Here is a 57671-nt window from a genome sequence, read left to right as displayed (position 1 = left end):
TAATGCCATTATGAACCTGGCCACGGGCAGTTTTGGCGCCATGCTGGCCGAGCCTCTGGTTCGTTCCGGCGAAATATTGTCCCTGAGCAGGGATGTGGTTTGCCCGTTCTACAAGGCGAAGATGGAACGGGCGGTATCCGCGTTCCGGGAGGCCATGGGAGAGGACAGCTGCCGCTGGTATGTGCACAAGCCCGAGGGCGCCATGTTCCTGTGGCTCTGGTTCCCGGATCTGCCGATCTCCAGCCTTGAGCTGTATCAGCGGTTGAAGAGCCGAGGGGTTCTGGTCGTTTCCGGACACTATTTCTTTCCCGGATTACCGGAAGATGGCTGGAGGCACCGGCATGAGTGTCTGCGCGTGACCTACTCCCAGGACGACGACCGGGTTGCCGAGGGCCTCCGGATCATTGCCGATGAGGTCAAGGCCGTGTGGCGCGAGGCCGGGCGTGAGGTCTAGCGCTCGAACTCTGCTTCCTTGAGTTTCAATTCGTAGGTGCTGCCGTCCGGCTCAACCTGCCTGAGGCGGACTAGCAGGAAATTCTGCTCCGGCGAGAACCACATCAGCGTCTGGCGCTTGGAATCCTCGCGAACCTTCTCCGCCTTCAGGGTGGCGCTCTGTTTGTTGCCGGTGCTCATATTCTCGCCATTGATCACCGCGAAGCGATCGGTGTCGATAGAGTTACCGTCGAGCACCCGATAGGTCATTTCCCGCTTGCCATTCTTGATGTCCTGGTGCAGCTGAAGCTGGTAGCCCAGCGGATCCAGCAGGCCTTCTTCCAGCGCCAGTTCGAAGGGCTTTCCCTTGTATTCCCCGGTTGCGACGCCTGCGGACCAGTCGAAGTCGATAGAGTTCTTGCGGTCGCTGATCAGGAAACCGGATAAGCGGTATCGGTATCGCATGGGTATGACGTGCCCGTCCTCCCAGCGGAATACCAGCGATTCATCGATGCTGACAATGAAGGAGTCGACATCCGTGCGGTACAGCCAGACATCGTTGCCCTGGGAGGAGAGTGTGCGTTTTGCGGTGCCATTGAGAGAGAGACCCTTCTCCATGGCTGCGGTATAGCTGGCCTCGAAGGGGGTCAGGTTCGCTTTGGTCTCGGCATGCAGTGTGACCGGTCCGGCTAGAATGCCGAGACAGGCCAGCAGTGCGGCGCAACCAAATCTGATGAGACGTCGTGAAAGCATCTTGTTAAACCCGAACAATTCCCGTCATCAATGGCGACAGTGTAGCTGCTCGGGCAGGATGCGGGGATGACAATTCGTTCAGGCGATGCCTCAGTTGTCCGGCAGGCGCATCGGAGCGTTCAAGGGTTCGCCGTCGAACAACACATAATCGCTACCCAGTTGAATCCGGCCCTCACAGAACCAGCGCACAACAATGGGGTAGAGGATGTGTTCCTTGGCCTGTACCTTCTCCGCGAGGCTTTCTGGCGTGTCATCGGAAACAATCGCCACTTCTGCCTGGGCAATCACGGGGCCACCATCCAGCTCTTCGGTAACGAAGTGGATGGAAACGCCATGTACGGTATCGCCCGCTTCCAGTGCACGACGGTGAGTATTCAGCCCGGTGTACTTCGGCAACAGGGACGGGTGAATGTTCAGCATCTTGCCCCGGAATGCCCGAACAAAATCCGTGGTCAGAATACGCATGAAGCCTGCCAGGACAATCAGATCCGGATTGTATCGGAGGATTTCCGCCATCAGGGAGGCATCAAACTCATCCCGGGATTCGAAATTCTTGTGGTTTACCACAAAGGTCTCGATATTGGCCTGGGCCGCGCGCTCAAGGGCAAACGCGCCAGGCTGGTTGCAGCCAACGGCAATGATCTGACCGGGAAAATCCCGCTCCCGGCTGGCGTCAATCAGTGCCTGGAGGTTGGTGCCGCTTCCGGAGGCGAGCACCAGGATTTTTGGTAACGGGGTCTGATCTGCCTTCATGCCGACAGCAGCCCCGGTGCGTAGCGAACGCAGGCATCTGCCTGTTCGTCATCGGCACGTTCGATCAGGCCTACCTGCCAGGCATGTTCGCCCAGTGCTTTCAGGGTATCCAGGGCCAGCTCCTTCTGGTTGGCAGGCACGCAGACAATCATGCCGAGACCACAGTTAAAAGTGCGGTACATCTCTTCACTGGCAACGCCGCCGTTGTCCTTGAGCCACTGGAATACCGGGGGCAATGACCAGCTGTTTGTATCGATGGCAGCGATCGTGCCGTTCGGCAGCACCCTGGGAATATTTTCCGGCAGGCCACCACCAGTGATGTGGGAGAGGGCACGAACGTCGACTTCGCGAATCAGCTGCAGAAGATTCTTTACGTAGATTCGAGTCGGTGCCATCAAGGCGTTGGCCAGGGTGGTATCGCCGATTGGCTGCTCGAGGTCAGCGTTGCTGACTTCCAGAATTTTCCGGATCAGGGAGTAGCCGTTGGAGTGAGGGCCGGAAGAGCCCAGGGCAATCAGCACGTCTCCGGCCTGGACGCGGCCGCCGTCAATAATCTCGCTGCGTTCAGCAACGCCTACGCAGAAGCCAGCCAGATCGTAGTCGTCGCCTTCGTACATGCCCGGCATTTCAGCGGTTTCACCGCCGACCAGCGCACAGCCAGCCTGCTCGCAGCCCTCGCCGATTCCGGCAACCACCTGAGTGGCAACGTCTACGTTCAGCTTGCCGGTCGCGTAGTAGTCGAGGAAGAAAAGCGGTTCAGCGCCACCGACAACCAGATCGTTCACGCACATGGCGACCAGATCGATGCCGATGCTGTCGTGCTTGTCCAGTTGCATGGCCAGTCTGAGCTTTGTGCCCACTCCGTCGGTGCCGGAAACCAGAACCGGTTCGTTATATCCGGCGGGGATGGAGACCATGGCGCCGAAGCCGCCGAGACCGCCAAGAACCTCGGGGCGGCGGGTGCGCGCGGCGGTGTCCTTGATTCGGCTGACGAGTTCATTGCCGGCATCAATATCTACGCCAGCATCGCGGTAGGTCAGGGAGGGCTTCTGTTCGCTCATGGTGTACTTAACCGTTGGCCAGTGGGTCAGGCGGCGGATTTTAACAGGTGCGGTGTGGCGCTCCAAATGTATATTGCTTTTCCGAAATCCGGGGCCGCTACTCACACCCTGGGGCATGGTGTATCCTATGCGCCATTCATGCGAATTGCAGGGTGTTTCATGTCAGTATTAGGGCAAAAGCCGGCACACAGGTCTGTATCCGGGGCGTGGGTCGTTGCGTTGTTCACCGTTCTGCTGTCTGGGTTTTCCGCCCAGGCGACTGCCGTGACGGTTTCCGGTCTCTATTCGGCAAAGGTGCCAGTGGAAGGGTCCTCGCCGGGTCAACTCGCCCAGGGATATGCAGACGGGCTGAGCCAGGTACTGGTAAGGGTTTCCGGTACCCGAGACGTACTGGCGATGGAGGGCGTTGAAGCCCTGCTGTCCGATGCCGAGTCGTTACTGCTTTCCTATCAGGTTGCCCGTGGCGAGTCCGGCCAGAGTGTTCTGAGCATGTCCTTCGGAGCGGTTGGCGTGAATCGCGCGCTGGCTGCAATTGATGCGCCGGTGTGGGGTGCCAACAGACCGCTCACGCTGGCCTGGATTGCTGCCGAGGATCGTGGCTCGAGAACACTCGTAACACGGCCCGGGGCCGGCTCTGGTCAGGAAGACGCAGGAGCCTGGAGGGCTGCGTTCGATGAGGCGGCCAGAAAGCGTGGCTTGCCCGTGGCGCTGCCCCCGTCAGATTTCAGCTCTGACCGCGAATTGCTCTCGGATATCTGGGGGCAGTTTATTGGTCGGGTGAAGTCTGCATCCGGGAATCTGGACCATGATGTGCTCGCTCTGGTGCGGGTCAGCCGTGCTGGCGGGCAATGGCGTGCCGGCTGGGTCTTCGATGGTATGGCCATGAATGCCGGGGAAGAGTCGGTAACCGCCGATACCCCGGAAGCGCTGGCGGAGGCGACGATAAACCGTTGGGCGGAGCTCTACGCCAGCCGATACGCGGTTGCTGCATCGGAAGTGGGCGATTCGCCCCAGGTGGACATTGTGCTGCGTGGCGTCACGTCGCTTGAAGACTATGCCGGCGCCAATAAGGTGCTGGAAGGACTGACCCCCGTGGTTAGCGTTGGTGCCCATCGGGTACGGGACGAGCAACTGACCCTGCGGGTGGCTTTCTCCGGTGAGCTGGACCAGCTGCGGGAGTACATCGCCCTGGATCCGCGCTTCGTTCCAATGGAGGCCGACGTTCCGGCAGAACCTCCGGTTACCGCCCGCACAGCAGAGGACCAGGTGGCTTCGTCTGGGCCGAACCCGCAAGAGGCGCTCGAGAGCGAGGTATCGCAGCCGGCTGGCCCGGATCAGCAAACCTCTGCGGAGGCGTCTGAAGAGACTGCCCTGTTTACCTATCAGCCGGTGCCCGTCGATGAGGAAGATGCCAGGGAGGCGTTCGAATCCCTGTACCAGGTTCTGTATTATCGTTGGCAACCGTCTTCTGTCATCGGGAGCGATGGCGGCGAATAAGCTGTAACCGGAGGGAGTCTTTTGAATTTGCACCGCTGGCGCTGGATTCCCAATGCCCTGACGTTCCTGCGCATTCTTCTGATCGCTCCCTTCGCGGGAGCGTTACTGATCGGAGATTATCGCCGAGCGTTGCTGATATTCTTTCTGGCCGCCGGCACAGACGCGGTTGACGGCTTCCTTGCCCGCCATTTCAATTGGCGTTCCAGGCTTGGTGCAATTGCAGATCCTCTCGCCGACAAGGCCTTGTTGATCACCGCGTACCTGATGCTTACTCTCACCGCTGTTCTGCCCGTGTGGCTGTTTCTGCTGGTGTTGGGGCGTGACCTGCTGATTGTGGTCGGCGCTCTGGCCTACCACTATAAGGTTGGTCGATACGATATGGAGCCCAGCATTCCCGGCAAGATCAATACGTTTATCCAGATTCTTGTAGCCCTGGCCATCATCGTGCTTCTGGCGGACCTGCCGATGCAGCCCTGGGTGGTGGATGCCGGCATTATCCTGGTGGCTGTTTCCACCGTGTTCAGCGGGGGGCATTACCTGCTGGTGTGGGGCTTGCGGGCCTGGAGGGCTACCCGGCCATGACCGCATCCCAGTTGGTGCTCGGGGTCAAGCTGCGTGACGACGCCCGATTCGACAATTTCCATGGCGACCGGAACACGAGCGCAGCCCAGCGTCTTGAAAGCGTTTGTCAGCAACCTGATGATATGCCTGTCGTTGTTCTGTGCGGTGATGCCGATACCGGCAAGAGCCATCTTCTACAGGCAGTGTGCCACCTGGGCGAAAAGCAGGGCAGGGCAGCGGTGTGTATCAGCATCGCAGAGCTAGAGCCTTTTGGTCCCGATGCCTTGTCGGGGCTTGAGACCCATGAGATCGTCTGTCTTGACGATGTCGACCGCATCGCAGGCCAGCGGGTGTGGGAAGAGGCCATTTTTCATCTCTATAACCGGATTCTCGATCGAGGCGGCCTTTTGCTGGTGAGTCTGGCCGATTTGCCGGCCAGTTTGGCCTTTGAGTTGCCGGATCTGGTCTCCAGATTCAGTCACGGGCTGATCATCCAGTTGGGTATTTACCGGGATGAGGATCGCCTGACCATTCTCAGAGCCCGTGCCGAGAAACGTGGCCTGGTGATGGCGGATGATGTGGCCAGCTATATAATGCGCCGGGCGCCCCGAAGGCTCGGTGATTTGCTGGGGATTCTGGATATACTGGATGAAAATTCCCTTCAGGCACAGCGACGGCTTACTATCCCGTTTGTGAAGACAGTGATGGGGTGGTGAGTTGGAATGGGTTCATGGCAGGGCAGAAATCGATAACGGATTCATCAAGGGAGAGGCAAAATGAGACGGGTGGTATTCAACCAGAAAGGCGGTGTCGGCAAGTCCAGTATCACGTGCAATCTCGCAGCTATCAGCGCCGCTCGTGGAAAGCGAACCCTGGTCGTGGATCTTGATCCGCAGGGAAACTCCACCCATTATCTGCTGGGCAAGCCTGCCAGCGAGCTGAAGGACACCGTGGCGGATATGCTGGAGCAGACGGTGGCCTTTACCGTGTTCAATCGCCGTCCGGACGAATTTGTCCATGCCTCACCGTTCAAGAACCTGTTTGTGATGCCCTCCAGCCCGGAGCTGGATTTTCTCGAGCGCAAGCTGGAGGCCAAGCACAAGATATACAAGCTGAGGGAAGCCCTGAAAAAACTGGGTGAATCCTTCGATGCGATCTACATCGATACCGCGCCGGCGCTCAATTTCTATACCCGGTCTGCCCTGATTGCAGCCCAGCGCTGCTTGATACCCTTCGACTGTGACGATTTTTCCCGTCAGGCGCTGTACAACATCCTCAACGAGATTCGTGATCTGCAGGAAGACCACAACGAGGATCTTGTTGTCGAAGGGATTGTTGCCAACCAGTTCCAGCCGCGGGCCAGCCTGCCCAAGCAGCTGGTCAGGGAGCTTACCGAGGAGGGCTTGCCGGTTCTGCCTGTGCGTCTCTCGAGTTCCGTGAAGATGAAAGAGTCCCACCAGAGCCGACAGCCCCTGATTCACATGGCACCCAAGCACCCGCTGACGCGCCAGTACGAGGACCTGTTCCGGGTTCTGCATGGCGAAACCGTGGAGCTCGAGCCGCTTAACGATTGAAGCGAGACTGATATGACCGAATCCGGTAACCCGGTCGGGCAGGTTGCGGACTGCCTTCTGAACATTGAGATGGAGTTGCGGCAGCTGGGGCTCTGGGAGTCAGAGCCGCCACCGGACCAGGCGTTCCAGAGTGCGCAGCCCTTTTGCATCGATACGCTGGAATTTACCCAGTGGCTGCAATTTGTTTTTGTGGAAAGAATGAAGATCATTATCGAAAACGACCACCCGTTGCCCTCGGCCTCCGGCATAGCGCCGATGGCCGAAGAGCATTTCCGGGGGCGACCGGAGTCCGGTAGCAGGCTGGTTCGGGAGCTGGAGGTGATCGATCGCCTGCTAAGCGGGGAGTGATCAGTCCAGTCTCATTGACAGGTCGACAGCCTTTAAATCCTTGGTCAGCGCGCCAATCGAGATGAAGTCCACGCCGGTTTCGGCGATCGGCACCAGGGTGTCGGCATTGATTCCCCCGGATGCCTCCAGCTTTGCTTTGCCACCAGTGGTATCGACCGCGGTCCGCATGTCTTCAAGTGAGAACTCGTCCAGCATGATGATGTCTGCACCCGCTCGAAGGGCTTGTTCCAGCTCGTCAAGGTTCTCGGTTTCCACCTCCACCGGTTTGCCCGGCGCAATCCGGTGGGCGGCTTCAATGGCCTGGGCAATCGAGCCGCAGGCGGCAATGTGATTTTCCTTGATCAGGAAAGCATCCCACAGCCCGATCCGATGATTGAAGCAGCCGCCACAGGTTACAGCGTATTTCTGGGCCAGGCGTAGACCGGGCAGGGTTTTACGGGTATCCAGCAGTCGAACACCGGTGTGTGCAACCCGGGCGGCATAGCCTGCGCAGGCGGTCGCAACGCCAGACAGGGACTGGAGCCAGTTCAGAGCCGCGCGTTCGGAGCTTAGCAGGCTTCGTGCCGAACCCTGCATGGTAAACAACACCTGATCCGGCGACACGGTCTCGCCATCGGCAACCTGCCAGTCGAGCTCAACGGCCGGATCCACCTGTCGGAAAACCTCGTCCACCCACTCCCTGCCCGCGACGGTGGCGGTTTCCCGCGTAATTACCCGCCCTGTTGCCTGTTTGTCGGCGGGTATCAGTCTGGCCGTGATGTCGCCATCGCCGATGTCCTCCCGCAGACTCTGGGCAACGTTTTCAATTCTGGCCTGGCGGAGGAGTTCAGGGGCAATCATAGGGCAAAAAGTCCGGTGCAGTGGGTTGTCGGCGTTTCAGGCTGCCAATTCTAAAGCGCCGCCGGTGAATCGCCAAACTCTTGGGGCAGGGCTGCTAAACTGTGATGCACGTCAGGTCTACACAAAAGGTGACAAATTCTGACACAACCTGACGTGGGCAGCTCGTATCATGTGAAGTGGAGAAATAAACAGGCAATTTTGCAATACAAGGCGGAGCAGCGAGATGGTGCACGATAACAAGGTTGTCAGCTTTTCAGGCCGGAAACCGCCCGCCCGGTTTTCTTTGCCTGCGTCCCTCGTGCGCCTTCGTGACGCATCGGGTCAGTCCCTCAAGTCCGTTCTTGCCAGTTTTTTCGATCGTGCCGATGATGCCCTGTTTGAACTCGCCGACAGAGCCGGCTCCAACCTCGACCAGACCGCCTACTTTGATGCCATGCGGGAGCTCAGGCTTCGTCGCAAAGCCATGGTGGTCTCGATCCTCCAGTACGTCAGCCAGGCTTTCAATGAAATCGGCAGGTTCCAGCCCCAACAGGGCGCCAGGACCCTGGATGAGGTTGACGAGGACTCTCTCAGCCTCGTTGACCATTCCCAGCTTGAGCAGCAGGTGGCAGTCGACAACCTTATAAATAAACTCCGGAACCGTTATACCGAGCAGATTCGTCTGCTTACTGTCCGGGTTGGGCATCTGGTGCCGGGCATCGAGCTGAAGGACGCGCAAATGCCGCTGAGCCCTGAGGTCATCTGTGGCGGTGTTGCCGAGGCCTGTACAGACCTCGACATTGATATCCGGGCCAAGCTGGTGGTTTTGAAGCTGTTTGATCGCCTGCTTGCCGATACCCTCGGTGATTTCTACAAACAAGCCAATCGCACCTTGATCAGTGAAGGCGTAATGCCTGACATGAAACGACCGCCCACCGGCAAGGTGCCCTCCCGCTCCGGTCAACGTGGGTCAGGAGAGAGTTCAGTGCCGACCAGTGCCAGCGGTCAGGCGGATTCTGCCAGCGAGAGTCAGGGTATGTCTCAATCACAGGCCACTTTCTCGGAGCTCAGCGCGCTGTTGCATCGCGGTGAGTCCAATGCTGTCACTGGCGGATCCCCGGTCGGCGAAAGCTACATTGATACCGACAGGCTCATGGCCCGTTTGACTGAAGCGCAGTCGAGTAGCAGGCAATGGGGTGAAGGTACCGTTGTACCTCTGAACGAGCAGCTTCAACCCATCCTGCGTTCCGGCGACGGCAACAGTCTGAGCGTTGGGCAGGTCGACAGTGACGTGATCAATCTGGTTTCCATGCTGTTCGACTTTATTCTGGAAGATCGCCAACTGCATCCGGTGATGAAAGCATTGATCGGGCGCCTGCAGATTCCGGTGCTGAAAGTGGCGCTTAGTGACAAGAACTTTTTCAACCGGGGCGGTCACCCGGTTCGAAAACTGCTTAACGAGCTGGCACTCTCGGCCATTGGCTGGACCGAGAAGAAGGCCGGGCAAAGAGACCCGCTTCGGGACAAAATCGAATCGGTGGTAGATCGGGTTCTGACAGAGTTCACTACCAACGTCTCTCTGTTTGAGGAGTTGTTGAAAGATTTCAGCCACTTCATGGATCTCGATCGCCGACGTCGTGAGCTCGTCGAGCAACGTCTTCGGGATGCTGAAGAAGGGCGGGCTCGACAGGAGCGGGCGTCCCAGGCGGCGGAAGGCCTGGTTAAGGAGCTGACAGAGCAGCGGGACGTACCCGAACCGGTTGCCGGCCTCCTGAGCGAAGCCTGGACCCGGTACCTGCAATGGGTTGTCCTCCGGGAGGGCGAGGAAAGCGACCGGTGGCAGCACGCCCGGAACCTGACCGAGCAGTTGGTCTGGAGTGTGGATCCGCGCCCGGTCACTGATACCACCAGGTCAGATCTGCTGAGGGCAATACCGGCCATTGTGGACGACCTTCGCAAGGCACTGCAGGATATTTCCTGGGACCCGTTTGCCACCGATGCGGCCATTCGCGACCTTGAACTTGCCCATGTGGACGTTTTCCAGCGATTGGTGACGGCTCCGTCCAGGCCGGAATCACCTTCGGAACCCGAGGATCTGCTCGTTCCGGAACCCGCTGCTGAGCAGCCCGTCGAGCCCCCTGAGCCTGCGGCCGAAGACGCTGTCAAAGCAACGCCCGCGCCGGCCGAGCCTGAAGTGCCTGTTTCTGTGGTCAGCGAGGCTGCCTCCCGGGCGGACGCTGAAACGCAGACTGCTTCAGTATCTCCAGAGTGGCTGTCAAAGGCCGAAAGCCTGCGTGTGGGTTCCTGGATTGAACTTACCCGCGACGAAACCCGGGTGCGCTGTAAGCTTGCGGCCTTTATCAAGGCTACTGGCAAATATATCTTTGTGAATCGCAGTGGCGCGAAGGTGGCAGAGTATCTGCGTCAGGAGCTGGCCGCCGACATGGAATCCGGGAAAATCAGCATGCTGGATGATGGTCTGATCTTCGACCGGGCACTGGAGTCGATCATCGACAACCTGCGCAGCAGCCGCAAGGACTGATTCGTAGCAACCGTGGCAACTTTGTGATTCAATCAGAGGCTGTAATGCTCTGAAACTTTTGGAATTACTTTGCCCGATTCAGACGTTTTTTCCGAACGCCCTTCCGCCTCCGGTACCGATGGAAATTCGCTTCGCGAAACCGGGCGGATTTCCTTCGCCCGCTGGACCCCTTCGCCGAATTTCGGGCCTCGTCCGGATGGAGCGGGCATCTCTCTTCTGGTCGTCCACAATATCAGCCTGCCTCCGGGCCAGTTTGGTGGCCGCGAAATAGAAGACTTCTTCTGCAACCAACTCGACCATTCTGCGCACCCCTACTTCAAGACTATCGAGGGCGTCCAGGTGTCTGCGCACCTGCTGATTCGCCGCGATGGCGCGCTGGTGCAGTTTGTCAGCCTGCTTGATCGGGCCTGGCATGCCGGCCGATCGTGTTTTGAAGGGCAGGAGGAATGCAATGATTTTTCCATCGGGATTGAGCTGGAAGGGACCGACGACACCCCTTACACCACCGAGCAATATCGCATGCTGGCGAAAGTGGCGGACCTGATTATGACGGCCTGGCCAGATATCACGGCCAATCGGATTACCGGGCACTGCGACATTGCGCCCGGCAGGAAGAGCGATCCCGGCCCGGCTTTTGACTGGCGGTATTTCCGGTCAGCCCTGGAAATAGTCCGAGGATCGGGGAGGAACGTCTGAATGGTATTTGTTGTGTTTCTTCTGGCCTACATGGTGCGCAGGCGTCTGGATTCCCTGGACATGCTGTCTGGCGATGAGGTCTGGCGCCGTTGGTTCCGCTACGGCAGCCGGGTCAGGGCCGGCCATGAATCGGGGATAGCAACCGGGCTGGCACTGGTCCTGTTGCCGGCCCTGATACTGGGGCTTGCGGAATACCTGCTGGTGTCTTCTGGCTGGAGAATGGCGGCTTACCCGCTGGAGTTCCTGGTGCTGGTCGTCCTTATGGGAACGCCGGGCTGGCGACAGGTACTGCGGGCCTATGCGGAGGCGTGGCATCGGGGAGACATGCAGTCGGCCTGGCATCATGTGAAAGACCTTCTTCCGGCCGATGAACGGGGAGCCGCAGTGTCTCCCGAGGCCATGCACCTCTCCCTGTCCAAGGCACTGATGGTTTCGGTGTTCCAGCGCTTTTTTCTGGTGGCTTTCTGGTATGTGGTTGGCGGTATCGGTCTCGCGGTCCTGGCGCGTGGGCTGGTAGCGCTCGCCGAGCAATGGCCGCAGGCGCCGGCCAGGCCCAGGTTTGCAAAAATGTCCGACCTTGCCGGCTGGATTCCTGCCAGGCTTTTGTCGTTAACGTTCGGAATTGCCGGAGATCTGGCCGGCTGGCTGCGTGAAACTCGCCAGACTCTGACCGGAATCTCCAAAAAAGCGGGCGAGGTACTCATGATTTCGGCCAACGGGTCGTTAACCGGGTATGCACTGGATCCAGCGAGGTTTTCCCGGATTCACCCGGATGAGTGGACAGCGTTTGGGGGAAGGAGTCTGCGAGCGGTAAGGGATCTGCTGAACAGAAGCATGCTGGTATGGATATGCATACTCGCCCTGCTGGTTATTTCCGGCGTCGTTTAGCCCGGATTTTATAAAACATTGCAGTTTAACAACAAATAAAGCTTAAGTTTTTAAGACTTTAGGCGACAATAGAAGAAAAGAATTAACGTTCAGTGGTTATTTGCCAGCACGAGGGTCCCTGTGAAGCAACTCATTAATCCTGCCATTGCCCTGATGAACCGGCTGCCGATGGTCTACAAGTTCAGTCTCATCAGCATTCTGTTCCTTTTACCAATTGGCGGGCTGTCCTGGCTTGCCATTTCCGAGCTGAATCGCTCGGTTCAGACCATGACCCGGGGTGTCGAGGGGCTGGAGCAACTCCAGCAAGTGGATCGGCTGGTGGATGCGGCGATGGATTATCGAGACTATCGCTCACCGGCGATCATCAAGGATGAGAGTGCCATTACCGCAGTTTCCGAAGAAGCGGCCACTGAGATTGACAGCCTGCTGGCGGCTCTGACCGCAGAAGAGCGCTCGTTTGATACGACTGGCTCCTGGGCCGATCAGGTTGAAGGCCTTCGCCAGGAGTGGGAAGCATTGCGGGCCGATGACAATTACCAGGGCAGCTTCGATCCTCAGTTCAAGTATTATCAGGAATTCGTCCAGAAGGCACAGGCGCTGCTTTCGGCCACCATTGAAATCTCTGGTTTGGGGCAGGGGGCCTCAAGAGAAAACCAGTTGATTCTGGGCCTGGTCCAGGACTCTCTCCCGGCTGCACGCACCGTGATCGGTCGGGCAAAATCCTACGGAATCTTCGCACTGGTCGAGGGGCAGGTAGGTTACGCCCTGAGCGAAACCCTGAACGAAATCTATGACCAGTTGACCAATCGCACCTCCTTGCTTTCACCGGCCTTGGCTCTTGCTTCTGAAGCATCGCCGGCCCTCGCCAATCAGGCAGGCAAAGCCATTCAACGGGTTGACGAGAGTTTGATGGTGGTTCGGGATCATCTGGATCTGAACGTGATAACGCCCATGCGTCTGGAAATGCCCTGGACCGAATACGACGATCTGATGTCCGGGCAGTTGGCCCACTACGACGACGTCAAGACGGCTGCCTTCAGCGTGGTCGACTCGAACCTTCGCGCACGGCTCGAGAGTGAGATCAACCAGCGTCGCCTGATCGTGGTTGCCCTTATCGCCGTGCTGCTTGTGGTTGTCTATCTCTACATCGGCTTCTTCATGTCCGTACGTACTGCCATCAACCGCTTCAGCGAAGCCGCGCGGAACGTTGCCGCCGGCGACATGACCACGCACATCAGTTTGCGCAACCGCGATGAGCTGGGCGAGTTGACGACGGAATTCAATAACATGACCGACCGCATTGCCGAGCTGATCCGCTCTGTCAGCCGGACGACGGCGGACGTAGACCAGCAGGCCACCCGGGTCAATGACACCGCTGCGGCCAACAGCGAAGCGGTTGCGCGTCAGATGGAAGAAAGCGGCCAGATCAATGAAGCCATGAACCAGATGGTTGAGGCGGTTCATGAAGTCACCGAAAGCGCGCACCGGGTTGCGGACAGCGCGAGCAATGCCGAACAGGACACAGAAACCGGCCGGGGCGTGGTGGCCGACACGGTTGAAACCATCAACAAGCTGGCAGGTGAAATCTCAGGTGCGGTGGAAGTGATCAACCGGGTCAGCAAGGACAGTGACAACATCAGTCAGGTGCTGGTCGAGATCAAGGCCATCGCCGAGCAGACCAACCTGCTCGCCCTGAACGCCGCGATCGAGGCGGCCCGAGCCGGGGAGCAGGGGCGAGGATTCGCGGTGGTTGCCGATGAGGTTCGCTCGCTGTCACAGCGCACGCACAAATCGACGGAAGAAATCGAAGGCATGATTTCCCGTCTCCAGAGCGGAGTCAAAGACGCGGTGTCGGCCATGACCAACAGCCGGGACGTGACCGAGGCAACGGTGCAGAAGTCTGGAGAGGTGACAGAAGCCCTGGACAGAATCGCCAAGGGCATCTCCGTGATCGTGGATATGAGTCACCAGATCGCCCAGGCCGCCGAAGAGCAGTCTGCCGTCGCGAAAAACGTGAACTCGAACGTTGAGCAGATTGGCGAGCTGGGCCATAAAACAGCCGCCAATGCTGAAGAAACCCTGGGTTCTTCCAGAGAAATGTCGCAACTGACAGCGTCGCTTCAGCGTCTGGTGGAAGCGTTCAAGGTCTGACCAGCGGACCTTTGCGCGCGATCAGGCGCATAAAAAATCCGGCCCTTAGAGGCCGGATTTTTTTTGTTCCCAGAGAATCTCTTCGCCACCCTCGCGCCGGGCGAGTACGCGGGCGATGACAAACAACAGATCCGAGAGACGGTTCAGGTAGTGTCGGGAAGCGGTATTGATGGAGTCCTCATGGCCGAGGGCGACGACAACCCGCTCTGCACGACGGCAGACCGCCCGGGCAAGGTGACATTGGGCGGCGCCGGGGCTGCCGCCGGGCAGGACAAAATTCTTCAGCGGTGGCAGGCCTTCGTTGTGCCGGTCCAGGGTGCCTTCCAGCCATTCGATGTGCTCGTCACCGATGACACGGCTGCCGGGGATGGCAAATTCGCCCCCCAGGTCAAACAGATGGTGCTGAATGCGGCGCAGGCTCTCCACCAGTTCGTCGTCGCTGTTCAGGGTTTCGATTAGCAACCCGATATGGCAGTTGAGTTCATCAGCGGTGCCCATGGCTTCAACTCGCTGGGCATTCTTGGCAATCCGGTTGCCATCGGCCAGGCCCGTGGAGCCATCGTCTCCGGTGCGGGTGTAAATCTTGGAAAGGCGGTTGCCCATCAGTCTGCTCCTGTTAATGTGACGACAGTTGTTGTACCCGTTCGGTCAGCATTTGGTTCACCGGCGTGTCGATACCGAGTTCTTTTCCGAGTTTTGCCAGATACCCGTTGATAAAGTCTATCTCGGTTTGGCGTTTCCGGAGAACATCGGCACGCATCGACGATGTGTTGCCGGCGGTGTTTTGAGCGACCTGTTCAATGCGTTGGCGCAGGGAATCCGGTGTTTCCGTAATCTGGACGGCGGCGCTCATCAGCTCTGACAATTCCCGGCAAAGTTCCTCGATGGTGTCCTGATATAGCCCTGCAGACAGGATGTCGCCATTGGGGCAGTTCAGGATCGCGGTGTAGGGATTGATGCCCGCATTGATGATCAGTTTCTGCCAGAGTCGCTGGAGGATGGCCGGCTCCCGATGAATGGCCAGGCCGGAGTCTTCCAGCATGGCGACCGCGCGGTCCACCGAGAATCTGGCCTGGTCCGTCAGCGGACCCACCCAGGTATCGCCGGTACCGGCATGGACGAGAAGCCCCGGTTCAGGTCGATTTGCGCCCTCGGTGGTGCTGGCGGCCAGGATCGGGCGCTCCGGCCACCGCTCGGCGACAGCTTGCTGGCTGCCCAGTCCGTTCTGGAAAAGCAGGATGGGGATATCAACGGGTAATTGGTCGATCACGCCTGCTACAGCGCCCAGGGTATCACCGGCCTTGGTTGTCACCAGCATCAGGTCCGGCGTGTCGCCGGTCCTGAGGAAGGGAATCTGTATGGAGGATTCCGGCCCCTCAAAGGGCCGGAAACGGTAATCGAGGCTTGAGTCGGTGGTCTCGCCCGGTCTGGCCACGAAGGCAACGCAACCGTTGGGTAGCATTGCGCCCCAGAGCCTGCCCAGAGAGCCTGCACCGAGAATACCGATCATGCCGGTTACATGGCCTCGATATCGGCCCTTTGCTGGCTCAGGCGGGCCTGGCTGCTTTGGGCGTCCCGGAGTTTTTCCTGTTCCTTCTCGACCACCTCGGCTGGAGCCTTGGCCGTGAACTTCTCGTTACCCAGTTTACCCTCCAGGCGACCGATCTCTTTCTGCAGGCGTTCCAGCTCCTTGTCCAGACGCTTGAGTTCGGCATCCTTGTCAATCAGGCCGGCCATGGGGACCAGTACTTCCATGTCTCCCACCAGTTGAGTGGCAGACATGGGGGCTTTGTCACCCTCAAACCAGTCCAGGCTCTCCAGCTTGGCCAGGGAGCTCAGGAACTGGCGATTGTCATTCATGCGGCGCTGATCCTCGGCGTCTTTGCCGCGCAGCAATACCGGAATCTTCTTCGCCGGCGAGATGTTCATTTCGCCCCGGATGTTCCGCACGGCAACGATCACGCCCTTGAGCCATTCAATATCAGCGGTAACCGCTGAATCCTGCTTGGTTGCATCCGGTTGCGGGTAGGCCTGCAGCATGATGCTGTCGCCGGTCTTGCCGGCCAGGGGCGCGATCCGCTGCCAGATTTCCTCGGTGATAAACGGCATCATCGGGTGCGCCAGGCGCAGAACGGATTCCAGTACGCGCACCAGGGTGCGACGGGTGCCACGTTTGGCTTCGGCACTGGCGTCTTCATCACTGAGCACAGGCTTGGACAGTTCCAGATACCAGTCGCAGTATTCGTTCCAGATGAACTCATAGAGCGCGTAGGCCGCCAGATCGAAGCGGTACTGGTCCAGGTGACGGATCACGTCCTGCTCGCAGCTTTGCAGCTCGCTGATGATCCAGCGGTCTGCCAGAGACAGTTCCACGGGCTCGTCATTCACACCACAGTCTTCGCCTTCGGTGTTCATCAACACGTAGCGGGCTGCGTTCCAGAGCTTGTTACAGAAGTTGCGGTAGCCTTCCAGGCGCTTCATGTCCCAGTTGATGTCGCGGCCGGTCGTTGCCATGGCGGCAAGGGTGAAGCGCAGGGCATCGGTGCCGTGGGCGGTGATACCCTCCGGGAATTCCTTTTTGGTGCGCTTGCCGATTTTCTCTGCCAGCTTGGGCTGCATCAGGTTGCCGGTTCGTTTCTCCAGCAGGTCATCCAGGCTGATGCCGTCGATCATGTCCAGCGGGTCGATCACGTTGCCCTTGGACTTGGACATCTTGTCGCCGTGCTCATCACGGATAAGGCCGGTGACATAGACGGTATGGAAGGGTACCTGGGGGCTGCCGTCTTCGTTCTTCATGAAGTGCATGGTCATCATGATCATCCGGGCGACCCAGAAGAAGATGATGTCGAAGCCGGTGACCAGCACGTCGGTCGGATGGAAGGTTTTCAGGCGCTCGGTGATCTCTGGCCAACCCAGGGTGCCGAACGTCCACAGGGCAGAGCTGAACCACGTATCAAGAACGTCTTCATCCTGCTCGAGGGCGACATTGGCGTCCAGGTTGTGCTTCTGGCGCACTTCATCTTCGCTGCGGCCCACGTAGATATTGCCGTCGGCGTCGTACCAGGCCGGAATGCGGTGGCCCCACCACAGCTGGCGCGAGATACACCAATCCTGAATATCGCGCATCCAGGCAAAGTACATGTTCTCGTACTGCTTGGGTACGAACTGGATACGACCGTCTTCCACCGCTTCAATGGCCGGCTTGGCCAGGGTCTTGGCATCGGCAAACCATTGGTCGGTGAGCATGGGCTCGATAATCAGGCCCGACCGGTCACCGCGGGGGACGCTGAGTACGTGATCCTCGATGTTCTCGACCAGCCCCTCGGCTTCCATATCGGCAACGATTTGCTTGCGCGCCGCCTCGCGGGTCAGACCAGCGTAGGCACCCGGCATGGTGCCATCGAGTTCGGTGTTTTCGGTGCCGTCGGCATTGAACACCTCGGCCACGTCCCGGATGTTGGCGTCCTGGGTCATGACGTTAATCATCGGCAGGTTGTTGCGCTTGCCCACGGCATAGTCGTTGAAGTCGTGGGCCGGCGTGATCTTCACGCAACCGGAGCCTTTCTCCGGATCGGCATGATGGTCGGCAACGATGGGAATACGGCGGTTCACCAGCGGCAGCATCACGTGCTTGCCAATCAGGTGCTGATAACGCTCGTCTTCCGGATGCACGGCCACGGCCGTATCACCGAGCATGGTTTCCGGCCGGGTGGTGGCAACGATCAGGTAATCCTTGCCATCCTGGGTTTGCGCGCCGTCAGCCAGCGGGTAACGCAGGTGCCAGAAAAAGCCTTTTTCTTCCTTGTTTTCCACTTCCAGATCGGAGATGGCGGTGTGCAGTTTCGGGTCCCAGTTCACCAGCCGCTTGCCGCGATAGACAAGTCCCTGGTCGTACAGGCGGATAAACACTTCCTGAACGGCTTTGTAGAAGCCGTCGTCCATGGTGAAGCGTTCGTTGTCCCAGTCCACGGAATTGCCAAGGCGGCGGATCTGGCGGGTTATGGTGCCCCCGGAGTGCTCTTTCCAGTCCCAGATGCGCTTGATGAATTCTTCCCGGCCCAGATCGTGGCGGGTCTTGTCCTCTTCCGCAGCGAGTTTGCGCTCAACCACCATCTGGGTGGCAATGCCGGCGTGGTCGGTACCAACCGTCCACAGTGCGTTTCGGCCCTGCATGCGCTTGAAGCGGGTGAGGGTGTCCATGATGGTGTGCTGGAACGCGTGGCCCATGTGCAGGCTGCCGGTTACGTTGGGCGGCGGGATCGCGATGCTGTAGGACTGGCCTTCACCGCTGGGGCGGAAGTACCCTTTGGATTCCCAGTTTTCGTACCACTGGCGCTCGATGTTTTCTGGCTGGTAGGTTTTTTCCATGGGGTTCTGCAGTGACCGTTGGTTGATTCACAAGGGAAAATTGAGACGCACGATTATACATGGTCGCCCTGTTTGCGGCGAACCTAACGCTTCCTCTGATCATGCACCCGGGGTTCAATCCCCAGTGCCCGCAATTGCTTGAAGTGTGACCGCGCCTGATTAAGAACATTCGGGTCGTTATGGGCAACCAGGGCCAGTCGCTTGAACCGGTCGGCATCCGCCGGCAAGGTTGCGGAGAGAATGATCACGGTATCCCAATCCTCTGGCGCCGGCGGGCAAAGCAGAATGCCAACGGGATCGGAGCAGGTTGTGGCAGAGTCCGGAACAACGCTATGGGGGATGAATGCGTCCGGGCTGAAGTTCCAGAGCAGGTCGTCCAGCTCTTCTGCGTGTTGCATGGTATCGCACACGACGCACACGCGGTCGCCCTGCTGCCAGGCTTTGTCCACGAGTTTGGCAGCGTGGAGATTGCGGGCGGCGGGCGTATTCTGGGCAAGGATGTGAAACCAGTAGCGCTGGTTCCGGTCTTCCTGTCCGGAGTGGCCGGCAGCTGGGCTGCCGGTCTCCGAAGAGCTGGAGGGCTTACTTTCCTGCATGGGACATCAGGTAGTCGACCAGCATGGGCACCGGGCGACCGGATGAGCCCTTGGCTTTGCCGGAGTGCCAGGCGGTGCCGGCGATGTCCAGGTGCGCCCAGCGATAGTCCTTGGCAAAGCGGGAAAGGAAACAGGCCGCTGTTATGGTCCCTGCAGGGCGGCCACCGATGTTGGCCATGTCGGCAAAGTTGCTGTCGAGCTGGCTCTGGTATTCGTCCCAGAGCGGCAGGCGCCATGCCCGGTCACCGGCACGCTCGCCGGCGGCAAGAAGCTCGTTGGCAAGTTCATCGTTGTTGGCCAGCAGGCCGGTGGCGTGATTGCCAAGTGCAATGATGCAGGCGCCGGTCAGGGTCGCCAGATCGATGACGGCGGCCGGGTCAAACTTCTTCACGTAGGTGAGGGCATCGCACAATACCAGGCGCCCCTCGGCGTCGGTGTTGAGGATTTCAACAGTCATGCCGGAGAGCGTGGTCACTATGTCGCCAGGGCGGGAAGCGCCGCCATCCGGCATGTTCTCTGCTGCGGCAATCACAGCCACCACGTTGATCTTGGGTTGGGTTTCGGCGAGCACTTTCATGGCGCCGAAGACACTGGCGGAGCCGCCCATGTCGTACTTCATTTCATCCATGCCCTCGCCGGGCTTGAGGCTGATACCGCCGGTGTCGAAGGTGATACCTTTGCCCACAAGTACGTGGGGCTTGTCCTTGGCCTTGCCACCACGGTATTCCATCACGATCAGTCGCGGCGGTTGGGTGCTGCCTTTGCCCACGGCCAGGATGGTGTTCATGCCCATCTTTTCCATCTGCTTTTCGTCAAGCACTTCGGTCTTGATGCAGTCGTAATCCTTGGCCAGCTTCTTGGCTTGCTGAGCCAGCCATTCCGGGTGGCAGATGTTGGGCGGCGTGTTGCCCAGATCCCGGGTGAGATTCATACCACGGCCGGTGGCCAGACCGAGGTTGAAGGCGTCCTTGAGGGCCTTGCCGGCACTGGAGGCATGCACAACAGCTTTGTTGACCTTCCGGGCGGCGGGCTTTTCGCTTTTGAAGTCGCTGAAGGTGTAAAGCTGATCTTCAAGGGTCCGGCCAATCAGGCTGAGACGGGCTGTTTCAGAACTCACAGCTTCTTCGCCGGTTACAGGGGTATCTGCGAGAGCGATCGCGACGCTTTTGGACGGGCCGTCCTTGAGCGCGGTCATCATCGCGATCAACGCTTTACGGTAGTTGGCGGGGCTGCGATCCGCATCCTTGCCAGTGCCAACCACAAGCAGGCGAGTCCAGGGCTGATCGGTCAGGGGAATGGTCAGCGTCGTGGCATTCTTGCCGGACAGATCACCGGCCTTCTGGAGTGTCTTGATCATCCCGCCCAGAGCCTCATCGGCCTGATTCGTTGAATCGGGCCAGGTGCCTTTCTCAGGCAAGCCAACTACGAGACAGTCTGCTTTGGTGCTGGCGATGGCTTTACTGCTCAGGCTGAAATTCATGGCAACTCCTGTTGATTGTTCACGAGGCTCCCGCCGGCGGCGGGAATCGTTCTTGATTGTGATCTAGTCTAGCATTGGGGCTTGCGGGGAAATTATCAAGCGATTGGCGCCGCTTCCGTGCCTGTCTGTGCCTTCATGCCGGTGTAATACCGCTACTCTGTCATTCGGCACGAAGGTTACATAGAATACGCGCAGTTCCCAGCGACCTCCACGTTTCAGCGGATACCGCCAGAGAGACCGATTTGAGCATCATTTTCCGTTACCTCATACGCCAGATCATGATCAGCATGGTTGCCGTTTCGGGCATCCTGCTGCTGGTGTTCATGAGCGGCCGTTTCCTGAAATATCTCGACAGTGCGGCCCAGGGCAGCATTTCGGCCGGTGTGCTGCTGGAGATCATGGCCTTCCGGTTTCCGGGTTTTCTTGAGCTGATTCTGCCCCTCGGGCTGTTCATCGGCATCCTGCTCGCCTATGGGCGTATGTATCTCGAAAGCGAAATGACGGTCCTGTCCGCTTGTGGGGTGAGTGACAAGGCACTGTTGGGAAAAACGCTTCTGGGCAGTCTGCCAGTGATGATCATTGTCGGTGCCATGAGTCTTTACGTGTCGCCCTGGGGAATGAATCAGGTTCAGGAAATTCTGAACGAACAACGAAAGGCAACCGAATTTGAAATGCTTGCGCCCGGGCGCTTCCAGGATTTTTCCTCTGGCGGACGGGTGACCTATACCGAGGCTTTGAGTGAAGACAAGCGCCAGTTGCAGGGCGTTTTTATCGCCGAATACGCACCGGACGGGCGTGGTCTGACGATCATAACCGCAGATTCAGGCTCCCAGCTGATCGATCCGGAAACCGGCAGCCGTTTTCTCATACTGGAAAACGGCGGTCGCTTTGAGGGCGCCGCGGGCCAGCTGAATTACAATGTGATCGATTTCGAAGCCTACGGTCTGAAGATTGAGGGCGGCGAGGCTGGCACCAAGCAGCGGGAAGAGGGCGCCAGTACCTGGAGCCTGATGCAGTCAGACCGCCTGGAAGATCGTGCGTTGCTGCACTGGCGTTTTTCGCTGCCGCTCATCGTGCCAATTGTGACGTTGCTGGCAGTGAGGCTGAGCCGCGTGAATCCACGCCAGGGCCGGTTCTTTCATCTGTTACCGGCAATGCTTGTCTACATTACTTATCTCGGGCTGCTCATTGTCGCCCGGGACTGGCTGGCGGCCGGCAAGGTCCCGGAATGGCTGGGCATGCTCTGGGTCCACGCGTTGTTCCTCGGCTTCGGGCTATGGCTTCAGTTCGGCCCAGCGTGGTTGTACCGCCGGCGCCTGATTCGGGATGGGGGTGCTCGTGCGCAAGATTGACGGGTATGTAATGCGCACGGTTGGCGGTGCGATGTTCCTCGTGATGATGGTGGTGTTGTCCCTTGATCTCATTTTTGCGTTCATCGCCGAACTGGATGACATCCGCAACAACTACCAGATCCTGGACGCACTCTGGTATGTCTTTCTGACCCTGCCAAGACGAATCTACGATTATCTGCCGCTGGGTGCCTTCATGGGCTGCCTGGTGGGCCTGGGTTCTATGGCCAGTTCCTCGGAGTTGACGGTTGTACGGGCTGCCGGCGTATCGCTCAAGCGTATTGTCTGGTCCGCAATGAAGCCGGCGCTGGTTATCGTGGTTATGGGTGTATTGATAGGCGAATATCTGGCTCCGCCTGCCGAGCGCGTGGCCCAGAGTTACAAGGCGGTGGCATTGGGCGCCGGTAGCAACGTGGCGTCGGCTTCGGGGGTCTGGCACAAGGAAGGGGATTCATACATCCATCTCAATGCCGTGCAACCGAATGGCGTCCTGCATGGAGTGTCGCGTTTCCAGTTTGATGATGATCGGCAGCTGCTGGCCGCAAGTTTTGCGGAGCGAGCGATTTATCAGGGCGACCACTGGTTGCTGGAGAATGTTCGCACCACGAGCTTCGAGGATGATCGGACAGTACGCGTTGACGACCGGACCCTGCGCTGGGAAACCGGCCTCTCGCCCGGCGTTCTCAGCGTGTTGATCGTGAAGCCTGAGAATCTTTCGATGACCGGACTCTACACATACGCCACCTATCTTGGCGAGCAAAGCCTCAACGCCTCCCGCTATTGGCTGGCGTTCTGGAAGAAGGCGCTCATGCCTCTGGGAACGGCGGTCATGGTGCTGGTGGCAATATCCTTCATCTTTGGGCCATTGCGCTCGGTCACCATGGGATTCCGGGTTTTTACCGGGCTGTTGGTGGGGCTTCTGTTCAAATATATGCAGGATTTTCTTGGGCCAATGAGCCTTGTATACGGGTTCAACCCAATGCTTGCGGTGCTGGTGCCCATCGCGGTAAGCGCCGTGGCTGGTGGCATCCTGATGCGGCGGGCTGGTTGACCAGCCCTGCTATTCCGGCGGCTAAACCATTACTTTTTGGTCGCTTCTTTGGGTATGGATACAACCACGCTGTCAGAGAGGCGGTCGGTAATTGATAGACCATTGATCGGATAGAACAGCGCAACAATAGCCGGGATACCCAGAAACAGGGTGGCAGCTCCGAGGTAGTAGCTTCCTAGAAGTGTCAGGAAGATCACAGCCGCCGCCGTCACGTAACGCCTGAGCGCCTTGCTCCAGCTCACCGAAGTACCATCAATGTTTTCAATTCGAATCCGCCAGACCTGCATCCCCAGGGTCTGGCCAATGCGCGTCCAGAAATAGGCAAAGAACAGGTAAAGGATCAGGAACAATGTGAACGTCAGCCCCGGGTCCCCGGAAAGCTGGCCTGCCTCGGCCATCTGTTCGTACCTGTCCCAGCCGGTGATCCAGCCAGCCACCATGGTGTATCCCCAGGTAGCGACAAGCAGCACGGCAATGCTGATCAAACCGTCGTAAATAATGGCAAGGGCACGTTTGAGGGCGGTGGCTGGTGGGAATAGTTCCTCGGCGTCATGGAAGCGTCGGGGCATGGAATCTCCTGTGATGTTTCACGTTTTTCCTGTTCTCGGCGTGTGCTAGAGTAGCGGATTTGCACAAGCATGTAAGTATCCGTATTCAATCGCGGACCGGGCGGCATTTCCGCCGGGTTTCTGGAAAGGTATCAAAGGGCTATGAAAACCGCAGAGTTGCGACAGGCATTCCTCGATTATTTCAAGCAGCAAGGTCACACCATTGTTCCAAGTAGTTCGCTGGTACCTGCGGACGACCCCACATTGTTGTTTACGAATGCGGGAATGAACCAGTTCAAGGACCTGTTCCTGGGTCGTGAAGAGCGCGACTACACTCGGGCAACCTCGTCCCAGAAATGTGTCCGCGCTGGCGGCAAGCACAACGACCTCGAAAACGTCGGTTACACCGCCCGTCACCACACCTTCTTCGAGATGCTGGGCAACTTCAGCTTCGGTGATTACTTCAAGCGGGAAGCCATCAACTACGCCTGGACATTCCTGACCGGCGAGAACTGGCTGAACCTGCCTCAGGAGAAACTCTGGGTTACCGTTTACGCGGAAGACGACGAAGCCTTCGACATCTGGAACAAGGAAATCGGCGTGCCGGCAGACCGTATCGTCCGTATCGGCGATAACAAAGGCGGCCGTTACGCTTCAGACAACTTCTGGCAGATGGGGGACACCGGTCCCTGCGGTCCCTGCACCGAAATCTTTTACGATCACGGCCCGGATGTCGCTGGTGGTCCCCCCGGATCACCGGAAGAGGACGGTGACCGCTACATCGAAATCTGGAACGTGGTGTTCATGCAGTACAACCGCACCGCTGACGGTGAGATGTTGAAGCTGCCCAAGCCGTCTGTTGACACTGGCATGGGTCTGGAGCGCATCACGGCGGTTCTGCAGGGTGTTCACAGCAACTATGAAATTGATCTGTTCCAGGATTTGCTGGCAGCCGCCTCACAGATTCTGGGCGGTGCCGCAACCACGGAAGCATCTTTGCGTGTGGTCGCGGACCACATCCGTTCCTGCGCCTTCCTGATCGCGGACGGCGTCATGCCCTCAAACGAGGGGCGCGGTTTTGTGCTGCGCCGTATCATTCGCCGCGCGGCACGCCATGGCAACAAGCTGGGTGCAACCGGGCCGTTTTTCTACAAACTCACCGGTGCACTGTGCGAGCTGATGGGCGAGGCCTTCCCGCAGCTGGTCAGCAGCCGCAAACAGATTGAAAAGGTTCTGCTGCAGGAAGAGGAGCAGTTTGCCAAGACGCTGGACAAGGGTTTGCGTCTGCTTGAGCAGGACATTGCCGAACTCAAGGGTGCCGAGATTCCGGGCGAGACAATCTTCACGCTTTATGACACCTATGGTTTCCCGGTCGACCTGACCAACGACATCGCTCGCGAACGAGGCCTGACGCTGGATTACGAAGGTTATGAGAAGGCGATGGAAGGTCAGCGCGAGCGCGCCCGGGCAGCCAGCAAATTCGGCATCGACTACAACGCCGCGGGCCTACAGCTCGAGGGCAAGACCGAGTTCACCGGTTACGAGCACATTGACGGCCACGAGAAAATCCGTGCAGTCATCGTGAACGGCGAGGAAAAGACCGCCGAAGCCGGTGATGAGGCCGTTGTGGTGCTCGAACGTACGCCGTTCTATGCCGAGTCTGGTGGCCAGGTCGGCGATACTGGTCTGCTGACCTGGAGCGGCGGCCGGTTCAAGGTAACGGATACCCGCAAGGAGGGGGATAACCACCTGCACCTTGGCACCCTGATCGAGGGCGAGCTGTTTCCGGGGCTGGAAGTCGATGCGCGGATTGATCACGCCCGTCGCGAGCGAACCAAGCGTAACCACTCCGCTACGCACCTACTGCACGCGGCCCTGCGCAAGGTACTGGGTGAGCACGTTAGCCAGAAAGGTTCACTGGTGGACCCGGATAAACTGCGTTTCGATTTCTCCCATTTCGAGGCCGTTACTCCGGAGCAGCTTCGCGAGATTGAGCGCCAGGTGAACGAGCAGATCCTGGAAAACAGCCCGGTCCAGACCGAAATTACCGACATGGAAAAGGCCCAGGAAAAGGGTGCCATGGCGCTGTTCGGGGAAAAGTACGGGGATGTGGTTCGGGTACTCAGCATGGGTACCGACAATTACTCCGTTGAACTGTGTGGTGGTACGCACGTTTCCCGTACCGGGGACATTGGCCTTTTCCGTATTACCTCTGAAAGTGGCATCTCATCCGGCGTCCGTCGTATCGAAGCCGTTACCGGCATGGGCGCGCTGGACTGGATCGACGGCACCGAGCGTACCCTTCGCGAGGCGGCCCGTCTGGTGAAAGGCTCCCGCGAGTCGGTCATTGAAAAGGTCCAGCAGACGATTGACCGCAACCGTCAGCTTGAGAAGGAAGTGGGCGCGCTGAAGGCAAAACTTGCTTCCTCGGCCGGTACCGATCTGGCCAGCACCGCTGTCGACGTCGGCGGGCTCAAGGTGGTGGCTTCCGAGTTGGAAGGTGCTGACCGCAAGGCCCTGATGGAGACGGCTGATCAGCTGAAGAACAAGCTGGGCGAGGGCGTTGTGGTTCTGGCCAGCGTGGAAGATGGCAAGGTGACTCTGGTTGCCGGTGTTACAAAATCGGCCACGGGCCGGATCAAGGCCGGGGACCTCATGAAGCATCTGGCCGCGCAGGTCGATGGCAAGGGCGGGGGGCGACCCGACATGGCTCAGGGTGGTGGCAACGATCCATCCAAGCTGGAGGATGCCCTGGCGGGTGTTGCCGGCTGGGTCGAGAAAAATATCGCTTAAGCAACTGTTTTTGTCGGCGGGCTGGGGTTTATAATCCCGCCCGTTTCTTCTTAGTGGCGGAGTGTCACTCCGCTGTGAGTCCCCGTTTCGGATATTGGGAAAATAATGGCTCTGTTGGTTCAGAAATTTGGTGGCACATCGGTTGGAACAACCGAGCGTATTGAAGCGGTAGCCGAGAAGGTGAGCCGTTTTCGGAAGGAAGGTCATGATGTTGTTGTCGTGGTTTCCGCCATGAGCGGTGAAACCAACCGGCTGATCGCCCTGGCCAACAACATCATGGAGGAGCCGACACCGCGTGAGATGGATGTGCTGGTATCCACTGGTGAGCAGGTAACCATTGCGCTCCTGTCCATGGCGCTGCAGAAGCTCGGTTGTGAAGCACGGTCCTACACCGGTTCTCAGGTGCGCATCCTGACCGACAGCAGCCATACCAAGGCGCGGATCAAACAGATCGATGAGCAGCGCATGCGCGAAGATCTGGATGCTGGTCGAGTGGTTGTGGTTGCCGGATTCCAGGGCATAGACGAGAGTGGAAACATCACTACGCTCGGGCGTGGCGGCTCCGATACCACAGCGGTGGCTCTGGCGGCAGCGCTCAGGGCAGACGAATGCCAGATCTACACTGACGTTGACGGTGTCTACACAACCGACCCAAGGGTTGTCGACACTGCGCGCAGGCTTGAACGGATTACGTTCGAGGAAATGCTTGAAATGGCGAGTCTGGGTTCGAAAGTGCTCCAGATCCGCTCTGTAGAATTTGCAGGTAAATACAACGTTCCATTAAGGGTTCTTTCCAGCTTCCAGGAAGGCGAGGGCACCCTGATTACTCTTGAGGATGAAAACGCCATGGAACAACCGGTTGTTTCCGGCATCGCTTTTAACCGTGATGAAGCCAAACTGACCATTGCCGGCGTACCGGATACCCCGGGCAGCGCGCTGCGTATTCTGAAGCCGGTGAGTGACGCCAATATCGAAGTGGATATGATCGTGCAGAACGTGGGTGAGGATAACCGCACAGCCTTCACGTTCACCGTCCATCGCAATGATTTCAAGCGTGCGAAAGAAGTGCTTCAGCGTGTTGCTGACGAACTGGGTGCTCGTGAAGTGGCCGGTGACAGCAAGATTGCCAAAGTCAGTATCGTGGGTGTTGGTATGCGTTCTCACGCTGGTGTGGCCACTCAGATGTTCGAGGCGCTGTCCAACGAGGGAATCAATATCCAGATGATCTCCACATCAGAAATCAAGATTTCCGTGGTGATCGACGAGAAATACCTTGAGCTTGCGGTTCGCGCACTTCACAGTGCATTTGAACTGGACAAGCCCGCGGTATCGGAAGAGGCCTGAAAACCGCAGATAAAAGGTCGGTCTGCGGGGCCTCCGAAAAAAGGGCGTCATATACTGAGCCTATGACAAACGTGCACCGTATAAGGGAATGTGCGTCTACAGATCAGTAAGTGATCCCACTATAAAAGCAATAAATAGATCAAAAAACCATTTATCGGAACAGGTAGCTCTGGATAGGGAGTAAGGGATATGTTGATTTTGACTCGCCGCGTGGGCGAAACTCTGATGGTCGGCGACGATATCACCGTCACCGTCCTGGGAGTGAAAGGCAATCAGGTGCGCATTGGCGTCAATGCCCCGAAAGAAGTCGCGGTACACCGTGAAGAAATCTACCAGCGGATTCAGTCGGAAAAAGGCTCTGAAGAGCCCGAGCCCGGCAACAGCTGAGAGTCAGAAAGCCGTTCAAGGGAAACCTGAACGGCTTTTTTGATGGTGTGGGGAAACGGGCCCGAAAAATCTCGTGTCAACCCTATGAAAACAGAAAAATTATGGTAGTATACGCCCCGTTCTCAAGGAGAGGTGGGTGAGTGGCTGAAACCAGTTCCCTGCTAAGGAACCGTACGAGCAATCGTACCGAGGGTTCGAATCCCTCCCTCTCCGCCATTTCCTTTTTGAGGAAAGAGAGACAGGTTGAAGTAGCACTCAACCACAGCAAGTGATCAATGTGCGGCTGTAGCTCAGCTGGATAGAGTACCTGGCTACGAACCAGGCGGTCGGAGGTTCGAATCCTCCCAGCCGCGCCATCGATCAACCTGCCACAAGTTTTAAGCGGCTGTAGCTCAGCTGGATAGAGTACCTGGCTACGAACCAGGCGGTCGGAGGTTCGAATCCTCCCAGCCGCGCCATATTAAGATCAAGACGCCTCAGTTTGTGAACCTCACAGGCTGAGGCGTTTTGCTTTGTATAGCTGGGAGGATTTGAACCGATAAGAGGTTCGACCGAAACCCACGCAGTGGGTTGAGGAACGCCGGAGCAATGCGACGGCGACCCCGAAGGGGTGAGGGCCAAAGGCCCGAATAATCCTCCCAGCCGTGCCAAATAAAGTCCAAAGCGCCTCAGTTTGTGCACCCCACAGGCTGGGGCGTTTTGCTTTAGCCTTCCAGTCTTGCTCTCCGTCAATTTCCGGTTGATCAATATTTGCACAGCTCCACCCTCCCTGCCTATTCTTTCAGATGTAAGGAAATCGAAATCAAACAGGAGGTTTCACTCATGAGCAAAACAGTAAACGGCGCCTATCGGGATCGCGACCAGGCCAAGAATACCTGGGATGACTTGATTGCGACCGGCATTCCCCGGGATAACATCTACATCGACGAAGACGCCAAGCTGGTCAAGGTCATCGTGCCTGCAGAGACCGAACGTGAGGTCAGGGAAATTTTTGACCGTCACGGGCTGCAATGAACGACCAGATTCCGTCATCAGGGAAAGGAGTGAGGGCATGAGCGGCAAAGACAGTGTTGCAGCTGGCCACGGACGGGATGACCGGCTTCTCAAAGAAGAGATTCACGATCCATACGTAGCCAGATCCAAGCCCAAGGAGCCAGCGATATGCTCCGAGTGCGGTGCAGCTTTCCATAAAGGGCGCTGGCAGTGGGCAACGCCACCCGCAGGCGAGCTTAACGAGCTTATGTGTCCGGCTTGTGAGCGAATCCGGGATAATATGCCAGCTGGAATACTGACTCTCTCCGGGGGCTTTCTGGGTAAGCATCGAGATGCAATCCTGAAACTCATCCACAACAAGGTCGAGGAAGAAAAGCTCGAGCACCCGATGAAACGTCTTATGAGTGTGGAAGACGGTCCAGAGGGAGAGCTGGTGGTGAAATTCACCGATCTGCATCTACCCCGGGGCACCGGGGAGGCTATTGAGCGAGCGTACGACGGTAATCTGGACATCCAGTACACCAAGGAATCGAACCTCGTTCGGGTGTACTGGAATCGGGATGATTAGGCAGCAGGCTGTTCAATTACAGCCTGAAACGTGAAACAAGGTTCTGCAGGTCGCTGCCCAGCCTTGCCAGTTCGCTGCTCGAGCTGGCGGTCTGGTTCGATGAGGCGGCGGACTGATCCGTAACATCCCGAATGCTGGTAATGTTCTGGTTGATTTCCTCGGCCACCGAAGTCTGTTGTTCGGAAGCTGTGGCAATCTGACTGTTGTACTGTTTGATCTCCTCTACAGCACGGGCAATGCGCTCAATGGTCGTTCCGGTTGCCGTGGCACGTTCAAGGGTGTTCGAGGCCATGGTGGTGCTGGACTCCATCGCGGACACCGAGTCACCGGCGCTGTTCTGAAGTGACGTTACCAGAGTCTCGATTTCCTGGGCCGATGATTGTGTCCGCTGTGCGAGAGAGCGCACCTCGTCGGCCACCACGGCAAAGCCGCGACCCTGCTCACCAGCCCGCGCTGCCTCGATAGCGGCGTTCAGCGCCAGCAGGTTGGTCTGCTCGGCGACGGATTTGATCACATCCAGAACGGTGCCGATGTTCGCGGTTTCTTTCTGGAGTCCCTGGATGGTCTCCATGCTCTGGCTGACTTCCCGTGCCAGATTGTTGACCTGATCTACGGTCGCGCGGACTTCCCGCTCACCGTCGCTGGCCTGGCTGGCCGCATCGGCGGCCACGGAAAAGGCCTGTTCGGCGCTGCGGGCGATCTCACCAACGGTTGCGGTCATTTCGTTCATGGCGGTAGCAACCTGATCGGTTTCCTGCTTCTGACGATTGATGCCATCGCTGGTCTGGCTGGTAACAGTTGAGAGTTCTTCTGCCGAGGCTGCAATATTGGAGGCCCCCGACTCAATACTTCTTACCAATTCCCGGAGGCTGGTCACCATGGTAGCCAGGGCAGCCATCAGTCGTCCGATCTCGTTGGTACCGCTGGCCTTGATATCCACGGTCAGGTTGCCAGAAGCCACCTCGGAGGCGATGCTCACTGCCTGGTTAACAGGGGAGACGATGGCGCGGGTAATGAGTAGGGCCATCAGGATGCCAAGAATAAGGGCGATACCGGTCGCGCCGAAGATCAACCAGGAAGCCTGCTCACGATCAGCCTCCATTTTCTCAGTCTGAAGTGCCCGAAGGTTATTTGCCGATTCGATGGCACTGCGAGCTGTGCTGACCATATCATCCGACAGCTGTTTTCCGGAGTTGGTGAGATCCACGACCGTTTGAAATTCATTGACATAGGTCTTCAGCGCAGCATTGATCTGGTCTTTTTCCTCGGTCGTGATCGCCGCTGATTTCAGCGGGCCCTGGACTCTTTTCGCATCATCGAGATAAGCCTTGACGCTGGCGTCATCATGTTCGATCAGGAACTTGCGTTCAGAGCGACGCATATCCTCGAAAATGGCTGAAGCGAAGAACAGAGAGCTGTGGGCCTTCAAAGAAGATCCGAAGATGCGGGCACTGGTTTCAAGGCGCTCGAGCGCTGCCTCCCGTTCACCAATGTTGGTTTCAACCTCGCCCATGAGCCGCTGGTATTGTTTTACGTCTGCCTGGATCTGGCCCAAGGTTTCAATATCCTTGGCGACTGCGAGCAGCGGCTTGATCTCATTGGTCAGCTCCAGAACCCGGTCGCCCTGGGCCTGAGTCCGGGCAACAGCCTGCGCCTCACCGGTCAGCAGAAAGTTCTTCTCCTCAACCCGGGCTTCGGTCAGGTTGGTGTTTACCTGCCCGAGCATGGCAACAATGTTCGAACGTTGGCCATAGCTCTCCAGGGCCCGATCACCTACCAATCCCACTACGATGGTCAGCAGCAGGAGAACCGCAAAGCCGCCAGCCAATCTGGTCCGGATGGTCATGTTGGTGAGGAAGCTCGAGACTGTCATGGTTTTCCTTACTTGCTTGAGGGCAGCATCAAAGCGTGGTTTTGCCTCATTTTTAGCGCGAGGCAGCAAACGAAATTGATACACCGAGGAAATTTGGAATCTTTTATTTGCAGCTATTAAGGCCGCTTTTATAAAAAGAATCCAGAGGCATACCGTAACAGATAGTTTCTGGACGAGTTTATTTGATACGGAAATGCAGCAATTCTCCGAAATATAAAATCATTAAGCAGTGAGCCTACAAGGACTCGAAGGTGAACACTGCCTGATTGGTATTCAGGTCTGCTCGGCTTTGAGGGTGCGACAAAAAGTCACACCTATCGATTCGGTGGCTAGACAGGAACGACTGGCTGCAACTGCGAGCGGTGTAATGGAGTTTTCTTTCACAGGTAATTGTCTTGAGATTCCTGTTCGTGGGCGCCTCATGGCTGGGTATACGGCCGATCGCGATGTTGCAGCTTTGCGCTTCTGGCAAAAGCATGAGAACTGTTCGTGCTAGATTGTTCTACTAGTTGTAACTAAAAAGCATTTGCTTATCGGTTTTTGTGCTTTACGATTGTGAATGAACGGTAATCTTGAACTGCTCTATGTTTTGGATTTTCTGAACTGCATTAGGGAAAGCATTATGACTACTAAAAAAATGATTTTGCGAGACATCGACTTGCTAGCGCCGTGTTTTGTTCCATGATTGGCCTGCCGTGTGTGGCTGTTGCGGCAACGATGGAGGGAGTGAACGAAGAAAACCTTGCGGTTCCACCGGTTGAAGGTAAAACCTTGGTGTATACCGATACAGAGGGAACTGCCAGCTTTGGGTGGCTCGATCCGGTTAACGATTTTGGCAATGTAGGGTTGGGGATCAAGGTCTATAACGAGCCGTTCACCGCCCAGCAGACATACGATTTTGCCGGTTGCCTGATGGCTCAGCCCGATCGTGCCCCCGGCGACAACTGTACAGCCCCGCCTGATTCCGGAAAGCGTTTCAAGCTTAAAACAACCGAAACCAATGGTCCCATCGACATTGTTGTCGATGTGTCAGCCGATGATTCGGTAAGTCTCTATCGGGTGATTGGCAAGTTTTCCAATCTTACCGACGCCTCCAATTCGGTTGGCGGTGATTTGAATGCGATCCGTTTCGAGCTCGGTTTTGGGGTTGGAAGCGAGTTTATGCGTTCATCTGTTGGTGATGGTCTGGGTTTCGGCTTTGCAGATGGCGCTAAACTGAGTATCGGGCCTGTTGGTAAGTACCCCGGCGGCCTTTTCGGCGGTAGTAAAGTTGAGGGATTGCCTTTCTTCAGCACCGAGGTTGCTCCATTTACTGAATCGCTTGCTACGGCTGATGATGGAGATGTGCTTGAAACCAATGGCACCATTGCCACGCAGTACAGTTCTTTGTTTGGTGATTGGCGGACGCTGAGCGAAACGCCCACGGGATGGTTTATTGATCACGATGGTAATCCGGCCAACGACTCGATCCTTCTGGCTTATAACGCCGGAACGGCTTCCGCGCCGGATTGGCAGACTTATGAAAAAGTCTTTAGTACGACAGTTGAGGTAGATGCCAATGGCGACAATACGGTAGATACTCTCGCTGATCGATGGGATCCCAACAGCATTAACTTCGACCCGAGCGTAGCCGACGATGTAGGGCCAATTGTGGATACCTTGGGTGAGGGGGATGCCCAAGATACTGTACCTGATGCAATTTCATTGAATCAGTCTTCTGCTGCTGGCCTGTATGTTGCCGATTACAACAATACGGGCGAGGGTTTCAAAGTCCTGATCGATGGCGAGGCTGTAGCCATTGATGCCTTCGCCGAGTGGGCTAATCAACCTCCGAAAGTGCTCAATACTTCAGACGGCTCCCTCTACGCTACATGGAGGTCTGATGAGGGTGAGGATGGGTTGTATGAGTTGGCAGACGGTTCGTTCGAAACTGTTGAGGCTGTAAACGCGACGATTCTGGCTGATGAAGCGGCATATGAACGCGTTGCCGGTTATGTTCAAGGCCCGATTGAAGATCTCGCCAACGTCAATATCAACCCCACAATTTCAGTGGGCGCGGCTGCCAATTGGCCAACCTGTACCGGTGATGGTGTGAGTACGACTTGTAGCTTCACGTTCAGGGTTACCGGTCTGAATGGTGCAGTTGATGATCCGATGATTCCAGATACTCCGGTTGAACCCGAGCCTGAAGAGCCCACTGCAGCGTCCAGTAGTGGCGGCGGTACCATCTTTGGTTGCACCGCAGGCAAACCAGGTGCTCCGTTCGATCCGGTTCTGCCGGGCCTGGTGCTGATGGCGATGGGCGGCTTGTGGGCGCGTAAGCGTCTACGCAATGCCTGAATAATCTCGAGGTAAAAGGCGCAAATAAAAATCGGGGCTGACAATCAGCCCCGATTTTTTTGTGGCCCTGAACAGCAATGTCCGACTACTGGCTGTTTGAGCCTTTCATCTTATACTGCTGGTTCTTGCCGTTACCGCCACCCCCGGCGCCCTGTCCATTTTGCTGGCCCATACCCTGGCCGTTTTTCTGCCCCATACCCTGGCCCATGCCTTGGCCTTTACCCATGCCTTTTCCGGAACCCTGTCCCATGCCGTTCCTGAGCTCAACGCCACGCTCTCTGGCTCGTTCCATCATCCGTTCATGGTGGAGCTGGCGGTACTTCGCACGCTCGGCGTCGGTGTTCAGGTTGCGCATGGTTTCCCGGTGCTGTTGCAGCTCTTGCTGGGTCATCAGTTCCCGTCCGAAAACCTGGTCGTCCGATTGGGCGGCAACCGGCATACTGGCCAAAGACGCCAGTAACGTGGCGCCAGCAATCAAGCTCAATGATTTTTTCAGTCTCATAGTTAATCCCCTTCGTTCTATGGATATAACTAAAGTATAGGTCAAGTCAGAAGTTTTGGGGTTATGAGTAGTACCTATGTATTTCCCGGGTGCATGTAGGACCAAAAGGGTGGATCTGCGGTTGATTAGTGCGTTACCACATCAGATCATCAGGGATTTCGTAGCCTGCGTAAGGATCATCCTCACCTGCATCGTCCTGTTTGCGATCATGAAGTACCACCACGGCGCTCTCATCCCGCTCCATGATTTTTCGGGCAACACCTTCCGCCACAATCTCGTAGTTATCGTTCACGAAAACAATTGCCAGGCGGCCGCGGGATAGCTGATCGACCATAGTGTCGTCTACGAAGAGCTTCTTGATCTTCTTGTCATGAACAAACTGATAGGAGGTTTCGCCGCGGCTCCGGTCCAGCCGGTTGGTTTCTACCAGTTGCCGGATCTGGGCCTGGATGGCTTTCTTTTCGGCAGCGCGCTGACGCTCCAGGTTGAGTTGGCGATCCCGCTCTGCTTTTTCCTCACGGGCCTGACGTGCACGGGTCTCGGCCTCGTTAACTTCCACAGCACCCTTGGGTTGCTGCTTTCTTTTCTTCCGTTTTTCGCTGCGAATGGCCTTGGCTTTTTTCTCGTCGGCAAGGCCGGCCTTCAGCAATTGATCCTGCAGGGATGCCATCAGTAACTCCGTTCTTTCGTTGCATATTCTGGTATCATTTCGGCCTAGTATACGCCCTCATTATTGCCTTCATAACCAGCTTCCGCTGAATCCGGGATTTTCTTCTATGTCTTCTTTTAACGACTTTGGCCTGTCTACCGCCATGTGCTCGAACCTTAACCAGCTGGGGTTTGCCCAACCCACGGAGATTCAGGCGAAGGCCATTGCGCCGGGGCTGGCGGGAAAAGACATCATTGCCATGGCCAAAACCGGTAGCGGAAAAACGGCGGCGTTTGGCATCAGCCTGGTTGAGCGGCTCAATCCCCGACTGTTCGCGGTTCAGGCGCTCGTGCTGTGCCCGACCCGTGAGCTGGCAGACCAGGTCGCCAAAGCTATCCGTGAGCTGGCGCGGGCCCGGGACAATATCAAGGTGCTGACTCTGTGTGGTGGTGTTGCCATCGGCCCCCAGATCGGGTCCCTGAGCCATGGCGCTCATATTGTTGTGGGTACCCCGGGCAGGATTCAGGACCACCTGCGCAAGCAGACCCTCTCGCTGGCGCGGCTTAAAACCGTGGTGCTTGATGAGGCGGACCGAATGCTGGATATGGGTTTTCAGGAAGCGATGGAAGACATCCTGTCCCAGACTCCGCCATCACGCCAGACCATGATGTTTTCGGCGACCTGGCCGGCGCCCATCCGTGAATTGAGCAAGCAGTACCAGAAAAGCCCGGTAGACGTTCGGGCCGAGGAAGCCGGTGACAACCCGGACATTGAAGAGCTGTTCTACGAAGTGTCGCCACATTCCAAATCGGATGCCATCGTAGCGCTGCTTTCCGAGCGTCAGCCCGAGTCCTGCATCGTTTTCTGCACCACCAAACAGCAGTGCGACGACATGGCGGCGGAACTTGGTGAGCGGGGTTTCTCTGCGCTGCCTTTGCATGGCGATCTGGAGCAACGGGATCGAGACAGCGTGCTCGTGCGGTTTGGCAATCAGAGCTGCTCCATCCTGGTTGCCACCGACGTGGCTGCCCGTGGCCTCGACATAAAGTCTCTGCCCCTGGTTATCAACGCCGAGCCCGCGCGGGATCCCGAAGTGCATACCCATCGGATCGGGCGCACCGGCCGGGCAGGGGAGCGGGGTCATGCTGTTACCTTCTGCACGCCGGCCCAGGGGCACAAGATTACCCGCATCGAGTCCGAAAGAGGCCGCAGCGTGACATGGGGAGACACAGAGAAACTCCTGGCGACGCCGCTGAAACCGGTCGTGCCCGCCATGAAGACCCTGTGCATTGCCGGTGGTCGCAAAGACAAGGTTCGTCCCGGCGATGTCCTGGGTGCCCTGACGGGCGAAGCAGGCCTGCCTGGCAAAGCTGTCGGCAAGATTGATCTGTTTGATCATCAGTGTTTTGTCGCGGTAGAGAAGTCGCTTGCAGCTAAGGCATTGGCCAGGCTCGAAAGTGGCAAGGTCAAGGGGCGGAAAATACGCGTTCGATATGCCTGAATGAGAATTGCTTCGTCTGTATAAATGCGTGTCTTTTCGGGCCGCGACGCTCGGAAACCCCGTATAGATTTTTGCATTCAGGTTGCCCGGGCACCCTGAAAACGGTAAATTACGCAGGATTTTGCCCCCCGAATTGTCGCGGAAGCGTGTTAGACCTTAGTCTAACTGGTCAGTCCGGGCACAGATCGGGAGAAATATAAATCAATACAGGTAGCTGTTCGATATGAATGACCTGATGTCACAAGCCGTCGATCTGATGATTGCCGGAATGGGGTTTGTATTCGTGTTCCTCATTATTCTGGTGTTCGCGACACTCCTCATGTCCAAGCTCATAGGACGGTTTGCGCCGCCAGAGCCGGCAACCCCGGCCAAAACGCCACGTGCCAAGCCGAAGGCGCCCGCGTCGGTTGACCCTGACACCGCCGAGGCCATCAAGAAGGCGATTGCACAATTCCGGTCCCGCCACAAGAAGTGAACCGGTAAAAGACTAGAACCTTTAAACAGAAGGCTGACACGATGACTGACACAAAGAAACCGCTGGGGATTACGGACGTTATCCTGCGTGACGCCCACCAGTCCCTGCTTGCCACCCGTATGCGGCTGGATGACATGCTGCCAATTGCCGAGAAACTCGACAAGGTCGGTTTCTGGTCCCTGGAATCCTGGGGCGGCGCTACCTTTGATTCCTGCATTCGCTACCTGGGCGAAGATCCCTGGGAGCGCATCCGCGAGCTGAAAAAAGCCATGCCCAACACCCAGCAGCAGATGCTGCTGCGCGGTCAGAACCTGCTGGGCTATCGTCATTATGCGGATGATGTGGTGGACCGTTTCTGTGAACGTGCCGCTGAAAATGGCGTTGACGTATTCCGTATTTTCGATGCGATGAACGATCCCCGTAACCTGGATCGTGCCATTAAGGCCGTTCGCAAGACCGGCAAGCATGCCCAGGGCACCATTGCCTACACCACCAGCCCGGTGCACACCATCGAGATGTGGGTAGAGCTGGCGAAAGAAGTTGCCGACATGGGTGCGGACTCCATTGCGATCAAGGACATGGCCGGTATCCTCAAGCCGTACGTGGCCTATGATCTGGTCAGCCGTCTGAAGAAAGAGCTGGATATTCCGATCCACATGCAGTGTCACGCCACCACCGGCATGTCGACCGCTACCGCCATCAAGGCTGCGGAGGCCGGTATCGATAACGTGGATACGGCCATTTCCTCCATGAGCATGACCTACGGTCACTCGCCCACAGAAGCCGTCGTTGCGATTCTGGAGGGCACTGACCGTGACACCGGCCTGGACCTCAACCTGCTGGAAGAAATCGCCAGCTACTTCCGCCAGGTGCGCAAGAAGTACGCGAAATTCGAAGGCAGCCTGCGTGGGACCGATTCCCGCATCCTGATTGCCCAGGTACCAGGTGGCATGCTCACCAACATGGAAAACCAGCTGCGTGAGCAGAACGCCAGCGACAAGTTTGATCAGGTTCTGGACGAGATTCCCAAGGTTCGCGAAGACCTGGGCTTCATCCCGCTGGTAACCCCGACGTCCCAGATCGTCGGTACCCAGGCGGTACTGAACGTTCTGACCGGCGAGCGCTACAAGTCCATCTCCAAAGAAACCTCTGCGATCCTGAAAGGCGAGTACGGTGCTGCACCGGCGCCGATGAACAAGGAACTGCAGGAGCGTGTTCTGGATGGCAAAGAGCCTGTGACCTGTCGTCCGGCGGATCTGCTTGAGCCGGAAATGGACAAGCTGACTGACGAACTCAAGAAGCTGGCCGACGAGAAGGGTATCAAACTGTCTGACAACGTTGAAGACGACGTTCTCACCTACGCGCTGTTCCCGCAGATCGGCCTGAAGTTCCTGGAAAACCGTGACAACCCGGATGCGTTCGAGCCGGTTCCGACCGCTGAAAGCGCTGCTCCGGCCGCGAAATCTGAAGGCCCTGAGACCTACACCGTTGAAGTGAATGGCAAGAAGTTTGTGGTTGCCGTTTCCGAAGGTGGCGAGATCAGCCAGATCCAGGGCGAGGGCGGTGCCGCTTCCGCACCGGCTGCTTCCTCGGCTCCGGCACCTGCAGCGGGTGAAGGCGAGCCTGTGGTTGCACCGCTGGGCGGCAACATCTTCAAGGTTCTGGTTTCTCCGGGTGACACCGTGGAAGAGGGCGATGTGATGATTATCCTCGAGGCCATGAAAATGGAAACCGAGGTTCGCGCGCCAAAAGCCGGCACAATCGGCGAAGTCTTCATCAAGGTCGGTGATGCCGTCTCCCCTGATGACGAAATGCTGACAATCGCATAAGGGCCAGCATTCCATGGATAAATTAATGACACTCTGGACAGGTAGTGGCCTGTTCAACATCGAGATCGGCCAGGTGATCATGATCGCCATCGGCCTCTTGCTTCTCTATCTTGCGATTAACAAGAAATTTGAGCCGTTGCTTCTGGTACCCATCGGGTTCGGCGGCATCCTGGCGAATATTCCGGAGGCAGGCCTTGCCCTGACTGCGGCGGAAAATGCCATCCATTTTGCCCTGAAGGAAGAGTCAACTCAGATTCTGGCTGCTCTGGCCGCACCTCTGGATGTGGCCTACCAGGTCGGGCAGGCGGTGACGCCAGAGTTGAAAGACGCCTTCAAGGTGGCCGTAAAAGAGGCCAGCTACTCCGAAATGGCGATGGCCAACTCCCTGGCCCAGGATTTCGGTTACGGCAATGGCATGCTCTATAACTTCTACTCCGTGATCATTGGCAGTACGGTTGGTCCGCTGTTGATCTTCATGGGTGTGGGCGCGATGACCGACTTCGGTCCGTTGCTGGCTAACCCCAAGACCCTGCTGCTGGGTGCCGCTGCCCAGTTCGGTATCTTCGGTACTGTCATTGGTGCTGCGCTGCTGGACTGGACCGGTGTTCTGGAGTTCAACATTCTGGAAGCCGCCGCTATCGGTATCATTGGTGGTGCAGATGGCCCGACTTCCATCTATGTCTCCAGTGTTCTGGCCCCGCACTTGCTGGGTGCCATTGCGGTCTCTGCCTACGCTTACATGGCACTGGTGCCGATGATCCAGCCGCCGATCATGAAAGCACTGACCTCCGCTGAAGAGCGCAAGATCAAGATGACGCAGCTGCGCCCTGTCAGCAAGCAGGAAAAGATCATTTTCCCGCTGGTGGTTCTGATTGCGGTCGTTCTGTTCCTGCCGGATGCAGCGCCGCTGCTGGGTATGTTCACCTTCGGTAACCTGATGCGTGAATGTGGCGTGGTCGAGCGTTTGAGCGACACGGCCCAGAACGCGCTGATTAACATCGTGACCATTTTCCTTGGCCTGTCCGTTGGTTCCAAACTGATGGCAGACAAGTTCCTGGACGCCCAGACCCTGGGTATCTTGGGCCTGGGTATCGTGGCCTTCGGTGTGGGTACTGCCTCGGGTGTTCTGATGGCGAAGCTGATGAACAAGCTGAGCAAAGAGCAGATCAACCCGCTGATCGGTTCTGCCGGTGTATCTGCGGTGCCGATGGCAGCGCGGGTCTCCAACAAGGTGGGCCTGGAAGCCAACCCGCAGAACTTCCTGCTGATGCACGCCATGGGCCCGAACGTGGCTGGCGTTATCGGCTCTGCGGTTGCTGCGGGTGTAATGATCAAGCTTCTTGGCTGATTTGTTCACCGCAGTACAAAAAACCCCGCCTCTGTGCGGGGTTTTTTTGTGTCTAATGAAAATTCCTGGAATTCACGGGTAACGACTGAATCAGGTGGCTGAGGTCCGAAAGCCGACCTGCCATCACATGCACAATGTCCCCCTGTCGCTCCAGCACTCCCATCACATGCAGCAATCGGGCAGTCAGTAACGGCTTGCGCTGTCGCCGTGCCGTTTCCAGCCACACCACCACGTTCACATTACCGGTTTCGTCTTCCAGGGTGACGAAGGTAACGCCGGAAGCGGAGCCGGGGCGTTGGCGGCCGGTGACCAGGCCGGCGACCTGGACAGGGATGCCGGCTTTGGTGGATTTGAGCTGTTCGGCGCTGAGACAGAACTTCAGGTGGCCCTGTTCCCGCAATAACGCTAGCGGATGACGCTGCAGGGTGAGGCCCTGGCTGGCGTAGTCGGCCAGCACGTTCTGGCCTTCGGAGGGTTCCGGCAATTGCTCACAGTAGTCCGGTTGATAATCGACCGCCGTCTCCTGAGCGAACAGCTCCGCAGGTTGTTCATGGTCGAGCAGTTGCCAGTACGCCTGGTGGCGGTTGGCGGTGAAGCCCGGCATGGCGTTGGCGCCGGCGAGGAGTTCCATATCCCGCTGGTTCAGGGTGGCCAGGCGGCGAAGCTCGCTGGCAGAGCGGTAGCCCTCGGCTGGCCGGTTCTGGTGGATACGCTCGGCGCCGCTAACGGACAGACCCTGGATAATCCTCAGGCCCAGTCGCAGATGGCGGTCTTCGTCTTGCAGGTTGTGGTCCCACTGGCTGGCATTTACATCCGGCGGCAGCACGGTGACATTGTGCCGGCGGGCGTCCTGCACCAGTTGTGAGGGAGAATAGAACCCCATGGGCTGGCTGTTAAGCAGGGCACAGTAAAAGGCCGCCGGATAGTGCCGTTTGATCCAGGCGGAGACGTAGACAAGCAGGGCAAAGCTGGCGGCGTGGGATTCGGGGAAGCCATAGCCGCCAAAGCCGCAGATTTGCTGGTACAGCCGTTCGGCGAAGTCGGCATCGTGACCACGTTCGAGCATACCGGTGACTAGCTTTTCCCGGAACGGGGTCAGGTCGCCGTGGGATTTCCAGGCCGCCATGGCCCGGCGCAACTGGTCGGCTTCGCCGGCGGAGAAGCCGGCCGCCACCATGGCCAGTTTGATCACCTGTTCCTGGAAGATGGGCACACCGAGGGTGCGCTCCAGCACCTTGCGCACGGCATCGTTCGGGTAATCCACCGGCTCCAGGCCGTGCTTTCGGCGCAGGTACGGGTGCACCATGTCACCCTGGATGGGGCCCGGCCGAACGATGGCCACCTCAATCACCAGATCGTAATAGGTTTCCGGTTTCAGGCGGGGCAGCATGTTGATCTGGGCCCGGGATTCCACCTGGAATACGCCGATGCTGTCGCCTGTCTGAAGCATGGCGTAGGTGTCACGGTCTTCCTGGGGAATGTCCTGTATCCGGAAAGGCTGGCCTTTTTCATCGCTGATCAGTTCCAGCGCTTTTCGAATGGCGGAGAGCATGCCAAGGGCCAGCACATCCACCTTCATCAGCCCCAGGCTCTCAAGGTCGTCCTTGTCCCACTGGATTACGGTGCGGTCGGCCATGGCAGCGTTCTCCACTGGCACCAGTTCGGCCAGTGGCCCGGCGCTGATCACGAAACCGCCCACGTGCTGGGACAGATGTCGGGGGAAGCTCAGCAGGGTATTCACTAGGGTGAAGAACTGGTCCGCCACCTGTGGGTTGCGGGTGATTTTCTTGTCGAGAATCTGCTGGCGCCAGTTGGTGGCCTTGTCCCGCCAGTCGATGCCTTCCAGCAGCTGTTCCACCAGGGCCGGATCAAACCCCAGGGCCTTGCCGACATCCCGAATGGCGCTTTTGGGCCGGTAACGGATCACCGTGGCAGCCAGGGCGGCGCGCTCACGGGTATAACGCCGGTAGATATACTGGATAACCTCTTCACGACGTTCGTGCTCGAAATCCACATCGATATCGGGCGGTTCGTTTCGGTCTTTGGAAATAAACCGCTCGAACAGCAGTTCCACCCGGGCCGGGTTCACCTCGGTGATGCCCAGGCAATAACAAACCGCAGAGTTTGCTGCCGACCCCCGCCCCTGGCAGAGAATCCCCCGGCTGCGGGCAAAGTCGACAATATCGTGGATGGTGAGGAAGTAATGCTCGTAGTTCATCTCCGAGATCAGGCCCAGCTCCTTGCGGATCAGGCTCTGAACCTGCAGTGGTGTGCCATCCGGGTAACGCCGGCGCTCGCCTTCGCGGGTCAGCCGTTTCAGGTAGCCGGCCGGAGTCTCGTCCTCCGGCACCAGGTCTGGCGGGTATTCATAGCGCAGGCTGCCGGGCTCGAAGGTGCACTGGTTGGCAATGGTCAGGGTTTCATGCAGCCAGGCTTCCGGAAACAGCCGTTGCAGAACGGGCAGGGGGCGCAGGTATCGCTCGCCATTCTGGAACAGGCAGTGGCCGGCATTCTCCAGATTGGTGTGATTGCGCAGGGCTGTCAGTACATCCTGCAGCGGCTGGCGCTCCCGGCTGTGCATGTGCACCTCGCCCACGGCAGCCACGGGAATGCGCAGCTGATCGGCCAGCCAGTGTATCCGTGCCAGCCGCTGCTCCTCGCCGGATTCCAGGGTGCGGGCCGCGGCAATCCAGATCCGGGGGTCAAACAGTCGGGCCAGCCACTCGCCGCAGGCCAGCGCCTGATCGGAATCCGCTTCGGTAGGCGATGGGGGCAGCCACAGACACAGGCAGTCATCCAGGGTGTGGGTTTCAATGTCCCGGTAATACAGCTGGTAATGGCCTTTCTCAGCCCGCCGGCGGCCGGTAGTGATCAACTGGCAAAGCTGGCCATAGCCTTTGCGCGTGCGGGCCAGAAGGATAAAGCGAGGAGAAGCGGCGCCGGTGGGGGCATCCGACAACTCAAACCAGCTGCCGGTAATGAGTTTTACAGGACTTTCTGCCAGCGCCGCCCAGGCCCGGGGAATGCCGGCAACGGAGCAGGCATCGGTGATGGCCAGGGCGGTGTAGCCCAGCTCATGCGCTCGCTCAGCCAGTTCGTGGGGATGAGAGGCCCCGGTGAGGAAGGTGAAATTGCTGAAGCAAAACAGCTCTGCATACTGCTGCCCGGACATCAGCCAAACCACCCATGCACAAACCAGCCTTCCCGGGCATCCCGGAAGACCCAGGCCAACTGGCCGCTGCTCAACTGGGCAATGTAATAATCCCGGTGCACGCGCTGGCCATCCCACCAGCCACCGCTGATGCGCTCAGGCCCGGAAAACCAGGTAACGGGCGCCTCGGTCAGCGGTTGCGGGCCTTTCAATAACCAGAGCGGCCGCCTGGGCAGTTCTGCTGCCGGTACTGGCGGCGTTCCGGTTTTACGCAGAACTTCCGAGGCCGACCAGGCCCGTTCGGGACGATGATCCGCCTGGGGCGAGAGCTGCCTGAGAGCCTGATCGCCCAGGCGCGCCTGCAGCCGGCTGATCAGGGTATGCCAGGCTTCATTCAGATCCTGGGTTTCACCCAGCAGATCCTGCCCGGAGGGTGCTTCCCGTGACAGGAAACGCTTCACCAGCAAAACCATGGAGATAACCGGGGCGCTCAGGGAATGTTGCTCCAACCGCAGACGAACCAGGTTCAAGAAATGATCGGCCCGGTGCTCCGGCCCGGATGTGCGAATCTGCAGCCGGGTTGGTTCCGCATGCCGGTGCTTCAGAACCAGCCGCAGGCTGTCGGTATCCTGCTGGCGCCAGCACAGATCCTCTTCCAGTTCGACAAGCATGCGCTGGAGCGGAAACAGCAGCCCCTGGGTGTGTTCTATTTCCTGCACAAAATCCGCCTGTTGCCGGAACGAGTGGGGCGGCTGCCAGGGCGTGCGGGGATCTGGCCGGGTGCCCTGGATTTTCTGGATGTAAGCCAGTAACTCCGGAGACAGACGCCGTGCCAGTTCGCCGGGCGGTAAATCAAACACCTCCCCCAACGTGTTCAGCCCCAGGCGCTGCAAACGGGTACAGGCTTTCTCGTTGAATTCAGCTGCCAACAGGGGCATCTGGCTCAGGCTTCGAAGAATGTGGCCTTTGTCTGCCGTGCATTCCCCCTTGCCGGCGCGGGCAATCAGCCGGGCCGACAGAGGGGTATAGCCAATACCGATCCAGGCATTCAGCTGGCGCTCATTCAGCCCCTGTTCCACGGTTTGCCAAACGGCGGGCAGCCCGCCATACAGTTTTTGAAGGCTGCCAATTTCGGCCAGCAGACCATCGGGCGGCACCAACACAATATGGGCCGCATAGCGGTACAGCCAGCGGGCCTGATCTTCCAGAATCCTGGCTTCCTGGGTTTCATCGGCCCGCACCATGCCCAGATCCGGAGCCAGGCTGATGGCGGTTTTCAGGCGCATGCCGCTACGAATACCCTGGCTCCTGGCGTCCGGGCAGGCCTGGATCACCTTCTGGCCAGAGCCTTCAACCACCACCAGGGCGCCCTCATCTTCACGGGTGCGCCGAATATGGTCCAGCACCAGGTGCGGGAAATGCAGATACAGCCAGAGCATGGAGCGTTATTACCCGGTTGAACCCGACCAGGGGCCCCGGACAACCCGGGTGGTTTCACGGAAGGAGAGATCGGCCCGCTGGGCCATGGCCAGTGAACAGCGCTGCCCGGGCCAGCTACCCCGGCGCTTGAGCACATTCACCTTGAGATCCTGCTGCTCCCCCGGTTCCAGCTCCAGCCGCAGGGCAGCCGGAGAATTCTGCCCGGCGTAACGTCGTTCCCGGAACAGCACACACACATTGCTCCCGGCTTCGGCGGCCAGTTGCAGGCGACGGACTTCCCGTGAGGCCAGCTTGCCCGGCCAGGCCATTACCAGGCCTGTTACTGGTGAGCGCAGGCAGTTCTCCAGTGTCCACAAAAAGTCGCCCTCATTATCGGTATGGATCAGCACCACCTGGTCCAGGTTGACGCCTTCCCGGGCCAGGGCAGGGGCATAGGGCGTATGCGGCGGGTTCAGCCAGAACACGCTTTTGCCCTCTTCGCACACCCGTTGCATCAGCGGCAGAAGCAAATGCAGCTCACCAATACCCGGTGCATCCAGCAGGCATTCGCTCAAGGCACCCCGGGGCCAGCCCAGGCCTCCGAGCTGGTTATCCAGCACCTGGTAACCGGTTGATTGCGCAGGCTGTGTGGTCTGGGTGTGGCGGTGCCCCTGCCAGACACGGGCATCCTGCATCAGCGTGTTCAGAAGCTCGCTCATGATGAAAACTCTCAAAATACTGTTTAAATATACAGTATTCGGAAAGCCGCCGGATTTCAAGAGAAGGGTTGATAAAGCGAAGGGCACGACCCACGCTTGTAATACAGCCATCAACCATGGAGGTTGAAATGAGTGACCTGAAAGCACACAGCTGTGAAGCTTGCAGCCCGAACGCAAGCAAGGCGACCGAGGAAGAAAAGCAGCAGCTGCATAAAGAGGTCCCAGACTGGGAAATTCTGGAAATTGACGGGGAAGAACAGCTTCATAAGGTCTACAAACTTAAAAACTTTCTGAAGGCCCTGGAGTTCACCAACAAGATTGGCGAACTTGCCGAAGAAGAAGACCATCACCCGGTGGTTGTTCTGGAATATGGCAAAGTTGCAGTGAGCTGGTGGAGCCACGAAATCGGCGGCCTGCACAAGAACGACTTCATCCTGGCAGCGAGAACCGACGCTGCTTTCAACGACATGCAATAATCCCAATCACGGCGGAACCCGGTTTCCGCCGTGCTCCTTCCGGACCGGAGACCACCAGACGAATGGTTGAAAACCGCACCGATAACCCCCTGACCCTGAAGCTCGGCAGGGAAGAGCTCATCATCCGGCTTATCAGCCACATCCACGTTAAGCGAATTCCAGCCAGTAACTGGGAGAGTTAGAAGCCTTCGTCAACTGTGCTTTGCACTCCAAAAACAGTTTTAGGAGTTTGATAAACGGGTGATATACGAACGCGTTCGTGTAATTAGCTGCTAAATGCCAGTGATAGCCATGTCTAGGGCTCCAACAATCTGATCTCTGAAATGTGATAGAGAACCAATCGGATTGTTGAGATGCTTTTCAGAAACAGAGGAAATTTGCGGGGTCAACAGGAGAAGCTCCTGGTCTGCAAAGCTGATTTCTGGGGTGAGTCCTTGCATGGCTTCGCCACCGAATGCGGAGCGTTTCCCCAAAGGAATGACGATACGAGTTGCCAGTTCGCTCAGCAGGCTGCTTTGAATATCGACAAGGTAAGGGTAGTGAGCTTTGCTAGTTTTACTTGGGTTGAGGTATACATCGAACTGTGCCATCAAAATTCCCTGAATTCATCGCCGAAGCATCCATGTTGTTCGACAAAATCGTTATAACTTTTTATCGCAGACCTGTTTTCTTCAACCCATTGTTCTGCTTCGCGTTTGGCAAGCTCTTCTTTCAGGGCTCGCTCCAGGGTAGCAGACAAGTTAATGTTCAGTTCACGGGTCTTACGCAGTAGATCGCTATTGACTGAGAGGTTCGCAGCTTTTTTCGGTGCGGCTGTGTTGTAGAGTTCGGCCATTCCAGCCTCCAAGTGGCTATTTAATGCATGGCCTCAGTTTATGCGCATGATAGTGCGCATTCAAGAATTTAGCCAAAGGCTCTTGTCGGACGCGCCTGAGCTGGCGCTTCGCCGCTCCGCAAAGCCAGGGCGTTATGCAATACGTTCGCCTTGACGTACGTACCCAAGAGCGTACACTTGTTTAAAAGTTGAACATACAAGAGGTGCGTCATGACCGGAATCACAGCAACTGAGGCGCGCAGCAACCTATATCGGTTGATCGACGAGACCGCCGAGTCCCACCAACCAATCGTCATCATGGGAAAGCGGAACAAAGCGGTTCTGGTATCCGAGGAAGACTGGTCTGCAATTCAGGAAACGCTTTACCTGCTCTCCGTGCCTGGTATGCGGGAGTCTATTCGTGAGGGGATGGATACCCCCGAGGATGAATGCGATGAGGAGCTGGACTGGTGACATGGAAGTTGGTTTACACCAAGCAAGCCCAGAAAGATGCAAAAAAGCTGGCCTTCAGCGGTCTCAAACCAAAAGCCCAGGAAGTGTTGGCGCTTATAGCAGAAGATCCATACCGCAAGCCCCCTCCGCTTGAGAAGCTCATAGGTGATCTTTCGGGAGCCTATTCACGCCGAATCAATATTCAGCACCGTCTGGTCTACCAAGTGCTAGAGGACGAGCAAGTGGTGAAAGTCCTCAGGCTCTGGAGCCACTACGAATAATCCATAGCCAGCCGCTGTCGCCGGACAATTTTTCCACTGCTTCCCGTTATGTATAAAAACGGCCTGTTCTTCAAGGAACTCAATAGGGTTTTCAAGCCATGAAATTCTCGAAGTCTAGCGAGTCTGATCGTCAGGAAATCGAGGTCCTGTTTACCCGGACATTCTCTGATTCGGAAGGTGAGTCCGAGGGAAAGCTGATTGGGCATCTGGTGCATGAGTTGATGAATGGGACCGAAACCGATGACATTTTCGGGTTCATCGCTACCGAGCAAGGGCAGATAGTCGGGTGTATCTTTTTCACGAGATTGTCGTTCGGCTCCCGCGTAAACGCTTTTATGTTGTCACCGGTAGCCGTTGATACAGGCCATCAGGGGAAAGGCGTTGGTCAAAAACTGATTAACTTTGGCATTGACCACTTGCGTGAACGGGGTGTTGAACTCATTTTTACCTATGGTAATCCGAACTACTATTCAAAAGTGGGTTTCGAGCACGTACCTCAAGAGTTTGCGGAAGCGCCATTTAAATTAACCCATCCAGAGGGGTGGCTGGGGCAGTCGTTGGATGGCGGCAGTATTAAACTCCCACTGGGGCAGGCGTGTTGCGTTGAGGCATTCAACGATCCTCAGTATTGGTAAATCCAGGAGGCTCTCCGCCTCGGAAAGCCCCCTTGAACTGTTCTGGCCTTTATCAGTAGGCACCCTCGCTGTATATCAACTCATAGCTGTGGCTATAGATCTCTAAAATGTTGCCAAACGGGTCTTCCATATAGATCATCCGGTAGGGCTTCTCGCCGGGATAATAGTAGCGCGGCTTCTCCATGCGTTTTTTCCCGCCAGCAGCCAAAATACGGTCAGCCAATTCCTCGACGTTCGGGTCTTGCACACAAAAGTGAAAGATGCCGGTTTTCCAGTACTCGAAATTGTCTTCCGGGTTGGTCTGGTTTTTAAATTGAAAAAGCTCCACACCGATTCTGTCGCCCGTCGATAAATGAGCAATACGGAAGCTTCCCCAGCCGGCACCGAAAACATCGGTGCACATCTCCCCAATGGCGCTTTCGTCCTCTTCGATCTCGGTTGGTTCCATAATCAAATACCAACCCATAACCTCTGTGTAGAACTTCACGGCTTGCTCAAGGTCCGGCACGGATATGCCGATGTGCGAGAAATTTCTTGGGTACACGTTGCTCATTGCCTGTCCTCCTTTAGTGAGACTGAGAGCAGGTTACATGCTGGTGTTTATCAGCTAAAATTATCATTTATTCTTTAAAAGATTACGAAAAGTAATGATAAATACCACCTGGTTACGCTCGTTTTGCACGCTGGTTGAAGTGGGACATTTCACCCGCACAGCCGAACGTCTCCACATGACACAATCGGGGGTAAGTCAGCATGTGCGTAAGCTTGAGGAGCAGCTTGGTACGGAATTGCTCGTCAGACAGGGGAAACAATTTTCGCTTTCGGGTGCCGGCGAAAAGCTTTATGCCGAGGCGCAGGACATTCTCCTGGCGTTGTCGAATCTTGAGCAAACAGTTGGTGAGGACCCGCCCTATGAGGGAACTGTGCGGCTTATGTCTCCGGGAAGTGTGGGGCTGAAGCTGTATCCTCATTTGTTGTCGCTGCAGAGCAAGCACCCGAAGCTCATTATTGATTACCGGTTTGCGCCGAATCCTGATGTGGAAAAGGCAATCGCCGAATCCACTGTTGATATCGGATTCATGACGGCAAAATCTACCCTGGCGGAAGTGAGTTGTACGCCCATCGCGCAAGAATCACTGCTGTTGGTAACACCTGCTACGGTCGAAGAACCGGATTGGGAGACGTTGATGACCCTCGGGTTTATCGACCACCCTGATGGAAGTCATCACGCCGGCTTGCTTCTTGGTGCCAATTACACCGAGTTTCAGCACAGTAGCCTGTTTCCCAGAAAGGGGTTCTCGAACCAGATCGGTTTGATCCTGGAGCCGGTCAGCCTGGGGCTGGGCTTTGCTGTTTTACCAGCACATGCCGTTGAGGCCTTTGAAAAGTCTGAGGGCATCAAAGCTCATCGTCTCTCTCACCCGGTCAGCGAAACGTTGTATCTCAGCGTTCCCCGGAATCGATCACTTCAGGCGAGAATGAATACTGTGATAGCTGAGGCCAAGCGGTGGCTGAATGGTTGAGGCAGGTTTTGAATGACTCTGCGCAGTCACCAGATTTTCACATTATTTTGGAAGGCGCATGCCTGATTTGACGTACCTGCGACCTTTCTTGACCAACGCCGAAGCGGGTATTCCGGGGCCTTGAAAGCCCGTTAATCATGATCCGATACTCATGATATGTATGATTAATCGGCTCATTTGATTAAAATTTATCCAATTTTTTTGCACCCTCCTTCACCCTGCCTATACTCCCTTATGTCATAGCTTGAATTCATGACGCTGTTTGCTGTTTCCGGGGCCTATGGCCTGAATCTACGCAACAGGGTTTTGATGCTGCAGTCCGGCTACCACGGGAAAGAAGGATGTTTTTCCTGCCGGTCTCGAAACCTGCGCAAGACATTCGCTGCGAGGGATCGCTATGGCAAATTTCGCCCGCTTTATCACCGTCGACTTCTCCCAATTCGATTGGCTAAACCGCATCGATGCTGATGTTCTGCTTGATGTCGGTGACCTGTCACCAGACCTGCTGACTGTTCCCGGTAAAGACGCCCAGCGTGTGCTTTCGGAAGTGGTTCGACTGGTTCTCGATTTGCCGCGAAACAGCACACCCCTGGTTGTCTGGACCAAAGGCGACAGCGAGCTGCTCATCCACAGTGACCAAACCCGTATTCAATTCTCCAGCGGCGTTATCACGGTAACGGTGAGCGCGGAATGCGAAGAGCATGGAAAGCTCAGTATTCCGGTACCGATTGGCGTTGGCACCAAACAGTCGCCAAGCGGCCTTGTTATGTCCACGTTCGAAGACCTCGAGGGCCCGGAAGAACTTATATTGGCCTGGCGGGACGCGATTCAGGCGTTCGCCTGGGAGTCCGTGCTGGAAGTCGCTTCCGTGTTCTGCGCCGAGGTTGGCAACGACAAGCGTGGTTTGCCGCTGGTTCCTGGCGCGATCGCCGCTGCTCCGAACAAAATGCTGGTGCAACCTGTTGCCCGGTTTTCACTGATGCCGGGAGTCTGACATGGGTGCTGACCAGAATCTGGACGTTTTTGGCACACTGGCGGAAGCAGTTGGCCTGACCCGAGACGGTGAACTACAGGGTGACTGGTTCCAGGACCCGTTAGGCAATCCCAACGGTAGCAAGCGCGGCCTCAGTTCGATGATGTACCTCGACGAGCAGCGAGAGGCATTGATCGCTTTTGTTGATGACGTGCTGGGAGCACCGGACAGGGAAGAGCAAGGGGGCGCTATCTGGGTCCCGCTTTTCAGCGACTCCGGTGCGACTGTTTTCGTAGTGGTGGAGGAGGCCGACAACGGCGCCAGAGTCGGATTTGGCATCGAATACGACAGCGCTAGCTCAGTGCCCGCAATCTCTGTAAGTGCCTATGTTCCGGTATTCCAGTTCGAACGGGAAGGCGCTGGAGCGCTGGACATTTCCGGGGCGCAACCCGATTGGCTGGTGTTGGGTCGGGACGACGCGCACATCGAATTAGCCATCAAAGTCATTATTTCCAACGATGCCCCTGCGCCAGGGGACCTATACATTGGCGCCGTATCCGTGGGTGTGGACGTTCCAACCAGCCCCTCTGATGATCTGGAATTCAGTCTCGGTTTTGAACGGCTTCAGCTCCCTGGCACCAATGCGCCCAGGGATTTTGAGCTCACCGTGGATAACATTAACGAGCTGGGCTCCGATTTTCTGGAATTCATGACGGGCCTGATTCAGGCCCAGGCCGAGGCGCTCGATACCACCAATGCGGCGACCGCTCCGTTTGCGGCGCTCACCGGTTTGGCGGGATTAAGATCTGTTCCGAATATTCCACCATTTCCGCTGGAGTCACTGATTACAAATGGCGTGTCTGCGCTGACCGGCTGGATTGAATCCATCCTTTCTTCCGCACCCGCTCGCAATGCCTGGCTCGGCCAGTGGGCCACGCTGCTGGGCGGTACTGTCAATTCTGGCCGAAGCGCCATTGAGTTCAGTGACGGATCATTGGCCGGAGCCGTTGGTTTACGTGTGGCGTCGTCAGCTGCCGGGGGATTGATCATCACGCCCTGGCTGGAAGGTTCGCTCAGACCTCAGGCCGGGGCGGAAGTGAAGGCGCAGGTGGACCTGCTTACGCTGGCAACCCTGGATGGCAGTATCAAAGCCGTGCCGAATTTGTCGCTTCTTGCTGTATTCGGGCAGGTAGCGGGCATGGGGTCGCCACTGCTTGCGGGCGACCCGGCAATTGGGTCAATCAAAACCGGTATTACTCTGACCGGCGGAAAACCGGCTTTTGCATTGACGGCTCACAACGTCACGCTCGGCGGCACCAATCATGAGCTATTGGATCTGTCGTCTCCCGATGCCGCGCTGGACGCCGCCGAGAGCCTGGTCGACGGTGCTTTGGTTTCGGCATTGGCCACTCTGGGTCGCCCCGGCGAGATCTGTTCCCAACTGCTGGGGCTTGATCCGCCCACCGGTATCTCCGGCCCTTCGGCGATCGAACTCCTGACCGACCCTCTGGGTAAAACGGCCGCCTACTGGAATTCACTCGTTGCCTCGCCGGCAGCCATGGCGGTTGTTTTAACGTCAACCCAGGAACTCATCACCGGTAACTCAACCAGTGTTTCGGGCGCCGGGACGGCAGCGGATCCCTGGAGCATTGATCTGGACCCTGTAGCGCTTGAGGTTTCGATCGACGGTGACTGGATCAATTTTGATTTGGAGGCTCGCCTCGAAAACACTGTTCTGGACGACAAGCGATCAGACGTTTTTGTCAGCGCAAGGTTGTTGCGGCTGAATTTTTCGGCGCCGAGTGCGGAGTTCCTGAGCCGAATTAACGCTGGCACCCGGCTGCGGGAAGCCGATGGATCTGATCTCAGGCTGGATATGGGGCAGGTTGATGTCTCGGCCCGGTCGATCGGTGCCTCGGTGGTTTGGGGGGCTTCAACGGGCTTTGCCGTGCGTGTGGATGCGCCAGACCTGTCAGTCGAAGTTGAAGCCGTCGATGCATCCGACAGTTCAACCATCGAAGTTCCGTTGCCGCTGCCTGAGTTCAGCAGCGATGGCACGGTCCGCTTTAGCGCGGATTGGGGGGGCATCGAAAACGCGGTGGCCGCGTTGCTTCGGCGACTGGGCTCGCCGATTATCACCGCGCTTACGGACCTGATTGGCTGGAATGGCGAGGGAGCTCGTCTATCCATTGAGCAGCTTTTGAGCGACCCGGAAGCTGCTCTGAAATCCTGGATGGGTGATCTGGTACTGAATTGCAGCAATGTTCGGGTGGCGATGAGCCCGCTCTCATACCTTTTCAGCGGCTTCCGCCAGTGGGCACCGCTGGGCAATGGCAATGAACGCACGCCGTATCGAGCCGCCATTGCCGCAGACTCCAGGGCGCCGGGCGTTGCGGTGTGGCTGGACCCTGGCTGCGACATCCACCGCGGGCGGTATCAACCTCCAGCTGGCAATTTCGATTCCAGCGAGCCGACGGAGTTGGCCTCCATTGCAGAAGCGATTCGGGCGGCAGGTACGGAGCTTCCGGAGCTCGCCGATCTGATGACGGGCCGGAACCGCCTGGACGAGGGGTTTCAGGCGTTAATTGATCGCTTCACCGGTACCGACGGCCTGATCGGCCGCCCAGCCTCGCTGCCAACCGGTGTGAATGGCATCGACATTGGAGGCTTGAGCTATCGTGAACTGGTGGCATTCGGTGCCATCAACCTGTTGCCGCAGGAAGCCTTCGGAAGCGCACCTGACTCTGTGGTTTACGTGGGCTGTGAGGACCTCTGGAGTACCTGTTTCGGAAGCGACAGCCTGGATGTTCGGGGAGAGGTCAGCGGACCCGGCGTTCCGGCGTCCGCCAACGGACACTGGTCCATCTGCCTGCCGAATCCAACAACAGCCGCGGCAGCGAGACCTGATCGTGGTGCCATAGACGAGCAATGCCAGCGCCTGATCGAGGTGTTGCAGGATCGGGCCACGCCCATAACGGTTGTTGCCTTCGGTTCCGCCGGGGCGGCTGCCATCAAGGCGGCAAGTACGATCACTTCGATTGATCGGGTGGCAACGGTAGGCGCGCCCTGGGCGCCGGTTTCCCTGAATGGCTTGTTGTCGGGGTTGAGCGGCGACGCGTTGCGGCTCCTCTTGCAGCTCCAGCGACCAGAGCCCGAGACGATTAACGAAGAGGAGATTGCCGGAGAATCCAACGCCCTCTTGCAGTTTGGCTATGTTCTTGAGCGGGCGTCCCGGGCCGCCGGTTTAACACCCGACAGCCTTGATGAGCTTTTGCGGGCGGACCAGCAAGCGATCCGGTCAGGCCTTCCGGTAGACGCGGTATTCGGCGCCCTTGACGCCGAAGCCCTGGAAGCCGGTCTTGCTGCAACCGTTGCCGGTGCCATTGCCTACCGCCACGAAACCTATGAGCCTCCGGCAACGCCACCAACCAAACTGCACGCCGGTGTGGATCTGCCAGTTATTGATGCCAATCTCGGCGGCGTCTTCCTCGGGGCGGGGGCCATCCTGGAACTGGCGACCTGCGATCGAGGCCCCGGTGGCGATGGCTTTGAGGTGCAAACAGACAGGCAGGTCATCCTGGATCTGCATTTCGGCGTTCAGGATGGTTGGCTTGTTGGTGGCCCGGGCGCCGGCCAGAACGACATTGAGGTGCGCTGGGTATCTGCCCGGTTGTACCTGCCCTTGGCCGGTAGCACGCGGGTATCTGGCGCCCGGATAGTTCTGCACGAGGCCAACTGCTTCGGGGTGCGGCGGGACCAGTGGGTGATTGAAAGCGGGGCTGGTGTAGCCTCGCCGAGCTTGCCCACGTCTGAGGTTCATTTGATTCTGGCCGAAGTTGTGGGGCGCTTGGCTGCGGCATCTCCGGATCTCAGCCAACTGCTTGCCGACATCGGGCTGGTTGCCGGAGGTGGTTATGATCCGGAAGGTTTTGATCAGCTTATTCTGGATGCCAGTGCCGCAATCAACGCGGCGGTAGATGCATCTCCGGCCAGCCTTGCCGGCGCACTAAGGGCGCTTGGCGGATTTGGTGGCGCAGGCGCCGAGATATCCTGGGCACTCGATGCGGCAACCATTGCCGTCGATCTGAACTCCCGCGCCTTTGCTCTGGACGTAAACCATGTGGCGGCAGACCTTGTTCCACTGGGCCTGACGCTATTTGCTTCGGCATCCTCGGCCTCCATCTCCGGCTCCATCGGCGCAATCGAGCCGGATGTGGGTGGTCTTCGGCTTGTAGCCAGTGCAGCAACGGGTGGAGTTTCACCCGCCCTGACTATTGCCTGGCAAACTCCCGGTTCATTGTCCGCGACGTCAATCAATCTTCTCTCATCGCTAAGCACTTCCGAGCAGGCCGCCCTGGCGAAACTGGGAGCGGGATTCATCCCGTCAACGCTTCTGGCGGGATTAGTTGATCACCTCCGCGAAACCGCTTCTGACGATGCGAGGGTCGCCATTGAGGTGATAATGGATGGCCTGGATTTGCTGGCGCCGCCTTCTGAACTGCCCTCACGTAGGGTGTTGCTGCCCTGGGCGTTGTTTATGGACCCGGTGGGTTGGCTGAAGACAGGCGCTGCACCCTGGAAGGCCGACCCGTTTGGCCAGGCGATTCAGGCGTTCGATGCGCTCGGCCAGTTGTTGATACCCGGCTTCACCGGAGGCGGATTCGATTTCAGTAATGAGGTGTCCGTAACCTACGGGGTGGCCTCAGAACGGCTGAATGTAGCCGTCGCCATCGAAACAAGTCATTCATTGGGCGCGACTCCGGTCATCATCAGCCTGGGCGGCGGCCTGTCCATAGCCACCAACGGCTCGATTAGCACCCTCGTTTCCAGTTCGGCGACCTTTGATGGGAAGGGCGTTGCTATCTCCCTATCGCCAGACATTCGCATCGACCTCTTGCGGGCTGCCCCTGCAGCGCCCATGCAGATTTACCCTTCGGGACCGGGCCTGGGATCACTTCTGGCGACTGGAGCAGGTATGGCCATCCCGGTCGCGCTTAACGCATTGATTGCCGAAAGGGCCAACCCGACGCCGTCGCTGCAAAAAAATGTGGCTACGGCAGTGTTTGAGTTGGGTAGCGCATTGGATCTTCTGGAATCCAATCAGTTTGCCGACGCCAGAATTCAGACCTTTGCCGCAGACCCCGCCGGGGTACTTTTATCCCGCCTGCCCAATCTGGTTGTTACCGCAATTTCGCAGTTGGCCAATGCTCTCGACCCTGCGGGTACTGTCGTTTCGACATCGACGCCTGCGACGGGAATCTGTCGACTGTCACTGGGTAGCACGGATCCTGTGGAGATCACTCTGGATGCCAGCCCCACGGGCCCTGCCATTGAACTGGCCGCGGCTCTTTCGATAGCGGATGTCGGAACGGTCGGATTCGACCGGGTGCGACTCAGCGCGAGCGGCGTTGCAGTTGCTGTTTCCTATGTGGCAAGCGGATTCGACGTTGGCAATGGTTTGATTCTTCGCCCTGTAGCGAAAATTGAAGCCGGCGTGTCCGGCGCCGGTTTCTCCCGAATGGCCGCCCTTGGTCTCGTCACCGATGGTGCGGGTGACCAGTCCGTTCAGTTCCGGTGGGCTTTGAATCAGACGCCGCCGCGGGTGGTTGTTGTTGAAGAGTCGCCGTCCGGTGAAACAGAAGACAGCGAGCCCGCAGCTGTGGCCCTGGCGCTCCTGTCCCAGGCTGTTTCCATGGCAGCGGGTGTCACCTTGGAAGCACTTGGTACATTGGGAGCGGATGCGGTTGATGCCCTGCAGGATGTCCTGTTCACCGGTGGCACACCAACTCTTGATCCCACTTTGTTTGACGACATCGTCGACCCGGAAGCATTGTTGAAGCGCCTGTTCCAGCTCGGCTTCAACCTGGCCGACCACAACCTGAAAATTACCATTGATGGCAAAGTGGATGTCGGCTTCACCCGCAACGGCGATCTTGCAGGCATCTTCGTGTCTTTGCCCCCGGGCGAGCGTATTTCGCTCGGCGGCAGCGACCCGACGGTGGATCTCGAAGTGGTCGCCAACTGGGTGACGTCGCCCGGAATCGCGCCGGGTTTGTCGATCTTGCTCGTTGAAAAGGTCGGCAGCGATTTTCAACTGAATGCGGGTTTCTCCATCGCTGGTCTGGGCGTTCGCGTTGGCAAAAATGCAGGGCCTTTGCTGAACCTGGGTATTATGAGTATCGACGCCATCGGCGTTCATTTATACGGCGAGGCGGTGCCGGCAGGGTTAGGTGGCGGCGTTCAGGTTCAGCTTGATGGGCTGGCCATCGTGCCCTCGGCGGCTGGCGGCGACAATGCGGTTGCCAATAACATCATGAGCGACGCCGGAAACGATGCGTCGCCCTCGGCCCGTCCTGCCTTCAGCCCGGCGTTGGCGATTCAGAAGAACCCGGGCGGCGACCTTGGCATTTCATTGCGGGCAGGGGATCCGCCTGGCCCCTGGTGGCTGGCGATCCAGAGACAGTTAGGCCCGCTTTATCTCGAGCAATTCGGTTTTGATGTCACCGAAGTTGATGGGTCCGTTACCGGGATTTCGCTGCTGTTCGATGCGCGCGTCTCACTGTTCGGGCTAACGGCATCGGTTGAGGAGCTTGGCCTGCACTGGCTCGGTGGGGACGTTTTCGAGTTGACCAACTGGGCGGTCGATTTGAAAGGCCTGGGTGTTTCCGGGGACTTCAGTGGTCTGTCTATCGCTGGTGGTCTTCTGAAAACAGACCTGGAGGGACAGATCGGCTACGTCGGAATGCTGATGGGTCGCTTCGGGGTGTATGGACTCTCCTTGTTCGGCGGATACAGCGACGACAAAGGGCTGCCTTCGTTCTTTGTATTCGGTGCCATTCAAGGCCCCATTGGTGGTCCTCCCGCCTTCTTCCTGACTGGTATTGGGGGCGGTCTGGGTATCAAACGGGGGCTACGCGTTCCGGATGACCTGTCAAAGTTTGGCGAATACCCCTTCATCAAGGCTCTGGATCCCGCGGCGAGCGTGTCCTCCGATCCATTGGAGGAGTTGCGAAAGCTTGCCGAATACTTCCCTCCGGAGCCGGGTAACTTCTGGTTTGCCGCCGGCATCAGTTTTACCAGCTTTTCTCTGGTGGACGGTGTCGCGGTGTTGTCGGTTTCCGTGGGCAACGGGTTGGAACTCAATCTCTTTGGTCTGGC

At 57.6% G+C, this 57671-nt stretch carries 48 protein-coding genes and 3 tRNA genes (2 of these 51 only partly in view); 32 read left to right on the top strand and 19 right to left on the bottom strand.

Annotated elements, in window-relative coordinates:
• Window positions 1-454: the 3' portion of a valine--pyruvate transaminase gene (locus MDHKLMBL_RS16115; RefSeq protein ID WP_008172844.1), read on the top strand. It extends 824 nt beyond the left edge of the window; only the last 454 of its 1278 coding nucleotides appear in the window; its start codon lies beyond the left edge, outside the window; it ends in the stop codon at window positions 452-454.
• Here the strand turns inward: MDHKLMBL_RS16115 and MDHKLMBL_RS16110 are convergent.
• The 3 genes from MDHKLMBL_RS16110 to purM form a co-directional block, all read right to left on the bottom strand.
• Window positions 451-1185, bottom strand: a complete 735-nt coding sequence (locus MDHKLMBL_RS16110; protein WP_104271441.1) for a DUF3108 domain-containing protein — start codon at window positions 1183-1185, stop codon at window positions 451-453. The two genes, MDHKLMBL_RS16115 and MDHKLMBL_RS16110, sit on opposite strands and share 4 nt — an antisense overlap.
• 90 nt (window positions 1186-1275) lie before the next feature.
• Window positions 1276-1938 (bottom strand): phosphoribosylglycinamide formyltransferase, encoded by a 663-nt coding sequence (gene purN, locus MDHKLMBL_RS16105; protein WP_014576731.1) that lies wholly within the window; start codon window positions 1936-1938, stop codon window positions 1276-1278.
• On the bottom strand, window positions 1935-2999 hold the full coding sequence (gene purM / locus MDHKLMBL_RS16100) for a phosphoribosylformylglycinamidine cyclo-ligase (RefSeq protein ID WP_041646167.1): 1065 nt from the start codon (window positions 2997-2999) through the stop codon (window positions 1935-1937). Before purM ends, purN begins: the two co-directional genes overlap by 4 nt.
• A gap of 219 nt (window positions 3000-3218) precedes the next feature.
• Between purM and MDHKLMBL_RS16095 the strand changes: the two genes are divergently transcribed.
• The 5 genes from MDHKLMBL_RS16095 to MDHKLMBL_RS16075 are packed head-to-tail and all read left to right on the top strand — an operon-like array spanning window position 3219 to window position 6979.
• Complete coding sequence (locus MDHKLMBL_RS16095) at window positions 3219-4496, top strand: DUF2066 domain-containing protein (RefSeq protein ID WP_104271439.1); 1278 nt, start codon at window positions 3219-3221, stop codon at window positions 4494-4496.
• Between the two features lie 21 nt (window positions 4497-4517).
• Window positions 4518-5078 carry a CDP-alcohol phosphatidyltransferase family protein gene (locus MDHKLMBL_RS16090; RefSeq protein ID WP_199185524.1) on the top strand — a complete coding sequence of 187 codons (561 nt, stop codon included), beginning with the start codon at window positions 4518-4520 and terminating at the stop codon, window positions 5076-5078.
• A complete protein-coding gene (gene hda / locus MDHKLMBL_RS16085) occupies window positions 5075-5773 on the top strand; it encodes a DnaA regulatory inactivator Hda (RefSeq protein ID WP_104271437.1) in 699 nt (232 codons plus the stop codon). Before MDHKLMBL_RS16090 ends, hda begins: the two co-directional genes overlap by 4 nt.
• Window positions 5774-5833: 60 nt before the next feature.
• Entirely contained in the window at window positions 5834-6631 is a 798-nt protein-coding gene (locus MDHKLMBL_RS16080) for a ParA family protein (RefSeq protein WP_008172831.1), read from the top strand.
• Between the two features lie 12 nt (window positions 6632-6643).
• Window positions 6644-6979, top strand: a complete 336-nt coding sequence (locus MDHKLMBL_RS16075) for a YqcC family protein (protein ID WP_104271435.1) — start codon at window positions 6644-6646, stop codon at window positions 6977-6979.
• Here MDHKLMBL_RS16075 and nadC read toward each other — a convergent pair whose 3' ends face one another.
• On the bottom strand, window positions 6980-7819 hold the full coding sequence (gene nadC / locus MDHKLMBL_RS16070) for a carboxylating nicotinate-nucleotide diphosphorylase (protein WP_104271433.1): 840 nt from the start codon (window positions 7817-7819) through the stop codon (window positions 6980-6982).
• Between the two features lie 223 nt (window positions 7820-8042).
• Between nadC and MDHKLMBL_RS16065 the strand changes: the two genes are divergently transcribed.
• From MDHKLMBL_RS16065 to MDHKLMBL_RS16050, 4 genes are all read left to right on the top strand, one after another.
• Window positions 8043-10340, top strand: a complete 2298-nt coding sequence (locus tag MDHKLMBL_RS16065; RefSeq protein WP_104271431.1) for a DUF1631 domain-containing protein — start codon at window positions 8043-8045, stop codon at window positions 10338-10340.
• Between the two features lie 69 nt (window positions 10341-10409).
• Window positions 10410-11036 carry a 1,6-anhydro-N-acetylmuramyl-L-alanine amidase AmpD gene (gene ampD, locus MDHKLMBL_RS16060; RefSeq protein WP_062784867.1) on the top strand — a complete coding sequence of 209 codons (627 nt, stop codon included), beginning with the start codon at window positions 10410-10412 and terminating at the stop codon, window positions 11034-11036.
• On the top strand, window positions 11037-11924 hold the full coding sequence (locus MDHKLMBL_RS16055) for a hypothetical protein (protein ID WP_008172824.1): 888 nt from the start codon (window positions 11037-11039) through the stop codon (window positions 11922-11924).
• A 120-nt stretch (window positions 11925-12044) separates the two neighbouring features.
• Window positions 12045-14075 carry a methyl-accepting chemotaxis protein gene (locus tag MDHKLMBL_RS16050; protein WP_104271429.1) on the top strand — a complete coding sequence of 677 codons (2031 nt, stop codon included), beginning with the start codon at window positions 12045-12047 and terminating at the stop codon, window positions 14073-14075.
• 45 nt (window positions 14076-14120) lie between these two features.
• On the opposite strand, the gene MDHKLMBL_RS16045 is transcribed toward MDHKLMBL_RS16050, so the two are convergent.
• From MDHKLMBL_RS16045 to MDHKLMBL_RS16025, 5 genes are all read right to left on the bottom strand, one after another.
• On the bottom strand, window positions 14121-14678 hold the full coding sequence (locus tag MDHKLMBL_RS16045; RefSeq protein ID WP_104271427.1) for a cob(I)yrinic acid a,c-diamide adenosyltransferase: 558 nt from the start codon (window positions 14676-14678) through the stop codon (window positions 14121-14123).
• A 13-nt stretch (window positions 14679-14691) separates the two neighbouring features.
• Entirely contained in the window at window positions 14692-15585 is an 894-nt protein-coding gene (locus tag MDHKLMBL_RS16040; protein WP_104271425.1) for a ketopantoate reductase family protein, read from the bottom strand.
• A 5-nt stretch (window positions 15586-15590) separates the two neighbouring features.
• On the bottom strand, window positions 15591-18443 hold the full coding sequence (locus tag MDHKLMBL_RS16035) for a valine--tRNA ligase (protein WP_104271423.1): 2853 nt from the start codon (window positions 18441-18443) through the stop codon (window positions 15591-15593).
• A gap of 83 nt (window positions 18444-18526) precedes the next feature.
• A complete protein-coding gene (locus tag MDHKLMBL_RS16030) occupies window positions 18527-19039 on the bottom strand; it encodes a DNA polymerase III subunit chi (protein WP_008172819.1) in 513 nt (170 codons plus the stop codon).
• Entirely contained in the window at window positions 19026-20519 is a 1494-nt protein-coding gene (locus tag MDHKLMBL_RS16025) for a leucyl aminopeptidase (RefSeq protein ID WP_008172818.1), read from the bottom strand. The genes MDHKLMBL_RS16030 and MDHKLMBL_RS16025 overlap by 14 nt, the downstream gene beginning before the upstream one ends.
• Before the next feature lie 242 nt (window positions 20520-20761).
• Here MDHKLMBL_RS16025 and lptF point away from each other — a divergent pair, with 242 nt between their 5' ends.
• Window positions 20762-21871: an LPS export ABC transporter permease LptF gene (gene lptF, locus MDHKLMBL_RS16020; protein WP_008172817.1), complete on the top strand. Its 1110-nt coding sequence runs from the start codon at window positions 20762-20764 to the stop codon at window positions 21869-21871.
• Entirely contained in the window at window positions 21858-22919 is a 1062-nt protein-coding gene (gene lptG, locus MDHKLMBL_RS16015; protein WP_062784951.1) for an LPS export ABC transporter permease LptG, read from the top strand. Before lptF ends, lptG begins: the two co-directional genes overlap by 14 nt.
• A 29-nt stretch (window positions 22920-22948) precedes the next feature.
• Here lptG and MDHKLMBL_RS16010 read toward each other — a convergent pair whose 3' ends face one another.
• On the bottom strand, window positions 22949-23488 hold the full coding sequence (locus MDHKLMBL_RS16010; RefSeq protein ID WP_008172814.1) for an RDD family protein: 540 nt from the start codon (window positions 23486-23488) through the stop codon (window positions 22949-22951).
• A 141-nt stretch (window positions 23489-23629) separates the two neighbouring features.
• Here MDHKLMBL_RS16010 and alaS point away from each other — a divergent pair, with 141 nt between their 5' ends.
• The 8 genes from alaS (at window position 23630) to MDHKLMBL_RS15965 (ending at window position 29552) form a co-directional block, all read left to right on the top strand.
• Window positions 23630-26260 carry an alanine--tRNA ligase gene (gene alaS / locus MDHKLMBL_RS16005; RefSeq protein WP_008172812.1) on the top strand — a complete coding sequence of 877 codons (2631 nt, stop codon included), beginning with the start codon at window positions 23630-23632 and terminating at the stop codon, window positions 26258-26260.
• 105 nt (window positions 26261-26365) lie between these two features.
• Window positions 26366-27604: an aspartate kinase gene (locus tag MDHKLMBL_RS16000; RefSeq protein WP_014576751.1), complete on the top strand. Its 1239-nt coding sequence runs from the start codon at window positions 26366-26368 to the stop codon at window positions 27602-27604.
• Between the two features lie 189 nt (window positions 27605-27793).
• Window positions 27794-27991, top strand: coding sequence for a carbon storage regulator CsrA (gene csrA / locus MDHKLMBL_RS15995; protein WP_008172808.1), 198 nt, complete (start codon window positions 27794-27796; stop codon window positions 27989-27991).
• Between the two features lie 126 nt (window positions 27992-28117).
• Window positions 28118-28207: transfer RNA gene (locus MDHKLMBL_RS15990), tRNA-Ser, on the top strand.
• 63 nt (window positions 28208-28270) lie between these two features.
• Window positions 28271-28347: transfer RNA gene (locus MDHKLMBL_RS15985), tRNA-Arg, on the top strand.
• A 25-nt stretch (window positions 28348-28372) separates the two neighbouring features.
• Window positions 28373-28449 (top strand) — tRNA-Arg (locus MDHKLMBL_RS15980).
• Window positions 28450-28813: 364 nt separating this feature from the next.
• Window positions 28814-29005, top strand: a complete 192-nt coding sequence (locus MDHKLMBL_RS15970) for an SPOR domain-containing protein (protein ID WP_053114925.1) — start codon at window positions 28814-28816, stop codon at window positions 29003-29005.
• 37 nt (window positions 29006-29042) lie between these two features.
• Window positions 29043-29552, top strand: a complete 510-nt coding sequence (locus MDHKLMBL_RS15965; protein ID WP_053114926.1) for a BCAM0308 family protein — start codon at window positions 29043-29045, stop codon at window positions 29550-29552.
• 16 nt (window positions 29553-29568) lie between these two features.
• Here the strand turns inward: MDHKLMBL_RS15965 and MDHKLMBL_RS15960 are convergent, their stop codons facing one another.
• Window positions 29569-31425 carry a HAMP domain-containing methyl-accepting chemotaxis protein gene (locus MDHKLMBL_RS15960; RefSeq protein WP_053114927.1) on the bottom strand — a complete coding sequence of 619 codons (1857 nt, stop codon included), beginning with the start codon at window positions 31423-31425 and terminating at the stop codon, window positions 29569-29571.
• Window positions 31426-32106: 681 nt separating this feature from the next.
• On the opposite strand from MDHKLMBL_RS15960, the gene MDHKLMBL_RS15955 reads away from it, so the two are divergent.
• Window positions 32107-33765, top strand: a complete 1659-nt coding sequence (locus tag MDHKLMBL_RS15955; RefSeq protein ID WP_104271421.1) for a choice-of-anchor F family protein — start codon at window positions 32107-32109, stop codon at window positions 33763-33765.
• A gap of 85 nt (window positions 33766-33850) precedes the next feature.
• On the opposite strand, the gene MDHKLMBL_RS15950 is transcribed toward MDHKLMBL_RS15955, so the two are convergent.
• Window positions 33851-34267: a hypothetical protein gene (locus MDHKLMBL_RS15950; RefSeq protein WP_053114929.1), complete on the bottom strand. Its 417-nt coding sequence runs from the start codon at window positions 34265-34267 to the stop codon at window positions 33851-33853.
• Window positions 34268-34400: 133 nt separating this feature from the next.
• Window positions 34401-34937 (bottom strand): DUF2058 domain-containing protein, encoded by a 537-nt coding sequence (locus MDHKLMBL_RS15945; protein ID WP_008172128.1) that lies wholly within the window; start codon window positions 34935-34937, stop codon window positions 34401-34403.
• Between the two features lie 106 nt (window positions 34938-35043).
• On the opposite strand from MDHKLMBL_RS15945, the gene dbpA reads away from it, so the two are divergent.
• From dbpA to MDHKLMBL_RS15925, 4 genes are all read left to right on the top strand, one after another.
• Entirely contained in the window at window positions 35044-36417 is a 1374-nt protein-coding gene (dbpA, locus tag MDHKLMBL_RS15940) for an ATP-dependent RNA helicase DbpA (protein ID WP_008172127.1), read from the top strand.
• 223 nt (window positions 36418-36640) lie between these two features.
• Window positions 36641-36892, top strand: a complete 252-nt coding sequence (locus MDHKLMBL_RS15935; RefSeq protein ID WP_008172126.1) for an OadG family protein — start codon at window positions 36641-36643, stop codon at window positions 36890-36892.
• Between the two features lie 41 nt (window positions 36893-36933).
• Window positions 36934-38721 carry a sodium-extruding oxaloacetate decarboxylase subunit alpha gene (gene oadA, locus MDHKLMBL_RS15930; protein ID WP_053114930.1) on the top strand — a complete coding sequence of 596 codons (1788 nt, stop codon included), beginning with the start codon at window positions 36934-36936 and terminating at the stop codon, window positions 38719-38721.
• A gap of 13 nt (window positions 38722-38734) precedes the next feature.
• Entirely contained in the window at window positions 38735-40069 is a 1335-nt protein-coding gene (locus MDHKLMBL_RS15925) for a sodium ion-translocating decarboxylase subunit beta (protein ID WP_053114931.1), read from the top strand.
• 52 nt (window positions 40070-40121) lie between these two features.
• On the opposite strand, the gene MDHKLMBL_RS15920 is transcribed toward MDHKLMBL_RS15925, so the two are convergent.
• The 3 genes from MDHKLMBL_RS15920 to imuA are packed head-to-tail and all read right to left on the bottom strand — an operon-like array spanning window position 40122 to window position 45358.
• Window positions 40122-43241, bottom strand: coding sequence for an error-prone DNA polymerase (locus tag MDHKLMBL_RS15920; protein WP_053114932.1), 3120 nt, complete (start codon window positions 43239-43241; stop codon window positions 40122-40124).
• On the bottom strand, window positions 43241-44659 hold the full coding sequence (locus MDHKLMBL_RS15915; protein WP_008172120.1) for a Y-family DNA polymerase: 1419 nt from the start codon (window positions 44657-44659) through the stop codon (window positions 43241-43243). The genes MDHKLMBL_RS15920 and MDHKLMBL_RS15915 overlap by 1 nt, the downstream gene beginning before the upstream one ends.
• Before the next feature lie 9 nt (window positions 44660-44668).
• On the bottom strand, window positions 44669-45358 hold the full coding sequence (gene imuA, locus MDHKLMBL_RS15910; RefSeq protein WP_104271419.1) for a translesion DNA synthesis-associated protein ImuA: 690 nt from the start codon (window positions 45356-45358) through the stop codon (window positions 44669-44671).
• A gap of 128 nt (window positions 45359-45486) precedes the next feature.
• On the opposite strand from imuA, the gene MDHKLMBL_RS15905 reads away from it, so the two are divergent.
• Window positions 45487-45834 (top strand): 4a-hydroxytetrahydrobiopterin dehydratase, encoded by a 348-nt coding sequence (locus MDHKLMBL_RS15905; RefSeq protein WP_104271417.1) that lies wholly within the window; start codon window positions 45487-45489, stop codon window positions 45832-45834.
• 272 nt (window positions 45835-46106) lie between these two features.
• Here MDHKLMBL_RS15905 and MDHKLMBL_RS15900 read toward each other — a convergent pair whose 3' ends face one another.
• Together MDHKLMBL_RS15900 and MDHKLMBL_RS15895 are read right to left on the bottom strand one after the other, a co-directional pair.
• A complete protein-coding gene (locus MDHKLMBL_RS15900; protein WP_008172112.1) occupies window positions 46107-46424 on the bottom strand; it encodes a CcdB family protein in 318 nt (105 codons plus the stop codon).
• A complete protein-coding gene (locus MDHKLMBL_RS15895; protein WP_008172111.1) occupies window positions 46424-46669 on the bottom strand; it encodes a type II toxin-antitoxin system CcdA family antitoxin in 246 nt (81 codons plus the stop codon). Before MDHKLMBL_RS15895 ends, MDHKLMBL_RS15900 begins: the two co-directional genes overlap by 1 nt.
• 210 nt (window positions 46670-46879) lie before the next feature.
• Between MDHKLMBL_RS15895 and MDHKLMBL_RS15890 the strand changes: the two genes are divergently transcribed.
• The 3 genes from MDHKLMBL_RS15890 to MDHKLMBL_RS15880 all read left to right on the top strand — a co-directional run bounded on the left by MDHKLMBL_RS15890 (window position 46880) and on the right by MDHKLMBL_RS15880 (window position 48017).
• A complete protein-coding gene (locus MDHKLMBL_RS15890) occupies window positions 46880-47122 on the top strand; it encodes a type II toxin-antitoxin system Phd/YefM family antitoxin (protein ID WP_008172109.1) in 243 nt (80 codons plus the stop codon).
• The gene (locus tag MDHKLMBL_RS15885; protein ID WP_008172108.1) at window positions 47119-47382 is read left to right on the top strand and encodes a Txe/YoeB family addiction module toxin; all 264 of its coding nucleotides are present in this window, start codon (window positions 47119-47121) and stop codon (window positions 47380-47382) included. Before MDHKLMBL_RS15890 ends, MDHKLMBL_RS15885 begins: the two co-directional genes overlap by 4 nt.
• 98 nt (window positions 47383-47480) lie before the next feature.
• Window positions 47481-48017, top strand: coding sequence for a GNAT family N-acetyltransferase (locus MDHKLMBL_RS15880; RefSeq protein WP_104271415.1), 537 nt, complete (start codon window positions 47481-47483; stop codon window positions 48015-48017).
• A gap of 52 nt (window positions 48018-48069) precedes the next feature.
• Here the strand turns inward: MDHKLMBL_RS15880 and MDHKLMBL_RS15875 are convergent, their stop codons facing one another.
• A complete protein-coding gene (locus tag MDHKLMBL_RS15875) occupies window positions 48070-48570 on the bottom strand; it encodes a lactoylglutathione lyase family protein (RefSeq protein WP_008172104.1) in 501 nt (166 codons plus the stop codon).
• Window positions 48571-48664: 94 nt separating this feature from the next.
• Between MDHKLMBL_RS15875 and MDHKLMBL_RS15870 the strand changes: the two genes are divergently transcribed.
• The 3 genes from MDHKLMBL_RS15870 to MDHKLMBL_RS15860 all read left to right on the top strand — a co-directional run.
• Complete coding sequence (locus MDHKLMBL_RS15870) at window positions 48665-49540, top strand: LysR family transcriptional regulator (protein WP_039881921.1); 876 nt, start codon at window positions 48665-48667, stop codon at window positions 49538-49540.
• A gap of 397 nt (window positions 49541-49937) precedes the next feature.
• A complete protein-coding gene (locus MDHKLMBL_RS15865) occupies window positions 49938-50534 on the top strand; it encodes a hypothetical protein (RefSeq protein WP_008172101.1) in 597 nt (198 codons plus the stop codon).
• A gap of 1 nt (window position 50535) precedes the next feature.
• On the top strand, window positions 50536-57671 hold the 5' portion of the coding sequence (locus MDHKLMBL_RS15860) for a DUF6603 domain-containing protein (RefSeq protein WP_104271413.1). It continues 2692 nt past the right edge of the window; the window shows 7136 of its 9828 coding nt (coding positions 1-7136); it begins with the start codon at window positions 50536-50538; the stop codon falls past the right edge of the window.

This window comes from Marinobacter flavimaris, assembly GCF_002933295.1.
Taxonomy (GTDB): domain Bacteria; phylum Pseudomonadota; class Gammaproteobacteria; order Pseudomonadales; family Oleiphilaceae; genus Marinobacter; species Marinobacter flavimaris.
Note: the sequence above shows the minus strand (reverse complement) of the source record. Positions and strands in the feature narration are given on the sequence as shown.

Bases quoted from the DNA above. Each gene is read 5' to 3' on its own strand.
- MDHKLMBL_RS16110 (WP_104271441.1), bottom strand. From the start codon at position 1,185: ATGCTTTCACGACGTCTCATCAGATTTGGTTGCGCCGCACTGCTGGCC.
- purN (WP_014576731.1), bottom strand. From the start codon at position 1,938: ATGAAGGCAGATCAGACCCCGTTACCAAAAATCCTGGTGCTCGCCTCC.
- purM (WP_041646167.1), bottom strand. From the start codon at position 2,999: ATGAGCGAACAGAAGCCCTCCCTGACCTACCGCGATGCTGGCGTAGAT.
- hda (WP_104271437.1), top strand. From the start codon at position 5,075: ATGACCGCATCCCAGTTGGTGCTCGGGGTCAAGCTGCGTGACGACGCC.
- MDHKLMBL_RS16080 (WP_008172831.1), top strand. From the start codon at position 5,834: ATGAGACGGGTGGTATTCAACCAGAAAGGCGGTGTCGGCAAGTCCAGT.
- MDHKLMBL_RS16075 (WP_104271435.1), top strand. From the start codon at position 6,644: ATGACCGAATCCGGTAACCCGGTCGGGCAGGTTGCGGACTGCCTTCTG.
- nadC (WP_104271433.1), bottom strand. From the start codon at position 7,819: ATGATTGCCCCTGAACTCCTCCGCCAGGCCAGAATTGAAAACGTTGCC.
- MDHKLMBL_RS16065 (WP_104271431.1), top strand. From the start codon at position 8,043: ATGGTGCACGATAACAAGGTTGTCAGCTTTTCAGGCCGGAAACCGCCC.
- MDHKLMBL_RS16055 (WP_008172824.1), top strand. From the start codon at position 11,037: ATGGTATTTGTTGTGTTTCTTCTGGCCTACATGGTGCGCAGGCGTCTG.
- MDHKLMBL_RS16045 (WP_104271427.1), bottom strand. From the start codon at position 14,678: ATGGGCAACCGCCTTTCCAAGATTTACACCCGCACCGGAGACGATGGC.
- MDHKLMBL_RS16040 (WP_104271425.1), bottom strand. From the start codon at position 15,585: ATGATCGGTATTCTCGGTGCAGGCTCTCTGGGCAGGCTCTGGGGCGCA.
- MDHKLMBL_RS16035 (WP_104271423.1), bottom strand. From the start codon at position 18,443: ATGGAAAAAACCTACCAGCCAGAAAACATCGAGCGCCAGTGGTACGAA.
- MDHKLMBL_RS16030 (WP_008172819.1), bottom strand. From the start codon at position 19,039: ATGCAGGAAAGTAAGCCCTCCAGCTCTTCGGAGACCGGCAGCCCAGCT.
- MDHKLMBL_RS16025 (WP_008172818.1), bottom strand. From the start codon at position 20,519: ATGAATTTCAGCCTGAGCAGTAAAGCCATCGCCAGCACCAAAGCAGAC.
- MDHKLMBL_RS16010 (WP_008172814.1), bottom strand. From the start codon at position 23,488: ATGCCCCGACGCTTCCATGACGCCGAGGAACTATTCCCACCAGCCACC.
- alaS (WP_008172812.1), top strand. From the start codon at position 23,630: ATGAAAACCGCAGAGTTGCGACAGGCATTCCTCGATTATTTCAAGCAG.
- MDHKLMBL_RS16000 (WP_014576751.1), top strand. From the start codon at position 26,366: ATGGCTCTGTTGGTTCAGAAATTTGGTGGCACATCGGTTGGAACAACC.
- csrA (WP_008172808.1), top strand. From the start codon at position 27,794: ATGTTGATTTTGACTCGCCGCGTGGGCGAAACTCTGATGGTCGGCGAC.
- MDHKLMBL_RS15970 (WP_053114925.1), top strand. From the start codon at position 28,814: ATGAGCAAAACAGTAAACGGCGCCTATCGGGATCGCGACCAGGCCAAG.
- MDHKLMBL_RS15965 (WP_053114926.1), top strand. From the start codon at position 29,043: ATGAGCGGCAAAGACAGTGTTGCAGCTGGCCACGGACGGGATGACCGG.
- MDHKLMBL_RS15960 (WP_053114927.1), bottom strand. From the start codon at position 31,425: ATGACAGTCTCGAGCTTCCTCACCAACATGACCATCCGGACCAGATTG.
- MDHKLMBL_RS15955 (WP_104271421.1), top strand. From the start codon at position 32,107: ATGATTGGCCTGCCGTGTGTGGCTGTTGCGGCAACGATGGAGGGAGTG.
- MDHKLMBL_RS15950 (WP_053114929.1), bottom strand. From the start codon at position 34,267: ATGAGACTGAAAAAATCATTGAGCTTGATTGCTGGCGCCACGTTACTG.
- MDHKLMBL_RS15945 (WP_008172128.1), bottom strand. From the start codon at position 34,937: ATGGCATCCCTGCAGGATCAATTGCTGAAGGCCGGCCTTGCCGACGAG.
- dbpA (WP_008172127.1), top strand. From the start codon at position 35,044: ATGTCTTCTTTTAACGACTTTGGCCTGTCTACCGCCATGTGCTCGAAC.
- MDHKLMBL_RS15935 (WP_008172126.1), top strand. From the start codon at position 36,641: ATGAATGACCTGATGTCACAAGCCGTCGATCTGATGATTGCCGGAATG.
- oadA (WP_053114930.1), top strand. From the start codon at position 36,934: ATGACTGACACAAAGAAACCGCTGGGGATTACGGACGTTATCCTGCGT.
- MDHKLMBL_RS15925 (WP_053114931.1), top strand. From the start codon at position 38,735: ATGGATAAATTAATGACACTCTGGACAGGTAGTGGCCTGTTCAACATC.
- MDHKLMBL_RS15920 (WP_053114932.1), bottom strand. From the start codon at position 43,241: ATGTCCGGGCAGCAGTATGCAGAGCTGTTTTGCTTCAGCAATTTCACC.
- MDHKLMBL_RS15915 (WP_008172120.1), bottom strand. From the start codon at position 44,659: ATGCTCTGGCTGTATCTGCATTTCCCGCACCTGGTGCTGGACCATATT.
- imuA (WP_104271419.1), bottom strand. From the start codon at position 45,358: ATGAGCGAGCTTCTGAACACGCTGATGCAGGATGCCCGTGTCTGGCAG.
- MDHKLMBL_RS15905 (WP_104271417.1), top strand. From the start codon at position 45,487: ATGAGTGACCTGAAAGCACACAGCTGTGAAGCTTGCAGCCCGAACGCA.
- MDHKLMBL_RS15900 (WP_008172112.1), bottom strand. From the start codon at position 46,424: ATGGCACAGTTCGATGTATACCTCAACCCAAGTAAAACTAGCAAAGCT.
- MDHKLMBL_RS15895 (WP_008172111.1), bottom strand. From the start codon at position 46,669: ATGGCCGAACTCTACAACACAGCCGCACCGAAAAAAGCTGCGAACCTC.
- MDHKLMBL_RS15890 (WP_008172109.1), top strand. From the start codon at position 46,880: ATGACCGGAATCACAGCAACTGAGGCGCGCAGCAACCTATATCGGTTG.
- MDHKLMBL_RS15880 (WP_104271415.1), top strand. From the start codon at position 47,481: ATGAAATTCTCGAAGTCTAGCGAGTCTGATCGTCAGGAAATCGAGGTC.
- MDHKLMBL_RS15875 (WP_008172104.1), bottom strand. From the start codon at position 48,570: ATGAGCAACGTGTACCCAAGAAATTTCTCGCACATCGGCATATCCGTG.
- MDHKLMBL_RS15870 (WP_039881921.1), top strand. From the start codon at position 48,665: ATGATAAATACCACCTGGTTACGCTCGTTTTGCACGCTGGTTGAAGTG.
- MDHKLMBL_RS15865 (WP_008172101.1), top strand. From the start codon at position 49,938: ATGGCAAATTTCGCCCGCTTTATCACCGTCGACTTCTCCCAATTCGAT.